The organism is Streptomyces sp. NPDC102441 (genome assembly GCF_044765585.1).
GTDB lineage: Bacteria > Actinomycetota > Actinomycetes > Streptomycetales > Streptomycetaceae > Streptomyces.
Map to the genome: position 1 here is coordinate 441622 of NZ_JBIWKH010000005.1, position 55470 is coordinate 497091.

The 55470-nt window shown below is 71.2% G+C and carries 52 protein-coding genes and 3 pseudogenes (2 of these 55 cut by a window edge); 25 read left to right on the forward strand and 30 right to left on the reverse strand.

Annotation, left to right across the window (positions count from 1 at the left end):
• On the forward strand, positions 1-941 hold the 3' portion of the coding sequence (locus ACIREO_RS13485) for an MFS transporter (RefSeq protein WP_404108436.1). The gene continues 292 nt to the left of window position 1, outside the view; only the last 941 of its 1233 coding nucleotides appear in the window; its start codon lies beyond the left edge, outside the window; the stop codon is at positions 939-941.
• Positions 942-959: 18 nt separating this feature from the next.
• On the opposite strand, the gene ACIREO_RS13490 is transcribed toward ACIREO_RS13485, so the two are convergent.
• Positions 960-2216 carry an FAD-dependent monooxygenase gene (locus ACIREO_RS13490; RefSeq protein ID WP_404108439.1) on the reverse strand — a complete coding sequence of 419 codons (1257 nt, stop codon included), beginning with the start codon at positions 2214-2216 and terminating at the stop codon, positions 960-962.
• A 73-nt stretch (positions 2217-2289) separates the two neighbouring features.
• Between ACIREO_RS13490 and ACIREO_RS13495 the strand changes: the two genes are divergently transcribed.
• Positions 2290-2850, forward strand: coding sequence for a TetR/AcrR family transcriptional regulator C-terminal domain-containing protein (locus ACIREO_RS13495; protein ID WP_404108747.1), 561 nt, complete (start codon positions 2290-2292; stop codon positions 2848-2850).
• A gap of 27 nt (positions 2851-2877) precedes the next feature.
• Here ACIREO_RS13495 and ACIREO_RS13500 read toward each other — a convergent pair whose 3' ends face one another.
• From ACIREO_RS13500 to ACIREO_RS13510, 3 genes are all read right to left on the reverse strand, one after another.
• Positions 2878-3483, reverse strand: coding sequence for a sugar O-acetyltransferase (locus ACIREO_RS13500; RefSeq protein ID WP_404108442.1), 606 nt, complete (start codon positions 3481-3483; stop codon positions 2878-2880).
• A gap of 240 nt (positions 3484-3723) precedes the next feature.
• Positions 3724-4254 carry a GNAT family N-acetyltransferase gene (locus ACIREO_RS13505; protein WP_404108445.1) on the reverse strand — a complete coding sequence of 177 codons (531 nt, stop codon included), beginning with the start codon at positions 4252-4254 and terminating at the stop codon, positions 3724-3726.
• A gap of 85 nt (positions 4255-4339) precedes the next feature.
• Positions 4340-5011: a TetR/AcrR family transcriptional regulator gene (locus ACIREO_RS13510; RefSeq protein WP_404108447.1), complete on the reverse strand. Its 672-nt coding sequence runs from the start codon at positions 5009-5011 to the stop codon at positions 4340-4342.
• Positions 5012-5097: 86 nt separating this feature from the next.
• Here ACIREO_RS13510 and ACIREO_RS13515 point away from each other — a divergent pair, with 86 nt between their 5' ends.
• Complete coding sequence (locus tag ACIREO_RS13515; protein WP_404108450.1) at positions 5098-6246, forward strand: FAD-dependent oxidoreductase; 1149 nt, start codon at positions 5098-5100, stop codon at positions 6244-6246.
• 336 nt (positions 6247-6582) lie between these two features.
• Positions 6583-6979 (forward strand): annotated as a pseudogene (locus ACIREO_RS13520) (MFS transporter); the annotation flags it as partial.
• Between the two features lie 62 nt (positions 6980-7041).
• Here the strand turns inward: ACIREO_RS13520 and ACIREO_RS13525 are convergent.
• The 4 genes from ACIREO_RS13525 to ACIREO_RS13540 form a co-directional block, all read right to left on the reverse strand.
• Positions 7042-7521 (reverse strand): NUDIX hydrolase, encoded by a 480-nt coding sequence (locus tag ACIREO_RS13525; protein WP_404108453.1) that lies wholly within the window; start codon positions 7519-7521, stop codon positions 7042-7044.
• 10 nt (positions 7522-7531) lie between these two features.
• Positions 7532-9154 carry an apolipoprotein N-acyltransferase gene (gene lnt, locus ACIREO_RS13530; RefSeq protein ID WP_404108456.1) on the reverse strand — a complete coding sequence of 541 codons (1623 nt, stop codon included), beginning with the start codon at positions 9152-9154 and terminating at the stop codon, positions 7532-7534.
• Between the two features lie 68 nt (positions 9155-9222).
• Positions 9223-9786: a hypothetical protein gene (locus ACIREO_RS13535; RefSeq protein WP_404108458.1), complete on the reverse strand. Its 564-nt coding sequence runs from the start codon at positions 9784-9786 to the stop codon at positions 9223-9225.
• A 70-nt stretch (positions 9787-9856) separates the two neighbouring features.
• Positions 9857-10648 (reverse strand): glutamate racemase, encoded by a 792-nt coding sequence (locus tag ACIREO_RS13540; RefSeq protein WP_404108460.1) that lies wholly within the window; start codon positions 10646-10648, stop codon positions 9857-9859.
• A gap of 58 nt (positions 10649-10706) precedes the next feature.
• Here ACIREO_RS13540 and ACIREO_RS13545 point away from each other — a divergent pair, with 58 nt between their 5' ends.
• Positions 10707-11888, forward strand: coding sequence for a glycosyltransferase (locus ACIREO_RS13545; protein ID WP_404108463.1), 1182 nt, complete (start codon positions 10707-10709; stop codon positions 11886-11888).
• Between the two features lie 27 nt (positions 11889-11915).
• Here ACIREO_RS13545 and ACIREO_RS13550 read toward each other — a convergent pair whose 3' ends face one another.
• The 4 genes from ACIREO_RS13550 to ACIREO_RS13565 all read right to left on the reverse strand — a co-directional run bounded on the left by ACIREO_RS13550 (position 11916) and on the right by ACIREO_RS13565 (position 17549).
• Positions 11916-13202 carry a TerD family protein gene (locus ACIREO_RS13550; protein ID WP_404108466.1) on the reverse strand — a complete coding sequence of 429 codons (1287 nt, stop codon included), beginning with the start codon at positions 13200-13202 and terminating at the stop codon, positions 11916-11918.
• A 156-nt stretch (positions 13203-13358) separates the two neighbouring features.
• Positions 13359-14687, reverse strand: a complete 1329-nt coding sequence (locus tag ACIREO_RS13555) for a GDSL-type esterase/lipase family protein (RefSeq protein ID WP_404108469.1) — start codon at positions 14685-14687, stop codon at positions 13359-13361.
• A 78-nt stretch (positions 14688-14765) separates the two neighbouring features.
• The gene (locus ACIREO_RS13560) at positions 14766-16223 is read right to left on the reverse strand and encodes an acyl-CoA synthetase (protein WP_404108471.1); all 1458 of its coding nucleotides are present in this window, start codon (positions 16221-16223) and stop codon (positions 14766-14768) included.
• 60 nt (positions 16224-16283) lie between these two features.
• Positions 16284-17549, reverse strand: coding sequence for an SLC13 family permease (locus tag ACIREO_RS13565; protein WP_404108474.1), 1266 nt, complete (start codon positions 17547-17549; stop codon positions 16284-16286).
• A gap of 197 nt (positions 17550-17746) precedes the next feature.
• Between ACIREO_RS13565 and ACIREO_RS13570 the strand changes: the two genes are divergently transcribed.
• The 5 genes from ACIREO_RS13570 to ACIREO_RS13590 all read left to right on the forward strand — a co-directional run bounded on the left by ACIREO_RS13570 (position 17747) and on the right by ACIREO_RS13590 (position 23462).
• Positions 17747-18469, forward strand: a complete 723-nt coding sequence (locus tag ACIREO_RS13570) for a FadR/GntR family transcriptional regulator (protein ID WP_404108476.1) — start codon at positions 17747-17749, stop codon at positions 18467-18469.
• 211 nt (positions 18470-18680) lie between these two features.
• Positions 18681-19199, forward strand: a complete 519-nt coding sequence (locus tag ACIREO_RS13575) for a DUF6643 family protein (protein ID WP_404108478.1) — start codon at positions 18681-18683, stop codon at positions 19197-19199.
• A gap of 45 nt (positions 19200-19244) precedes the next feature.
• Positions 19245-20069: an MOSC domain-containing protein gene (locus ACIREO_RS13580; RefSeq protein ID WP_404108481.1), complete on the forward strand. Its 825-nt coding sequence runs from the start codon at positions 19245-19247 to the stop codon at positions 20067-20069.
• Positions 20070-20203: 134 nt separating this feature from the next.
• A complete protein-coding gene (locus ACIREO_RS13585; RefSeq protein WP_404108485.1) occupies positions 20204-20821 on the forward strand; it encodes a hypothetical protein in 618 nt (205 codons plus the stop codon).
• A 208-nt stretch (positions 20822-21029) separates the two neighbouring features.
• The gene (locus tag ACIREO_RS13590; protein ID WP_404108488.1) at positions 21030-23462 is read left to right on the forward strand and encodes a right-handed parallel beta-helix repeat-containing protein; all 2433 of its coding nucleotides are present in this window, start codon (positions 21030-21032) and stop codon (positions 23460-23462) included.
• Here ACIREO_RS13590 and ACIREO_RS13595 read toward each other — a convergent pair.
• Positions 23432-25840 (reverse strand): hypothetical protein, encoded by a 2409-nt coding sequence (locus ACIREO_RS13595; protein WP_404108490.1) that lies wholly within the window; start codon positions 25838-25840, stop codon positions 23432-23434. The genes ACIREO_RS13590 and ACIREO_RS13595 overlap by 31 nt on opposite strands.
• Positions 25841-26085: 245 nt before the next feature.
• On the opposite strand from ACIREO_RS13595, the gene ACIREO_RS13600 reads away from it, so the two are divergent.
• A complete protein-coding gene (locus ACIREO_RS13600; RefSeq protein WP_404108493.1) occupies positions 26086-26913 on the forward strand; it encodes a DeoR/GlpR family DNA-binding transcription regulator in 828 nt (275 codons plus the stop codon).
• A gap of 69 nt (positions 26914-26982) precedes the next feature.
• Positions 26983-27417: an SRPBCC family protein gene (locus tag ACIREO_RS13605; protein ID WP_404108496.1), complete on the forward strand. Its 435-nt coding sequence runs from the start codon at positions 26983-26985 to the stop codon at positions 27415-27417.
• A gap of 30 nt (positions 27418-27447) precedes the next feature.
• Here ACIREO_RS13605 and ACIREO_RS13610 read toward each other — a convergent pair whose 3' ends face one another.
• Positions 27448-28581 (reverse strand): PLP-dependent cysteine synthase family protein, encoded by a 1134-nt coding sequence (locus tag ACIREO_RS13610; protein WP_404108499.1) that lies wholly within the window; start codon positions 28579-28581, stop codon positions 27448-27450.
• A 248-nt stretch (positions 28582-28829) separates the two neighbouring features.
• Between ACIREO_RS13610 and ACIREO_RS13615 the strand changes: the two genes are divergently transcribed.
• The gene (locus tag ACIREO_RS13615) at positions 28830-29192 is read left to right on the forward strand and encodes a hypothetical protein (RefSeq protein ID WP_404108502.1); all 363 of its coding nucleotides are present in this window, start codon (positions 28830-28832) and stop codon (positions 29190-29192) included.
• Between the two features lie 213 nt (positions 29193-29405).
• A complete protein-coding gene (locus ACIREO_RS13620; RefSeq protein ID WP_404108504.1) occupies positions 29406-29930 on the forward strand; it encodes an ATP-binding protein in 525 nt (174 codons plus the stop codon).
• Between the two features lie 107 nt (positions 29931-30037).
• Here the strand turns inward: ACIREO_RS13620 and ACIREO_RS13625 are convergent, their stop codons facing one another.
• Positions 30038-30322, reverse strand: coding sequence for an SHOCT domain-containing protein (locus tag ACIREO_RS13625; protein ID WP_404108507.1), 285 nt, complete (start codon positions 30320-30322; stop codon positions 30038-30040).
• 200 nt (positions 30323-30522) lie between these two features.
• On the opposite strand from ACIREO_RS13625, the gene ACIREO_RS13630 reads away from it, so the two are divergent.
• The 3 genes from ACIREO_RS13630 to ACIREO_RS13640 are packed head-to-tail and all read left to right on the forward strand — an operon-like array spanning position 30523 to position 32574.
• On the forward strand, positions 30523-31101 hold the full coding sequence (locus ACIREO_RS13630; protein WP_404108509.1) for a TetR/AcrR family transcriptional regulator: 579 nt from the start codon (positions 30523-30525) through the stop codon (positions 31099-31101).
• A gap of 10 nt (positions 31102-31111) precedes the next feature.
• The gene (locus ACIREO_RS13635; RefSeq protein WP_404108511.1) at positions 31112-31693 is read left to right on the forward strand and encodes a DUF4865 family protein; all 582 of its coding nucleotides are present in this window, start codon (positions 31112-31114) and stop codon (positions 31691-31693) included.
• Positions 31690-32574, forward strand: coding sequence for a phosphotriesterase (locus tag ACIREO_RS13640; protein ID WP_404108513.1), 885 nt, complete (start codon positions 31690-31692; stop codon positions 32572-32574). Before ACIREO_RS13635 ends, ACIREO_RS13640 begins: the two co-directional genes overlap by 4 nt.
• Before the next feature lie 259 nt (positions 32575-32833).
• On the opposite strand, the gene ACIREO_RS13645 is transcribed toward ACIREO_RS13640, so the two are convergent.
• A complete protein-coding gene (locus ACIREO_RS13645; protein ID WP_404108516.1) occupies positions 32834-34048 on the reverse strand; it encodes an ROK family protein in 1215 nt (404 codons plus the stop codon).
• 121 nt (positions 34049-34169) lie between these two features.
• Between ACIREO_RS13645 and ACIREO_RS13650 the strand changes: the two genes are divergently transcribed.
• Complete coding sequence (locus ACIREO_RS13650) at positions 34170-35402, forward strand: MFS transporter (protein ID WP_404108518.1); 1233 nt, start codon at positions 34170-34172, stop codon at positions 35400-35402.
• A 74-nt stretch (positions 35403-35476) separates the two neighbouring features.
• Positions 35477-36229: a maleylpyruvate isomerase family mycothiol-dependent enzyme gene (locus ACIREO_RS13655; RefSeq protein ID WP_404108520.1), complete on the forward strand. Its 753-nt coding sequence runs from the start codon at positions 35477-35479 to the stop codon at positions 36227-36229.
• Positions 36230-36297: 68 nt separating this feature from the next.
• On the opposite strand, the pseudogene ACIREO_RS13660 reads toward ACIREO_RS13655, so the two are convergent.
• The 4 genes and pseudogenes from ACIREO_RS13660 to ACIREO_RS13675 form a co-directional block, all read right to left on the reverse strand.
• Positions 36298-36684: pseudogene (locus ACIREO_RS13660) on the reverse strand (MarR family transcriptional regulator); the annotation flags it as partial.
• 124 nt (positions 36685-36808) lie between these two features.
• Positions 36809-37475: pseudogene (locus tag ACIREO_RS13665) on the reverse strand (response regulator).
• Positions 37472-38770, reverse strand: coding sequence for a sensor histidine kinase (locus ACIREO_RS13670; protein WP_404108523.1), 1299 nt, complete (start codon positions 38768-38770; stop codon positions 37472-37474). Before ACIREO_RS13670 ends, ACIREO_RS13665 begins: the two are co-directional and overlap by 4 nt.
• A gap of 241 nt (positions 38771-39011) precedes the next feature.
• Entirely contained in the window at positions 39012-40277 is a 1266-nt protein-coding gene (locus ACIREO_RS13675) for a geranylgeranyl reductase family protein (RefSeq protein WP_404108526.1), read from the reverse strand.
• 194 nt (positions 40278-40471) lie between these two features.
• Between ACIREO_RS13675 and ACIREO_RS13680 the strand changes: the two genes are divergently transcribed.
• Positions 40472-41836 carry a dipeptidase gene (locus tag ACIREO_RS13680; protein ID WP_404108529.1) on the forward strand — a complete coding sequence of 455 codons (1365 nt, stop codon included), beginning with the start codon at positions 40472-40474 and terminating at the stop codon, positions 41834-41836.
• A 92-nt stretch (positions 41837-41928) separates the two neighbouring features.
• On the forward strand, positions 41929-42609 hold the full coding sequence (locus ACIREO_RS13685; RefSeq protein WP_404108532.1) for an MBL fold metallo-hydrolase: 681 nt from the start codon (positions 41929-41931) through the stop codon (positions 42607-42609).
• Positions 42610-42626: 17 nt separating this feature from the next.
• Here the strand turns inward: ACIREO_RS13685 and ACIREO_RS13690 are convergent, their stop codons facing one another.
• Entirely contained in the window at positions 42627-43661 is a 1035-nt protein-coding gene (locus ACIREO_RS13690) for an NUDIX domain-containing protein (protein WP_404108535.1), read from the reverse strand.
• Positions 43662-43823: 162 nt separating this feature from the next.
• Between ACIREO_RS13690 and ACIREO_RS13695 the strand changes: the two genes are divergently transcribed.
• Complete coding sequence (locus tag ACIREO_RS13695; RefSeq protein WP_404108537.1) at positions 43824-44000, forward strand: hypothetical protein; 177 nt, start codon at positions 43824-43826, stop codon at positions 43998-44000.
• A gap of 17 nt (positions 44001-44017) precedes the next feature.
• Here the strand turns inward: ACIREO_RS13695 and ACIREO_RS13700 are convergent, their stop codons facing one another.
• A complete protein-coding gene (locus tag ACIREO_RS13700) occupies positions 44018-44992 on the reverse strand; it encodes an ROK family protein (RefSeq protein ID WP_404108540.1) in 975 nt (324 codons plus the stop codon).
• A 185-nt stretch (positions 44993-45177) separates the two neighbouring features.
• On the opposite strand from ACIREO_RS13700, the gene ACIREO_RS13705 reads away from it, so the two are divergent.
• Entirely contained in the window at positions 45178-46206 is a 1029-nt protein-coding gene (locus ACIREO_RS13705; protein ID WP_404108543.1) for a LacI family DNA-binding transcriptional regulator, read from the forward strand.
• Positions 46207-46249: 43 nt separating this feature from the next.
• Here the strand turns inward: ACIREO_RS13705 and ACIREO_RS13710 are convergent, their stop codons facing one another.
• The 5 genes from ACIREO_RS13710 to ACIREO_RS13730 form a co-directional block, all read right to left on the reverse strand.
• Complete coding sequence (locus ACIREO_RS13710; protein WP_404108545.1) at positions 46250-47548, reverse strand: DUF6986 family protein; 1299 nt, start codon at positions 47546-47548, stop codon at positions 46250-46252.
• A gap of 170 nt (positions 47549-47718) precedes the next feature.
• Positions 47719-48681, reverse strand: coding sequence for an electron transfer flavoprotein subunit alpha/FixB family protein (locus ACIREO_RS13715; RefSeq protein WP_404108548.1), 963 nt, complete (start codon positions 48679-48681; stop codon positions 47719-47721).
• 89 nt (positions 48682-48770) lie between these two features.
• Complete coding sequence (locus ACIREO_RS13720) at positions 48771-49556, reverse strand: electron transfer flavoprotein subunit beta/FixA family protein (protein WP_404108551.1); 786 nt, start codon at positions 49554-49556, stop codon at positions 48771-48773.
• 202 nt (positions 49557-49758) lie between these two features.
• Positions 49759-50265, reverse strand: coding sequence for a flavin reductase family protein (locus ACIREO_RS13725; protein ID WP_404108554.1), 507 nt, complete (start codon positions 50263-50265; stop codon positions 49759-49761).
• Positions 50266-50461: 196 nt separating this feature from the next.
• The gene (locus ACIREO_RS13730) at positions 50462-50788 is read right to left on the reverse strand and encodes a TlpA family protein disulfide reductase (RefSeq protein WP_404108557.1); all 327 of its coding nucleotides are present in this window, start codon (positions 50786-50788) and stop codon (positions 50462-50464) included.
• Positions 50789-51007: 219 nt separating this feature from the next.
• Between ACIREO_RS13730 and ACIREO_RS13735 the strand changes: the two genes are divergently transcribed.
• A complete protein-coding gene (locus tag ACIREO_RS13735; protein WP_404108560.1) occupies positions 51008-51730 on the forward strand; it encodes a lysophospholipid acyltransferase family protein in 723 nt (240 codons plus the stop codon).
• A gap of 125 nt (positions 51731-51855) precedes the next feature.
• On the opposite strand, the gene ACIREO_RS13740 is transcribed toward ACIREO_RS13735, so the two are convergent.
• From ACIREO_RS13740 to ACIREO_RS13750, 3 genes are read right to left on the reverse strand one after another with little or no spacing between them, the layout of a single operon-like run.
• Complete coding sequence (locus tag ACIREO_RS13740; protein ID WP_404108562.1) at positions 51856-52938, reverse strand: threonine aldolase family protein; 1083 nt, start codon at positions 52936-52938, stop codon at positions 51856-51858.
• Positions 52917-53681, reverse strand: a complete 765-nt coding sequence (locus ACIREO_RS13745; protein WP_404108564.1) for an SDR family NAD(P)-dependent oxidoreductase — start codon at positions 53679-53681, stop codon at positions 52917-52919. Before ACIREO_RS13745 ends, ACIREO_RS13740 begins: the two co-directional genes overlap by 22 nt.
• A 26-nt stretch (positions 53682-53707) precedes the next feature.
• Positions 53708-55105, reverse strand: coding sequence for a DUF6421 family protein (locus ACIREO_RS13750; protein ID WP_404108566.1), 1398 nt, complete (start codon positions 55103-55105; stop codon positions 53708-53710).
• A gap of 280 nt (positions 55106-55385) precedes the next feature.
• Here ACIREO_RS13750 and ACIREO_RS13755 point away from each other — a divergent pair, with 280 nt between their 5' ends.
• A protein-coding gene (locus ACIREO_RS13755; RefSeq protein WP_404108750.1) for a glycerophosphodiester phosphodiesterase crosses the window boundary here: on the forward strand, positions 55386-55470 show its 5' portion. It continues 566 nt past the right edge of the window; 85 of the gene's 651 nt are visible here — the first part of the coding sequence; its start codon is at positions 55386-55388; its stop codon lies off the right edge, out of view.

A 55470-nucleotide genomic window follows, 5' to 3' on the forward strand; every position in this document is an offset into this window, starting at 1 on the left:
TCGGCGCGCTCACCTTTCTTCAGCTCCTGCTGGTCTCGGTCGTCGTCTCGGCGGCCGACATCAGCTTCCGCGCCGCGTCCGGCGCGTATCTGAAGACGCTGCTGCCGGCCGAGGACCTGCTCGTCGCCAACGCCCGTTTCGAGTCCACGGCCTGGACGACCACGATCATCGGGCCGCCGCTGGGCGGCGCGGCGGTCGGGCTTCTCGGCCCGGTGGCCACGGTGGTGGCCGACGCGGTCAGCTATCTGCTCTCGGCCCTGGGCATCCGTGCGATGGGCGGGCAGGAGCCGCGGCCCGAGCACCGGGAGGCCTCGCGCATGCGGGCGGGGCACCTGCTCCACGGCTGGCGCCACATCCTCGCCGACGCGACGCTGCGTCCGCTGTTCTTCAACACCGCCCTGTTCAACGGCCTGGTGATGGCCACTCAGCCGCTGTTGGCCGTCCTCATGCTCGGTCGGCTCGGATTCACGCCGTGGCAGTACGGCCTCGCCTTCGCCGCGCCCTCGATCGGCGGGCTGCTCGGTTCGCGCCTGGCCCGGCCGCTCGTCACCCGGTTCGGGCAGCGCCAGGTCCTGGTCGTGTCCGGAACGCTGCGCGCGATCTGGCCCGTCGGCCTGGTCCTCCTGGGCCCGGGCACCGGCGGACTGGTGCTGGTGATGGGGGTCGAACTCGGGCTCATCTTCTGCTGCGGCGTCTTCAACCCCGTCCACGCCACCTTCCGTCTCGAGCGCACCGCGGCCGACCGGGCCGCCCGCACACTGTCCGCCTGGGCGGTGACGACCAAGCTCTCGACCGCGCTGCTGACGGCCGTCTGGGGTGTGCTGGGCGGCCTGCTCGGCCCTCGTACGGCCATCGGCCTGGCCGGTGTGCTCCTGCTGGCGACCCCGCTGCTGCTCCCCCGCCGCGCGGCGATGCCGCTCCCGGTCGCCGACAGCCGGTGACGGGCGCGCCAAGGGCGTCTACGGCTTTCCGGCGCCGAGTTCCGGGTATTCCGGGAGCTGCCAGGCTCCGCCCCGGTCCTCCTTCGAGTGCCGCGCGACGAGATCGGGGACGCGCAGGAAGCACGCCAGTGCCGTGACGGAGTGAAAGGCACTGATGGCGAGCGGGCTCATGGGCATGCCCAGTCGCAGGAGGTGCGGTTTCACCCCGGCCTGGATCTCGTCGACGAACGGCCGCAGGGTGGAGTCGTAGTTCGCCAGGGCCCTGGGCAGGTCATGGGCGTACCGGCTGATCTCACCGGCGAGGACGTATGCGCCGACCAGGCCGCCGGAGACTCCCATGCCGCTGTACGGGGAGGCACAGTGCGCCGCATCTCCTACCAGCACCACGCGCCCCTCGGACCAGGTGTCGGTGCGTACCTGCACGACCTCCTGGGAGTAGAAGCTCTCGGTGCTCTCCATGCCTTCGAGGAACCGGCCGGTCTGCCATCCCGCACCGCGGAACCTGTCGGCCCAGAACTGCTTCTGGCGTTCGATCGGTTCGCGGTGGACGGCGGAGGCTTCCTGTGACTGGTCCCGCAGTACGAAATAGACCTGCGTCTCGGCCGCATTGTGGCTCCTTCGCATGATCATCCGGCCGCCGGGGACGTTGTAGGTGTCCCGGATGTTCGTGTCCGACCCGATGCGGGGCACGAACCAGTACGCCATGTGGATTCCCACGTGCCGGTACGGGTCGGGAGAACCGGTCGGCAGGATGGCCCGGCGCATGCGCGACCCCTGCCCGTCCGCGCCGACCACCAGGTCGAACTCGCCGGAGGAGCCGTCGGAGAAGTGGGTGACCACCCGCTGCCCGTCCTGCTCGAAGCTCTCCACACTCACACCGAAGACGTGGTTCACGTCCTCCTTCACGGCGTCATGGAGGATGCGCACCAGATCTCCGCGCATGATCTCGTACTCCGATGTCAGGCTCTGCCGGCCCTGGCCTGAGGTGTTGGCCATGATCGTCGCCCTCGCCTTGCCCCGGGCGTCAACGAAGGCCACGCCCGCTTCGTCCACGAGCTCACTCCTGACGGTGTCGAGGAGCCCCATGCGCTCAACGGCTTCGATGCCCTGACCCCGGAGGTCGACCTGGGCGCCCGTGGCCCGCAGTGCCGGAAAGCGTTCGGCGACGGTCACCCTGTGACCGCCCCTGGAAAGCCAGTAGGCCAGGGCCTCTCCCGCGACCCCACCGCCGCAGATGAGGACCTTCAGGGCGTGAGTTCCCGTTTCTCGGGTCATGCCGACACCTCCGTCTATCACTGATAGGTACCAGGACAGCGTCACCTATCAGTGATAGATTGTCAAAGTGAAGATGAACCGTGGGATCGTCGTGGCCGAGGCACTCGACCTGCTCGACGAGGTCGGTCTGGACGCCGTCAGCACGAGGCAGCTGGCGAAGCGCCTGGGCGTCGAGCAGCCGTCGCTCTACTACCACTTCCGGAACAAGAAGGAGCTCCTCGGCGCCATGGCCGAGGCGGCCATGGCGCCCCACGCGACGGCTCCGCTGCCCGAGCCCGCCGACGACTGGCGGGACTGGTTCCTCGAGAACTCACGCAGCTTCCGGCGGACCCTGCTGCTGCGCCGCGACGGCGCACGACTCCATGCCGGCAGCAGTCCCGGCACGGCAGATCTCGGCCGGATCGGCCGCAAGATGGACTTCCTGCTCGCCTCCGGTCTGCCCGAGCGGGACGCCCAGATGGCGATGCTGGCTGCCGGCCGCTTCACGGTGGGCAGCGCCCTGGAGGAGCAGGCGGACGCAGGCCCGGTTGTCGGTGTGGACGACATGGCCGTCCCGCTGATCGATCACGAGTCGGCGTTCGAGTCGGGAATGGCCCTCTTCCTGGACGGCCTGGAACGCCGCGTCGAGAGCTGAGAGCCGTGCACCGGCGCTACCCGCCCGTCATCCTCGGCCGGCGGTGCGGGTGGTGAGGTCCTCGTCCGTGATGTCACGGACCACGCGGCAGGGTGTTCCGAGTGCGACGGTCATCGGGGGAATACTGCGGCTGACGACGCTGCCGGCGCCGATGACCGATCCGTGTCCGATACGGACACCGGGCAGGACCACCACGTTGCTGCCGATCCACACTCTGTCCTCGATGACGATCGGTTCGGAGAAGCGCCCGAAGTCGGCTCGGCGCGAGGGATGTACCGGGTGTCCCGTCGTGGTCAGCGTCACGCTGGGAGCGATCATGACGCCGTTGCCTATCCGGATGCCCACGTCGTCGACGAACGTCAGGTTCACGTTCCCGAAGAAGTCGTCGCCGATGTGGACGTTGCTGCCGAACGCCGCGTGGAACGGCGGTAGCAGCACTGTGCGTTCACCGACCGAGCCGAAGATCGCGAGAAGCAGCGACCAATGTCTCTCCTCCTCACGCGGAGGTGTGTGGTTGTACTCGAAGATCTGGTCCGTACGCCGCGGAGAGGCGAGAGGAGCCGCCTCCGACTCTGTGTAGACCAGCCCTTCGGCGATCCGGGCGAGCACTTCTTCATCGCGCGCATCCGTCACAGCGGAACGCTCCCTTCATCCGATCCTTCGGGGCAGGTCCGACGCCCTCCGGGCCGGCAGGGCACCGGAGCGGCCAACGGTGCACGGCGCGTGGACGAGTTACTGCCGCGAACTCATCAACCGGCCGGTTCCGGCTCGGCGGCCCGCTGAGCGTACTCGAGGGCCACGCCTTCGGCGATGAGCACGTGGTCCCAGCGCATCCGTTCCTGACGTCGCAGCGCGACCAGCACTTTCGAAGACCTACTGGTCGTCGAGGACCCGTTCCCACAGCAGCCCGTCCCGCCAGCTCCCGTCGAGAAAGATCGAGGAGTGCGCGACGCCGTACGGGCTGAACCCGTTGCGGCGCAGCACTCGCTGCGAGGGCAGATTCTCCAGATTGGTGGACGCCTCGGCGCGGTGCAGACCGAGTTCGTCCGTCATCACCCGGAGCACGAGCCCGACGGCGTGCCCCGCGTGCCCTTGGTTCTGGGCGACGCCGGTGATCCAGTATCCGACGGAGCCACGGCGCAGGTGCGGCTGCGGCAGGATGCCTCCGACGGTGACCTGCCCGATCACCTGGTCATCGGCGAGCACCACGCCCGGCCAGACCGTGCCGGCCCGGTATCCCGCCAGCAGGCCCTCGATCCGCTCCGCCTGGCCCTCCGGGGTGAGGAAGCCGGCCGGCTGGGCCGGTTCCCACGGCCGGAAAGCCTCGAAGTCCCGCACCCGATGCGCGGCGATCGGGGCGGCGTCGGCGGGATCGATCAGGCGGATGGTGGTGGTGCTGCGCATGGGCTGATCCTCGTCGCGGTACGCCGGATGAAACGGCCAGCCTATGTCGCCCGCCGCCGCGCCGTACGTCCGCTCCTCGGCAGACTCAGTGGGCGGCCACGATGCCCGTCAGGAAGAAGTCGACACCGGCGAGGAACTGCTCGCGGTCGTCGTGCTCGGGCAGTTGCGCCGCCACCCGGCGCACGAACGGAAACCTTTCGGGGTCGAGCCGCGCCCACTGTTCGGCGACTGTGCCGAGGAAGGCTGCCCGATCCGGCTCGTGCGCGTACAGCCGGCCATTAGCGGCGTTCTGTCCGGCGACGCCGAGGACATGGTTCACGAGCGCGGACGTGGCTTCGAAGAGCAGCCGTTCGGGAACTCCGAGCGCCTCCAGCTGGCTGCCGAATCCTTCGAAGATCTGCGGAATCGCCGCCAGCCACGGTGCGCGTGAGAGCTGGGCACCCACCCACGGGTGCGCGTCGATCGCGTCGAACACGCCCAGGGCGATGGTCCGGATCGCTTCCCGCGGTTCCGCGTCACCGGCCACGTCTGTCACGACACGGGCGATGACGTGGTCGGTGGCCGCCGCGAGGAGGTCGTCCTTGTTGGCGACGTGCCAGTAGATCGCCCCGCTCCCCGTGGACAGCCGCGCCGTGAGGGCACGAAAGGTCAGCGCCTTCTCGCCCCCCTCGTCAAGCATCTCGATCGCGGCCTCGACGATGCGCTCCTTGGACAGCGCGTCGGTGCGCCGGTTGGCCTGGTGCGGTCTGGTCGCCATGAGCACCAGTTTGACATGCCTGGAACGCTGTTCCAACCTAGAGCTGTGGAACAACGTTCCAGACATGCGTCCCGAAAGGAATCGCCATGACAACCTCCACGAACTCCGTCACGATCATCGGTGCGGGCCTCGGCGGCCTGACCCTCGCCCGCGTTCTCCACGTCCACGGCATCGCCGCGACGGTGTACGAGTCCGACCCCTCGGCAGCCGCCCGGACCCAGGGCGGCCAGCTGGACATCCACGAGGAGGACGGACAGCGGGCCCTCGCGGACGCCGGCCTCACCGACCAGTTCCTCGCGATCATCCACGAGGGCGCCGACGCGGCCCGTGTACTGGGCCAGGACGGCAGGCTGCTCCTCGGCGTCCCGGGCGACGACTCGATGGCACGCCCCGAAGTCCTGCGCGGCGATCTGCGCCAGATCCTGCTCGACTCCCTGCCCGAGGGCACGGTCCAGTGGGGCCGCAAGGTCTCGGGAGTCCGCTCTCTCGGTGGCGGCCGCCACGAAGTGACCTTCACCGACGGCACCACCGTCACCAGCAACCTGCTCGTCGGCGCCGACGGCGCCTGGTCCAAGGTCCGGCCGCTGCTCTCGGGCGCCGAGCCCGCCTATATCGGTACGACCTTCGTCGAGAGCTACCTCCACGACGTGGACCGGAGCCACGTCGCCACCTCCGCTGCCGTGGGCAAGGGCGCCATGTACGCCCTCGCCCCCGGAAAGGGCATCGTGGCCCACCGTGAGGCGGGGGACATCCTGCACACCTACGTCGAGCTGAACCGTTCCGCCGAGTGGATAGCCGAAACCGACTTCACCGACCCCGCCGCCGCGGCCACCCGGATCGCCGCCGAGTTCGAAGGCTGGGCCCCCGAGCTCACCGCCCTGATCACCGACGGCGAGACCGCTCCCGTCGCCCGCATGATCCACACCCTCCCCGAAGGACACTCCTGGGACCGCCTCCCCGGAGTGACACTCATCGGCGACGCCGCGCACCTCATGCCGCCCTCCGGCGACGGCGCCAACCTCGCCATGTACGACGGCGCCGAACTCGGCAAGGCCATCGCCGCCCGCCCCGAGGACACCGAAGCGGCCCTCACCGCCTACGAACAGGCCATGTTCCCGCGCAGCGCCCGCTTCTACGAGGACGCCCGCGAGATCATCGACATCTGCCTCGGCGACAACGCCCCCACCAGCTTCATCGACTTCTTCACCGGCGGCCCCGAAGGAGAGTCGGCGTAGCGCCGGTCCTGAGAGGGACGCACCCGCACCGAGGCCCACCTGCACACCTCCCCGTAGCGCCTGACCGCACACCGTTCACCCGAACTTGGTGTCCCGCCACATGCGCCCCTGACCTGCCCCTTCCTACGGTATGGCGACACGGGAACGTCTCCGCCAACCGTCCGGAAGTGGTACCCATGGCCGCACCGACAACCGCTCCCCCACCCCCGTCCAGCTTCCCCCGCATCGTGGCCGCGAGCCTCGCCGGGACCACGGTGGAGTGGTACGACTTCTTCGCCGCCCGCCCGATCGGGGCCCTGGTCTTCGGGCACTACGGCGACCGGCGCAGGGCCACCGCGCAGGCCGGTCCATCTGGGCGGCGCCGTCGGAGTGGGGCTGTGGATGTTCCCGTTCTTCGCGCTGATCTTCCACGGCGCCATGTACGCACCGCAGGCAGCCTTCTTCGCGGAGGTGTTCGCGACACGGATGCGCTACTCGGGCGCGTCGATCGGCGCCCAGTTCTCGTCGGTCGCCGCGGGCGCCCCCCGCCCCGCTCATCGCCACGGCGCTGCTCGCCGGCTTCGGCAGCTCGACGCCGATCTCGATGTACGTCATCGCTGCCGCGCTTCTCACCGTGCTGGCGATCGTCTGCGCGAAGGAGACCAGGAGCCAGGACCTCACGGACATCGAGGCGGAGCCCGGCCGGCAGCCCGCGGACACCGCGACACTGCCCGCCGACGCCCGTAGCGTCTGAACGCCTGCGGACCGATCGCCCCGCAGGGCCCGGCCCCGCCGTGTGCCGAGGAGCCGGGCCCGTCAGGCCTCGGGGGTGCGCTCGAACCAGGTGGGGCCGTCCGTGAGGGACTGCTTGATCCGGAACACCGAGAAATCGCTCAGCGGCGGAAGCGCGTCGACGTCGAACCACGCGACTTCCAGCGACTCGTCGTCGTTCACCCGCGCCTCACCGCCGGTGGCCCGGCAGCGGAAGGTGATGTCGAGATACTGGCAACGGTCGCCGTTGGCGTACTGCACCGGCTTCAGCGCCTGGGTGAGCACGACCCGCTCCGCGACGCAGCGCACCGCCGTCTCCTCGTACACCTCGCGCTCCGCTGTCGCCGCGGGCTCCTCGCCCGGCTCACCGATCCCGCCGATGACCGACCACTTGCCGGTGTCCGACCGCCGGCCGAGCAGCACCCTGCCCTGATCGTCGAAGACGATCGCGGTGACTCCCGGCAGCAGGAGCAGCTGGTGGCCGGCGGTGGCACGGATGTCGCGGATGAAGTCTGGGGTAGCCATACGACCGACCCTACGTGGCGGCGGGGACGTCCCCCCGACCGGCCGTCCGGTCCTTCCTCGCACGCACCGACCGGGCCGTCGCCCAGCCGAGACCTGCCAGGGCGAGCAGCGCCAGGATGCCCTCGGGCAGGGTTCCCAGCCGGGTGGCCGGCGTGAGCGAGGACCGCAGGGGCACCTCGTCGACCAGGGCGTCCGGGGTGAACATCTCCGTCTTCTCCACGATCGTGCCGTCCGGCCGGATCACCGCACTGACACCGCTGGTGACGGGCACGACGACGGACCGCCCGTGCTCGACCGCCCGCACCTGGCTCATCGCCAGCTGCTGGTAGGTCATCTCGCTGCGGCCGAAGGTCGCGTTGTTGCTCGGTACGGCGATCAGCTGTCCCCCGTCCTTGACGGTGTCGCGTACGGCGTCGTCGAACGCGGCCTCGTAACAGGTCACCAGCCCCACCTGCGTGCCGGCCAGGTCGAACACGCCGACCTTGCTGCCGGGGCCGAAGTCCCGCTGCACCCGGTCGACGTCCTTGCTGAAGACCCGTGCGACGGACCGCATCGGCATGTACTCGCCGAAAGGCTGGATGTGCCGCTTGTCGTAGGTGTCCACGGGTCCGCTCTTCGGATCCCACTCGATCAGGGTGTTGCGGAGCGGTCCTGTGTCGGGGGTGAGGACGGCGCCGATGACGGTGGGGGCGCCGATGGCCCGCACCGCCCGGTCGATCACGTCGCGGGCGTCGGCATTGCGGTACGGGTCGAGGTCGGAGGAGTTCTCCGGCCAGAGCACGAAGTCGGGCTGGGGCACCTTCCCGGCCTTCACGTCCCGGGCGAGCTGTTCCGTGCGCTCCGCGTGGTTGTCCAGGACGGCCCGGCGCTGGGAGTTGAAGTCGAGTCCCAGACGCGGCACGTTGCCCTGGATCGCCGCGACCGTGGCGGTGCCGTCCTCGGGCGAGTCGTCCACGAGCGGGAGCGCCGCCAGTGCCGCGACGACCGGGGCGGCCACGGTGACGGCCGCGACGACGACGGCGGAGCGGGGCACCGTGCCGGTGGTGCGGTAGCGGCGGACCTGCCGGACGGCCTCCAGGAGCCCGAAGCCGCACAGCACAACGGCGAACGTGAGCAGTGGGGTGCCGCCCAGTGCGGCGAGCGGCAGGAACACGCTGTCGGCCTGGCCGAAGGCGATCTTGCCCCAAGGGAAGCCGCCGAACGGGACGCGTGCCCGGAGCGCCTCGTCCAGGGTCCACACGCCGGCCGCCCAGACGGGCCAGTACGGAAGCCGGGAGACCGCGGCGATGCCGGCACAGCCGACGGCGATGAACAACGCCTCGGCGAGCGCGAGCGCGAGCCAGGGAACGGGGCCGACCTCCTCCCCGGTCCAGTGCAGCAGGGGCAGCATGAAGCCGAGACCCGCGAGGAGGCCTAGGCCCAGGGCGGCGCGCAGCCGCCGTGCGGTCAGAACCCATCCCAGCAGGGCGAAGCCGGGCAGCACGAGCCACCACAACGGCCGGGGCGGGAAGCTCGCGTAGAGCAGCGCACCGGACAGCACGGCGGCGGCCGGCCGGACGAGCCGCGGCCACAGCTTCCTGCTGCGGGGCACGGGGGCGGGCGGCGGTTCTGCGGTGGTGATGGTGGCGCTCACCTGCCGGAGTCTACGGTGGGCGGCTGTGAGGGCGGCAGCCGCTCCTGCCGTCCCGGGCCCGGCCGGGCTCAGCTCCCGGGGGTCTTCCCGGGGGCCGTGAGGTGCAGGCGCTCGCGGATGAAACGTACGGCGGCCTCCGCGTCGTCGACCGTGACGGTGAACGTCATGCCGTCCCCCAGCCGGAGCACCAGCGCCTCCCCTCGGCGCACGACCACGGCCGTGCCCTGCTCGGGGCGCCAGCGGTAGCCCCAGCCGCCCCACTGGCGCGGAGTGACCGTGGGAGCGAAGTCCGCGCCCACCACATGGGTGAGGAGGATCCGGCGCCTGGGCAGCCCGGCGTGGCCGCAGCGCACCTCGAGGGCGTCGCCGTCGACCTTCACGGCCACATGGACGAAAGCGAGGGTTCCGAAGAGGATCAGGAGCCCTGCGGCGACACAGCCGATGACGGACATGAGCAGCGGGGCGAACCCACCACCCCAGGCCGAGTCGACCGCTAGTTCGATCCCGAGCGCCAGGCATGCCGCTCCGACCGCCGCGAGCAGCCACTGGAAGCGATTGGTGGCCCGTCCCGTCCAGACCGTGCTCGCGGCCTGGCTCGAACCGTGCCACGTGTTACCGGGGTGGTCCGTCATGCCCAGCAGCGTACCCACGTTCCGCGCCGTACGGAGGGGGCGTGCGGCCACGGCGAGGCGCCGCGCGCGGTCAGACGGCGGGGGTGACGGCCTTGAGCAGCAGACCCTCGGCGTAGGCCAGAGCGGGTTCGGGCAGGTCGGCGGCGTGCCCGCCGAGGAGGACGGCGAGAGTGCCGACCGGTTCGGCCGACGGAGCGGGCGACGCCCCGACACGGCGCAGCGCCTGGGCCGCCACCGCGTCGGCGGAGCCGTGGAGCACGAGCGGCGGCCTGCCGGGCCGGGCGCTCTCGACCGCGGCGCGAATGCGTTCGGCCACCAGTTCGTAGTGGGTGCAGCCCAGGACGATGTCCGTCACCTCGGCCGGGGTGAGGGCGGCGGCAGCGGCCACCGCGCGGTCGATCCCCTCCTCGTCGGCGTGCTCCACCGCGTCGGCGAGACCCGGGCAGGGCACTTCGGTGACGTCGACGGAGCGTGCGAAGTCATTGATCAGCCCGCGCTGATAGGGGCTCCCGGTGGTCGCCGGCGTGGCCCAGATCGCGAAGGGACCTCCGCCCGCGGCGGCCGGCTTGATCGCGGGTACCGTGCCGACGACCGGCAGGCCTGGCTCCAGTTCCGCCCGCAGGGCGGGGAGGGCGTGGACGGAGGCGGTGTTGCACGCGACGATCAAGGCGTCCGGCCGGTGGGCCGCCGCCGCGCGTGCGACGCCGAGCGCACGCTGGGTCACATCCCCGGGCGTACGGGGCCCCCAGGGCATCGAACCGGGATCCGACGACAGCACCAGATCGGCGTCGGGCCGTAGCCGGCGTACCGCGGCTGCTGCCGCGAGCAGGCCGATTCCCGAGTCCATGAGTGCGATCTTCACCCGGTCACCATAGTCGACGACCCTTGCGGCACCGCCGGAGTGGGGCAGACTTCGACGGATGAGCGCCGTTGCCTGGATCGCCGTGGGTTCACTGATCGTATGGATGTGGCTGTTGCTGGGCCAGGGATTCTTCTGGCGGACCGACCAGCGGCTGCCCGTGCGCGAGGACCCGGTGCGCTGGCCCTCGGTGGCCGTGGTCGTGCCCGCGAGGGACGAGGCCGAGGTCCTTCCGGTGAGCCTGCCGTCGCTGCTGGCCCAGGACTACCCGGGTGACGCGGAGGTCTTCCTGGTCGACGACTGCAGCGGCGACGGCACGGGCGGGCTCGCCCGTGCGCTGTCCGAGCGGTACGGGGGGCTGCCGCTGACAGTGGTGGCGCCGGGTGAGCCGGAGCCGGGATGGACGGGCAAACTCTGGGCGCTGCGGCACGGGATGGCACTGGCCCGGCAGCGGAAACCCGAGTTCCTGCTCCTGACGGACGCCGACATCGCTCATGAGCCGGACAGCCTGCGGGAACTCGTCGCCGCCGCCGGAAGCGAGGGTGCGGGCGGGTTCGACCTCGTCTCGCAAATGGCCAGGCTGCGGGTGACGAGCACCTGGGAGCGGCTTGTCGTGCCGGCCTTCGTCTACTTCTTCGGCCAGCTCTACCCGTTCCGCCGGGTGAACGGGAGGGGGTCCCGGACCACCGCTGCGGCGGGCGGCTGCGTGCTGCTGCGAGCCGGAGCCGTCGAGCGGGCCCGGCTCCCGGAGTCCATCCGGTCGGCGGTGATCGACGACGTGTCGCTGGCGCGTGCGGTGCGGCGCGCCGGCGGCCGCGTCTGGCTGGGGCTCGCGGACCGGGTGGACAGCGTGCGGCCCTACCCACGGCTGGCGGATCTGTGGCGCATGGTCGCGCGGAGTGCGTACGCGCAGCTCCGGCACAGCCCGTGGCTGCTCGTCGGCACGGTTCTCGGACTCGTCCTGGTCTATGTCGCACCGCCCGTCACGCTGGGCGCGGGGTTGCTGACAGGTGACCCGGTGGCCGCCGTTGCGGGCGGGGCGGCGTGGGCGGTGATGGCGGGGACGTACATGCCCATGCTCGGGTACTACCGGCAGTCGCTGTGGCTGGCACCGCTGCTGCCCTTCACCGCCGTCCTCTACCTCCTGATGACGGTCGATTCCGCGGTGCAGCACTACCGGGGGCTCGGCGCGGCCTGGAAGGGGCGTACGTACGCCCGCCCCGAGGCCGCACCGGAACCCTGATCCGGCCGCGCCCGGGAGGCCGCTGGGTCACTTTCGCCCCGGGGTCCAGTCCATGCCCCACCCGTAGGCGGCGTCGATGGTCCGCTGGGGGCTCACCCCACGCTGGGGGACGAGATAGCGGGCCTCGCGCTGCACGGTGAGGTCTCCCCCGCTACTCGTGATCAGTGCGAGCGCGCACACGGTGGAAGGCACGGTGCATTCGTCGAGGGAGAAGTCGATCGCCGCACCGTTCTGCGGCTGAAGTGTGACCGTGGCATGCAGGTCGGCGAAACTCCGGGCGCCTTCGTAGATCGTGACGAAGATCAGCACACGGCGCAGCCGGTCCTTGTGGTCCAGATTGACCGTGAGGTTCTCGCCGGCCGAGACGGCGCCGGAACGGTCGTCCCCGTCGAGCTGGACATAGGGCGGCTGCCGGGTGGAACCGAAGGCGTTTCCCAGCGCCTGCACAACCCCTTTGCTGCCATCGGTGAGTTCGTAGAGCGCACAGAGATCGAGATCCAGGTCCGCGTGCATGGCGACGGCCCTGCCGAGCTTCGCGCCCCAGCCCTTGAACTGCTTGCGCACCTCCCAGTTGAGATTGACGCGCAGCGCTCCTGACGTGCCGCCCTGTTTCGACAGCGACACCGAAGGGGCTTCCTTGGTGAGCGTGACCTTGGTCAGCCGCACGGCCTGCACGACGGGTGGCGCGGGCGGAGGTGTGGGGGCGGTCCGAGGTGCTGCCGGGCGCACGGGCGGCTGGGGGGCCTTCTGCGGCTGGGGGGCCGGGGGCGCCTGCTGCGGCTCGTCGACGGAAATGCCGAAGTCCGTCGCGAGGCCGGCGAGCCCGGTGTCGTATCCCTGCCCCACAGCCCTGAACTTCCAGGTGCCCTGGCGCAGATAGAGCTCACCGAGGATGAACGCGGTCTCGACGGTCGCGTCCGTGCTCTCGAACCGCGCGATCTCGGAGCCGTCGGCCGGGTTCACGATCCGCACGTATAGACCGGTCACCCGTCCGAAGGTGCCGCCGTCGGCCGAGGCCGCCACGACGACACGGTCGATCACCGGCTCCATCCGTCCGAAGTCGACGGTGAGGCTGTCCGTGACGGCACCCCCGGCCGTCTGCTTGCCTTCGTGGCGCACCGCGCCGGATCCGTGCGCCGGCTGGTTGTAGAAGACGAAGTCCGCGTCGCTGCGCACTTTTCCCGACACGAGAAGGAGTGCCGAGGCATCCACGTCAGGTGTCCCGGGTGACGTACGCCAGCCCAGTTCGACCCGCACAGCCTGAGCCGGCACCGCGACATTGGTTCCCTTTTGCATGGTCATGCTCGCCCCCATCACGAGTCCGGCCGGCCGGAAAGTTTCCCGCCCAACCTAATCCCCGGTCCGCCGAGGAGCCCACAGTCTCGACGGCACGCCTGCCGGCGATGCACGGCAGGCCCCGTGAGCTCGGTCCGAGTTCACTCGTACGGGGGAACTCGCTTCCGGCCTTCGTCACCGGTCAGCGGAGGACGCGAGCATCGGCAGCGAGAGCGTGTCTGCCAGTGCCTGCTGGCCGGCGATGTTGGCGTGGACGCCGTCGCCGGTGTCGTAGGGCGGGTTGATGGCGTTCGGCTTCAACGGGTCCCTGAGAACCTGGTCGAAGCCCATGATGCCGTCACAGGTGCCACTGCAGTCGTTCCACTTCGAGACGAACGAGTTGACGGTGTGACGGACCCTGTTGTGCTCGTCGGTGTAGCCCGGGCGGGGGGTCACCGGAGTGACGTACACCTTGATGCCGGCCGCGTGCAGACGTCGGAAGGTGTCGCGGTAGCTCGCCAGCACCTGCTGGGCGTCGCATCCGGCGGGCAGGTCGTTGGTGCCGTAGTAGTAGAGAACTCCGGTGACTCCGTGCAGGGCCAGTACGTCTCTCTCCAGGCGCGCGCCCGCGTCCAGACCGCGCAGGGGCTCGGCGAGCTTCGGGCAGTCCGGGGCACTGGTGGTGCCGTTGACACCGGCATTCGCCACTGCCAGCCGGCGTGTGGGCGGCAGTTCCGTGGTGATCCGCCGTGCGAGGTCGTCGGTCCACCGGCGGTCGGCGCCGAGCTGAGTGCAGCCGGGGCCGCAGTCCGTGGATCCGACCCCGTCGACCACGGAGCTGCCGTAGGCGACGAGGCTGCCCCTCAGGCGCGGGTTGTGTACGTCCACGGCGGTGACCAGGTAGGTGGACTCGGTCGTCTCCGTGAAGGCGGCGGCACTCGTGTCTCCGGTGTGGTCCCCGGTGCCGGTCCCGGTCAGGTAGTTGGTGCGGAAGGCGGTCTGGTGCCGGCCCGGGACGACGGTGCCGGAGACGGACAGGGAGACCGCGACGTCCCCCTGGGCGCGGGTCGTCAGGGTGGTGGCGTCACTCCACAGCTCGCCGCCGGCCGGGATGACGGCCTCGTGCCGGCCGCCGAAGGTGACGGGCCGGGGGCGCCCTTGGGTGGCAGCGCTCTTGCCGTCCGTGAGTCCCACGGTGGCGGCGTCCACGGTGAGGGGGGACGTACCGAAGGTGTTCTGGATCCGGATGCGGAGCGCGTCACCCCCCTGGCTGAGGTGGCTGATCATGCGGACGGTCCGGTCACGCAAGGGAGTGGGAGCGAGGTCGTGCTGCGAGCCCGCCCAGGAGGTGAACCAGCCTCGCGCTCCGGCTTGTTGTCCGGTCGCGGTGTCACCCGCGGCGTTCGTCGCCGGGACCGAGAGGGCGACTGCTGCCACGGTCGACACGGCGGCCAAGGCGATCGGGATACGTCTGACCAGCGGAACCCGACGTCGGCGGACTCCGGCGAGGCGTGAATCGGTCAAGGACTTGCCTTTCCGTGAGGAGAAGGGAAGGAAGCTGTGCCGTGCCGCCCCGGCCCGGGGACGCCGCACCCTGCCGGATCACGGCTGAAGTGCCCGCTTCATGATCTTGCCGAGTTCGTTGCGGGGGAGCTCGGACAGGTAGCGCACGGTCCGGGGCCGCTTGTGCGGGGCGAGCTGCGAGGCAACATGATCGGCCAACTCCTCGATGGTCGGGGGGTTTCGTGCGTCCGACGGCACGATCCACGCCACGATCCGCTCACCGAGATCGGCATCCGGCTCGCCTGTCACAGCCGCGTCCCTCACACCGGGGCAATCCATGAGCGCGTTCTCGATCTCGCCCGCGCCGATCTTGTAGCCGCCGCTCTTGATGAGGTCGGTCGCCTTGCGGCCGACGATCCGGACGTAGCCGTCCGCATCCCGTACCGCCATGTCCCCGGTGCGGAACCAGCCGTCCTCGGTGAACGCCTCGGCAGTGGCCTCGGGCCTGTTGAGGTATTCCGTGAAGAGGTTCGGGCCGCGCACCTGGATCTCGCCCACGGCATCAGGACCGGCGCCGACCGGCGCTCCCTCCTCGTCGACGATCCGCAGTCCGACGCCGCGCAGGGGCACTCCGACGGTCCCGGCCCGAGACTGTCCGTCCGCGCGCACACTGGTGTTCATGAGGGTCTCCGTCATCCCGTACCGTTCGATGACGGTCCGGCCGGTCGCCGCCGCGATCCGCTCGTGGTCGCGCACCGGAAGCGCCGCGGATCCGGACACGAGCAGGCGCGCGCCGGACAGCGCCTCGGCGAGCGGGGTGTCACCTGGCCCGGCGGAGAGTGCCTCGGCGATGCGGTGGTACATGGTCGGAACCCCGAACAGCATGGTGGCCCCGGCACTCAGCTCCCTTGCCACCCCCTCGGTGCTGAACCGGCCCAGGTGACGCACCGATCCCCCGCGCCGCAGCGGCCCGAGGATGCCGAGGATCAGCCCGTGCACATGGAACAGCGGCAGCGCGTGCACCAGTACGTCGTCGGCGTCCCACCCCCAGGCGTCCCGGAGCGCGTCCAGTGTGCTGGTCAGGGCCCGTCGCGGCAGGACGGCGCCCTTGGGCGGGCCGGTGGTGCCGGAGGTGTAGACGATCAGCGCCGGGTGATCCGGGCCGGGCTCGGCGGGCAACGCGCCTGCCGGTCCCGCGGCTGTGTCGATGTCCGTACGGGGAAGTCCGTTCAGCGCGGAGGGGAGTTCGTCGCCCTCCGCGGCCAGGACGAGTGACGGCGCGCTGTCGGCGACGATGTGCGCCAGTTCCCGCCCGCCGATCCGTGGGTTGACCGGCACCGCGGGCACTCCGGCGAGGAGGGCCGCCACCACACCGACCGCGGTCTCGGGAGTCGGGGTCGCCCACACGGCGACTCGGCGAACCGTGCCCAGGGTCGCTGCCAGGGAGCCGGCCGCCGCCGCGAGTTCGGCGTACGAAAGGGATCGGTCCCCGAATTGCAGGGCGGGCCGCGAACTGTTCTCGGCCAGTGCGGGGAACAGTGCCGTGGGGGCATTCACGTGTCGTACTCCGATCGACGGTCCGGCAAAAGCCGGAAGCGGCATGGGATTTCCCTGCACTCATCCGAATCCCGGCACCACCAGAACGAGCCATGCCGCGGCGGGCACCACCGCGACGACGACTCCGCCGTACACCATCAGCTGCCTGAAAAAGCGTTCCCGGTCGACGTCCGGCGCCGCGGCGAGAACGAGTGCGCCGTTGGTCGAGAAGGGGCTGACGTCCACCACGGTCGCCGACACCGCCAGCGCCGCGATCATTCCGATCGCCCCGATCTCTCCTTGGGCGAGGAACGGCACGGCCAGCGGGATCAGCGCGCCCATGATGCCGACCGACGAGGCGAACGCCGAGACGATCGCGCCGATGTAGCACAGCAGCAGCGCCGCGAGCAGCGGCACACCGATGCCTCCGACTCCCTCCCCCGCCCATTTGATCGTGCCCATCTCCTCGAGCACGCCGACGTAGGTCAGTACGCCGCAGATGAGCAGCACGGTGGGCCAGGCGATCGCACCGACCGCTTTGCGGCTGGTGTCCGGCCACACGGCGCCGAGCAGCACGGCGAGCGTGATGGCGGTCAGGCCCGCGTCGAGATCGAAGACGAGTACGGCGACGACCAGGGCGAGGAGCGCGACAAGGGTGGCCGCGCGGGGCGCGTCGAGCCGGGCGCTCCCCTCCTCCGCACCAGGACCGGGCAGGTCTTCGTCGCTCTCCGCGGTGCGGTGGCGGGCCAGCTTCAGACCGCCGAACAGCACGAACACCACAGCGGCGATGAGCAGGTTGGCGACCAGCGAGGCGAGGAACAGCGCGATCTCGTTGCCCGGCAGGTTCTCGCGCTCCACGATGCCGTTCACGATCGAGCCGTAGATGCTGATCGGGGAGAAGCCGCCGCCCTGTGCTCCGTGGACCACCATCGCGCCCATCAGCAGCGGGCTGATGCCGTAACGGACGGCGAAGCTCAGAGCGATCGGTGCGACGATCGCCACCGCGGCCGGGCTGACCGCGCCGATCGCCGTCAGCGCCCCGGTGATCACGAACATCACCCAGGGGATCAGAGCGATGCGCCCGCCGACCAGGCGTATGGAGGCGTGGACCAGCCAGTCCGTGGTGCCGTTGGCCCGGGCGATCGCGAACAGGTAGGTGACGCCCACCAGGACGACGAAAAGGTCTCCGGGAAACCCGGCGAAGATGCCGTCCGCGTCCAGGCCGGCGGCCAGCTCACCCACCGCGAAGGCGGCGGCGAAGGCGAGCGCGCCCATGTTGATCGATCGGGTGGTGGCGATCGCGAAGACCGCCACCAGTACGAGGATTGAGATGAGTTCCGCGGACATGCGGGCTCCTGTCCTGGGCCGACCCCCGTTGGTCCGGTGGATGAGCCACTTCGCCGGTTGACGGCACTCAGAGTCGGGGGAGCCGTGACAGCCGTCAAGAGGGTGCGCCGGAATTGGTTCAGCCTCCGGACCACCGGGGCGCTGCTAGGCTGCCGTTGCCACGAGGGCGTGGGGGCCCTCCGGAACAGGGGCAGGGGATGTCGGACGCACTGCGGCCCATGGGGCGTACACGTCTGTACGAGCAGGTGCTCGACCGGCTGCGTTCCTTCGCGGCGGAGAGCGGTCTGGTGGCCGGCGACAGGCTTCCGCCGGAGCGTGACCTCGCTCAGCGACTGAGAGTCTCCCGGGCCTCGGTGAAGCAGGCCATCGTCGTCCTCGAAGTGCAGGGGCTCGTCGAGGTGCGGCACGGAGGCGGCACCTACCTCCTCGGGAACGGGCTGGACGCCGAACCTGTCGAGCGCCTCGTCGAACGCCGGCGCAGGCTGCCCGACGTGCTGGAGGCGCGCGAGGCGCTGGAGACGAAGCTCGCCGAACTCGCGGCGGAGCGGCGCACCGAGCAGGACGTGACCGCGCTGCGGGCATCGCTCGCCCACATGGCCGCGGAGATCGCGGAGGGTGGCCACGGCATCGAGGGCGACCGGCGCTTCCACGCCGCCGTGACGGCGGCCGCCCACAGCGCGTTGCTGGCCGACTTCATGCGGTCCATCGCCGGCCAGATCGCCGAGAGCCGGCATGAGTCCCTGCGCCAGCCCCGGCGTCCCGGCCGCTCCCTGACCCAGCACCAGGCGATCCTCGACGCGATCGAGGAACAGCGCGGCAAGGCCGCGGCCGCTGCGATGCGGCGCCATGTCCGTACCGTCGCGAAGGTGAGGCTCCTGGACTGGAATCCCGAACCGGACGCCACCGACGGGGCCCCCTGAACCACTGCTCTCGCTTCGTCCTGGTGAATGCCGCGCGGGTGTCGCCCTTTGCACCCTTGCGCCACTGCTCATCGGCCATGGAAAAGGCCCCCGCCGTTACCAGGAGCTTTAACAATGTTTTAGCAGGTCAGGCGGGCAGAACCAACGTAAAACGGATAACCACAGGATTGGGGCTCCCCAATCAGCACATCGTGGGCTTAACTTATGTGTCATGACCTCCCCCCGCTCCACCTACGGCAGCGGCTACTACGCCGCGCCGTCGTTCCCCGACACCCCGATCTACGACTCCCTCGTCGCCGAGCGGGGGACTCCTCAGATCGCGCCGATCCGGGTCCCCGCCGCCTACGACACCGGGAACAGCTACCTGCCGGCTCTGCCGTCGGCCCTGCCGGCGCTGCCCGCGGCCCCGTCGCAGCACACCGGGTCCTACGGCTATCCGCAGCAGGCGCCGCAGCCGCAGTACCAGAACGCCGGGATGCAGCAGGCGCCGATGATGCAGCCCGCACAGCTGCAGCACGCGCCGGCGCCGTACATCCCGCAGCAGCCGTCGGCGCCCCGCGGCCATCAGCAGCAGCAGGCGCCCCGCGGCTACCAGCAGCCGCAACAGCAGCAGCGGTCCGGCACGGGTTACGAGGCGATGCGTCCCGCGTCCCCCCGGCCCGTGCCCGCGCCCGCTCAGTCGCCGTACGAGGACCCCTACAACCGTCCGTACCAGGGCCGGGGTTACTGACGGGCGCCGCCTGCCGTTGTCAGTGACGGCTGGCAGGATGAGGGCATGCTTTCGCCTGTGCTCAGTACCCTGCGCATCCACCCGGTCAAATCACTGACAGCATGCGCGGCCGACGAGGCCGCCGTCGAGCCATGGGGACTCGAGGGCGACCGCCGCTGGATGCTGATCGACAGCGCGAGCAGAGTCGTCACCCAGCGTCAGCAGCCGCACATGGCACAGCTGTCCGCCGAGCTCCTGCCCGGTGGCGGGCTTGTCCTGTCGGCGCCCGGGAGCCCGTCCCTGACGGTGGAGGTACCCGATCCGGCCGGCACGGTGGTCGCGGAGCTCCACCGGAGCAAGGTCACGGTGGTGATGGCCGCAGACGCCGCCCACGCCTGGTTCAGCGCGCGCCTCGGTGCGGAGGTCCGGCTCGTCCATCTCGACGCGCCGTCGCACCGCAGGCCCGTCGATCCCAGGTTCGGGCGACCGGGCGAGACCGTGTCGTTCGCCGACACCTTCCCGCTGCTCCTCACGACGCGTGCCTCGCTGGACGCGCTCAACTCGCTGATCGCGCAGGGGGATCATCCGGACGAGGGGCCGCTGCCGATGAACCGGTTCCGGCCGAACGTGGTCGTGGACGGCACAGCGCCCTGGGCCGAGGACGGCTGGAAGCGGATCGCGATCGGGGAGGTCGCGTTCCGCGTCGTCAAGCCGTGCGGACGGTGTGTCATCGCGACCACCGACCAGCGGACGGCGGAGCGGGGGAAGGAGCCGTTGCGCACGCTCGCCCGGCACCGTCAGGACGGGAGGCACCTCGTCTTCGGCCGGCTCATGACCCCGGAGACCACCGGTGTGATCCGGGCGGGGGACACGGTGCGGGTCCTCGGCTGACCGCCCGGTCCTCGTCACGTCCTCGCAACGCCGGGGGAGGCGGAGGGCGTTGACGGCGTGAGGTTGCTCTCTCTTCGCCGTCGGAAGACGTAATCGCCGCCCTCCTGCGTTATCACGGACAGAGAAGGGGGTGCATGACTGTGCGAGCGGTTCTGGGAATCCGGCGGTGGCGACACAATCCTGTGTGCCGCGCCACCGACCGGCATGAGGCGTGGGTGGCACTGGCCGCGCTGCTGCTGATGCTGCTGGCGGCACCGGCCCTCGGCTGGAAGGCCGGCTCACTCACGGACGGCGCACTCCAGCGGACGGTCCGCGCCCAGCACGAGCAACGCCATCTCACCTCGGCCCTCGTGGTCCGCGCGGCACCGGGCGCCTCCCGCTTCGCCCAGGACCCCGAGGCGGTCGTCACCGAGGGCACCATGCGGACGTCGGTGGTGGCCGACTGGCTCGCCCCGGACGGTACGGCACGCACGGGTACCGTGTCGACGGGGTCCACCAAGACCGCTCCCGGCGCCCGGGTCCAGATCTGGACGGACGACCGGGGCCACCCCGCGATGCAGCCCATGGACACCTCCACGGCTCACACCCACGCGGTGCTCGCAGGCATCGGCGCGGCCCTGTTCGCGGGTGGTCTGACCGAAATCGCCCGCAGGCTCGTCGTATGGCGCATGATGCGACGGCGGTACGCCCGCCTCGACCGTGCCTGGGCCGAAGTCGGCCCCGACTGGGGCAGAACGGGTACGGGCAGCTGACCCCGAGAGGGCACCGGCCCCCCTCGTGAACGGCTGACCGGTGGCCTTCAGCAGCCGACCCGTCAACTCGCGCCCGTCACGCGCGCTACGGTGGACCGGCCCGCCCGACTCCTCGGCAGGCGGGCCGGTGTGCCGCCGGCGGACCGGCGGCACACGCGGACAGGCACGAGGCGGCGCACATGGCACGAGGTGGGGGCACAACAGCACCATGGCACAGGGCACGGTCCAGGTGACGCACACCGGCACATCGCGATGGCGGCGCCGTACGGGCGAATACGCATCCCTCACCGCCGCCCTGGAGGCCGCAGCGGACGGTGACGTCCTCACCGTCGCCCCCGGCACCTACCGGGAGAATCTCGTCGTCCACCGCGCGGTGACGCTGCGCGGCCCCGAGGGATCCGCCGGATCGGTGCGGATCGCGCCGGTCGACGGCGTCCCCCTGACCGTCCGGGCATCCGCCGTCGTCCAGGACCTCCATGTGGAGGGCCAGGACTCCGCAGCTCCCGCGCTGCTCGTCGAGGAGGGCGCTCCCGAGCTGTCGGATCTGCGCGTCGTGACCAGGTCGGCCGCCGGCATCGAGGTCCGCGGCTCGGCCAGGCCCACCGTGCGCCGCTGCACGGTCGACAACCCTGCGGGTGTCGGCATAGCCGTACTCGACGGCGCCGGAGGCGTGTTCGAGGAGTGCGAGATCGTCTCGGCGGGACAGTCCGGCGTCTCGGTGCGCGACGGCGCGCACCCGAGGCTCGAGCGCTGCCGCGTGCACCACTCGTCGGGCGCGGGGCTGAGCGTGACCGGGGAGGGCAGCTCCCTGGAGGCGGTGGGCTGCGAGGTGTACGAGATCAAGGGCACCGGGGTGCAGGTCACTTCCCGAGGCACCGCGCACCTCACGGACTGCACCGTGCACCGCACGTCGGCCGACGGGGTCACCCTGGACACCGACGCGGTCCTCACGCTCGCCGACTGCGACATCCACGACATCCCGGAGAACGCGGTCGACCTGCGCTCCCGTTCGGTGCTCACGCTGACCCGCTCCACGGTGCGCAGATTCGGCCGCAACGGCCTCTCGGTCTGGGATCCGGGCACCCGTGTCGACGCCAACCAGTGCGAGATCCACGACAGCACGGGTGACTACCCCGCGGTGTGGGTCAGCGACGGGGCCACGGTGATACTCGACTCGTGCCGCGTGCACGACGTGCCCGACGCCCTCTTCGTCCTCGACCGGGGCTCACGCGCGGACGTCGTGGACAGCGATCTGGCGCAGATCCGCAACACCGCGGTCTCGGTGAGCGACGGCGCCACCGCCCAGCTCGACGACTGCCGGATCCGCGAGGCGTCCACCGGAGCGTGGTTCCGTGACCACGGCAGCGGCGGCACACTGAACAACTGCACCATCGACGCGGTGCAGACCGGTGTCATCGTGACCAAGGGTGCCGACCCGACCATCGAGAGGTGCACGGTCACCTCGCCCGCGGAGGCAGGTTTCTACGTCTCCGCCGAGGGCCGGGGCACCTTCGACAGCTGCCGGGTCACCGGAAGCGACGGATACGGCTTCCATGTGATGGACGGCTGCCGTTCCACCCTGACCCGCTGCCGGACCGAGCGGTGCGCGCGCGGCGGCTACGAATTCCCCGAAGGCTCCGGCGGCGACGGGAACGCGAGCGGCCCGGTGGCCAAGGACTGCACCAGCGACGAGAGCGGCCTGCGCGGTTCCACTCCCCCGGCCCCCCCGGTCCTGACGGCGACGCAGAGCACGCCCGGGCTGCTCGGCGCGATGCCCGGGCAGCGGTCCGCCGAACCCGTCGCCGCCCCCTCGGTTCCCGCCGAGCCGGTGCGCGGCTCGGGCGCCGTGCTGGGCGAGCTCGACGCGCTGGTGGGCCTGGACAGCGTCAAGCGCGAGGTACGGGCGCTGACCGACATGATCGAGGTGGGCCGACGGCGCCGGCTGGCCGGTCTCAAGGCGGCGTCGGTGCGCAGGCACCTGGTCTTCACCGGCTCCCCCGGCACGGGCAAGACGACGGTGGCCCGGCTGTACGGGGAGATCCTGGCCTCGCTCGGCGTCCTGGAGCACGGCCATCTCGTGGAGGTGTCCCGCGTCGATCTGGTCGGCGAGCACATCGGTTCCACGGCCATCCGTACGCAGGAGGCGTTCGACCGGGCGCGCGGCGGGGTCCTGTTCGTCGACGAGGCGTACGCCCTCTCGCCCGTGGACTCGGGCCGCGACTTCGGCCGGGAGGCCATCGACACGCTCGTGAAGCTGATGGAGGACCACCGCGACGCCGTTGTGGTGATCGTGGCCGGGTACACGCACGAGATGGAGCGCTTCCTCACCGTGAACCCCGGTGTGGCGTCCCGTTTCTCACGGACCATCACCTTCAGCGACTACGAGCCCGAGGAGCTGCTGCGGATCGTCGGGCAGCAGACCGACGAGCACGAGTACAGCCTGGCGGAGGGGACGGGGGAAGCGCTGCTCAAGTACTTCACGGCGCTTCCCAAGGGCCCCGCCTTCGGTAACGGCCGGACGGCCCGTCAGACCTTCGAGTCGATGGTGGAGCGGCATGCGGGGCGGGTCGCCCAGCTCACCGAGCCGACCACGGAGGACCTGACCATGCTCTACCCGGACGACCTTCCGGCGCTGCCCTGAGCGGTGCTGTCCCGGTCCTCCGTACTCACGCCCGCCTGCTGGGGTACGACGGGTCCGAGCCGTTCCAGGAGCGCGGCACGCTCGACGGCGAAGACCGGGTCGGCCTGGTAGTCGGAGTGCCCCAGGATGGGTTCCGGCAGCGGGTGTTCGGCGGTGCGTCCGTAGACCAGCGGGTCCTTCAGCGGGCCCCGGTCCACCTCCTGTCCCTGTCCCTCGTCGATGCGGACCGGGCCGCCGATGGGGTCCGTCGCACGCCAGAGGTTGCGCCAGCAGTGGACGGACCGGTGCAGGCCTTCGAGGGGCTCCCGGCCGAAGTAGGCCGGGAACCAGCGCCCGTACAGCCGCTCGATCGGGGAGCCGTACGTGAGCAGCGCGACCCGGTGCCGGGCCGCATCGGGGAGCTGCCACACCGCTGCCGCCGCGAGCACGCTGCCCTGGGAGTGGCCGGAGATGACGAGTCTGCCGCGGGTGCGGGCCGTCCAGGCACACATCCGGGACGAGAGGTCCGGGACGGCCCGCTCGGCGTAGCAGGGCGGTGCGAACGGATGGGCGGCTCGCGGCCAGAACGTACCCACGTCCCAGAGGATGCCGATGGTGCGCCGGGCGGAGACGTCGCGGTAGGCGCGACGGCCCCAGGTGACGAGCAGTATCACGCCGAAACCGGTCATCCAGGAGCCGGTCGACTGCGCGGCCTCGGCAACCGATTCGACGAACGGGCCGGCACCGTCCGTCGCGAGGCCGGGCACCTCGCCGGTGAGCCAGGAACCGGCCACCGCTCCGGCGCCGAGCAGCAGTGTGGCGGCGGAGAGCAGTCCGAGGATGCCGGGGGCCGAGTCGGTGAGCGCGGCGGTGGCCCGGGTGCGTGCGATCCGCAGGGTGCGTCCGGGCTCGGGGCGCTTCTCCTCGTACTCCGCCTCGATGGCGGGGCCCAGCCGGCGGGCATGACGCACGGTCCGGACCACCAGCCAGATGACGGGCGGGAGCAGGAGCAGCAGCAGGACCGGGATGACGGAGGCCTGCCAGCTGAGGAGCACGGGCGGCCCCTCCACGGAGGCGCCCGCGCCCATACCGGGGGTTCCTCGGCCGTCGAGCCAGTCGGCCACACGCTGGGCGATCCCGCCGGTCATCACACCGCCGAGGGCGCAGGCCAGCATGGCCACCGCCGGGCCGCCGAGGCCGTGGAGGGTGGTGCGGGGCTCGGGGGCGCGGCGGTACAGGCTCAGGGCGGCCACGGCGAGCACGATGACGAGCAGACCCTGGCCGAGTGCGAGCGTGCGGAAGACGGCCTCTCCGGAGAGGGTGCCCGAGGACACCCAGCCGGGACGCGACCATGCGGCGTACACCATCGCGAGGAGCAGCAGGATGAGCGCGGCGCCGGGCAGGAAGGTGATGACGGCCCGGTCGAGCCGGTGGTCGAGGCGTCGCTCGCTGCGTCCCCGGTGGCAGACGACCGTGAGGACGACGAGTGCGCACAGGACGAGGACGGTCTCGAACAGGACGCCGGTCACCCCGGGCACGGGGCCCTCGGCTGCCCTGTCGTGGCGTGCCGCCGTGGAGCCGACCGTGGCCGCGACGGTGAGGAATCCGGCCGCGGTGTGCGCCGCGCGCAGCCGGGCCACCAGCCTGCGTCCGTACCAGAAGCCCGGCCTGCCGAGGGCCGGACGGATCGCGGGGGCGCCGGTCCGGGCGGGCACGTCCGTGTCCGGGTCCTGGTCCGTTTCCGTGCTGTCCGGTTCGTCGCAGGTCAGGGGGCGCTGTGACTCGTAGGCGCTCCAGGTCCGGTTGGACAGGTACCAGAGCAGCCCCACCAGGGCTGCGGGTACGACCGCGGCGACGGCGAGCCGGCGTCCTGGCTGGGCGAACCATCCGTCCTGCTGTGTGGAGAGGAAGCCGAGCCAGGAACGCTGCCCCGAGCATCCGGGCGTCCCGGCGCACTGCCAGGCCACCAGGTCCAGGGCGACCTCGCAGACCGCGGCGGTCAGCAGTACGGTCAGGCTGAGCGCGATGAGCCGCACCAGCAGTCCGTAGAGCCGGACCGTCCGGGTACGCCCCTGCGTGGACGGCCGCATCCAGTGGGCGAGGTTGACCACCATGAAGGGGAGCAGCAGCAGCCACAGGGCGCGGGAGCCGTTGCCCGAGGTGAGGTTGGACCAGCAGTAGGCCTCGGCGATGGGCCCGTCGCGGTGGCGCTCGGGGTGCTGTTCGGCTCCGACGTCCTCCGTACGCCGGTGGACAGCCGCCGTGGCGTCACCGGTGATCCTGGTGGTACGCGGGTCACCGAGCATCTCCTGCGGGGTGGTGCCGCCGACTCCGTGGACGAGCAGTTCCAGTGCGGCGCCGCTGCGTTGCGCGGCCTCGGCCTGGTGGGCAGGGGGCAATGTAGGTGACTCGCTCTCTGGTCCGTCCGGCGCGCGGCCGGTGGGGAGGGGCGGCTGGGGTCATTCGTCCGGACCGTGCCGGGCTGATGCGCAGTCACCACCATGGCCGACGGGAGACGCCCGCCGCACCCGCTCTCACCGAATCTCCCCAGTGGGAGAGCTCGTGGGTATGCGTGGGAGGATGAGGGAGTCCCGCAGGACCGCTGCCGGACCGTGCGGACAGAGCGAAGGACCGGGGCCCGGCGTTGAGCGAGAATCAGAACCTGCTCGCGGAGCAGCGGCGTGCGCTCATTCTCGACGATGTGCGCAAGCGCGGCGGGGTCAGGGTCAACGAGCTGACCCGCAAGCTGAGCGTCTCCGACATGACCATCCGCCGGGATCTGGACGCGCTGGCACGCCAGGGTGTCATCGAGAAGGTCCACGGCGGAGCCGTCCCGGTGGCCGAGGCGAGCACGCACGAGCCCGGTTTCGAGGCCAAGTCGACGCTGGAGCTCAGCGCCAAGGAGGACATCGCGCGTACGGCGGCCGGGATGGCGTTGCCGGGCAGCGCGATCGCGCTCTCCGGAGGCACGACCACGTTCGCGCTGGCGCGGCATCTCCTGGAGGTGCCTGGGCTGACCGTGGTGACGAATTCGGTGCGGGTCGCCGACGTGTTCCACGGCGCGCAGCGGCCGGCCACGGCGGGCGGCGCGCGGGCCGGTGCGGCCACGGTGGTCCTGACCGGCGGGGTCCGTACGCCTTCGGACTCGCTCGTCGGACCGGTCGCGGACCGTGCGATCGGCTCGCTCCACTTCGACGTCCTGTTTCTCGGCGTGCACGGGATCTCGGTGGAGGCCGGTCTTTCCACGCCGAATCTCGCCGAGGCCGAGACGAACCGCCGCTTCGTGCAGGCGGCCAGGCGTGTCGTCGTGGTCGCCGACCACACCAAGTGGGGCACGGTGGGCCTGAGTTCGTTCGCCGCGCTGGACGAGGTCGACGCCTTCGTCACGGACGCGGGTCTGCCTGACGCGGCCAGGCAGGAGATCGAGGAGCACCTGCCGGGCCTCGTGGTGGCGGGCGGGCCTTCGGCCTAGCCCGCCCCGGGTGGCGCCCAAGCCCTCCGCTCCGGGGCTCCCGGGCGACGGACGTCCTAGGATCGTGCTGTGGCCGTATTCCGCATAGAGCGCTTCACTCCCCTCCCCGCCGCCGAGGCGTGGCGCAGGGTGACCGACTGGGAGCGGCACGGCGGAACCGTTCCCTTCACCTCGGTCACCGTGCCGACGGGTCTGCCCACCCACGCGGGTACGGTCTTCGTGGCCCGTACGGGCGTGGGGCCGCTGGGCTTCGACGATCCGATGGAAGTGGTGCGGTGGACCCCGCCCGCCGCCGGCCGGGCGGGAGTGTGCCTGCTGGAGAAGCGGGGTGCCGTGGTGCGCGGCCGTGCGTCGATCGACGTCTGCCCGACCGGTTCGGGCTCGCATGTGATCTGGGTCGAGGAGCTGCGCGTGAGGCTGCTGCCCCGTTGGGCCGATCCGCTGCTGGCGACCGCCGGGCGGCGGGTCTTCACCCGCGAGCTCGGGGTCCTGCTGGAGGACTGAACCTCTTGTGGGGCGCGCCTCCCGTCCGGCTCAGGCGGGCCAGGTGCCGGTGGCCAGGAAGTGGTCGATCGTCTCCGTGTACGGCCGGATGTCCAGGCCCTGCCCGCTCAGCCAGTCGTCCGAGTAGTACTTGTCGAGATAGCGGTCGCCCGGGTCGCAGAACAGCGTGACGACGCTTCCGGTGCTCCCCCTCTCCACCATCTCGGCCACCAGCTTGAAGGCGCTCCACAACCCGGTTCCGGTCGAGCCGCCCGCCTTGCGGCCGATGGCACGCTCCAGTACCCGGACCGCCGCGACACTGGCCGCGTCGGGCACCTTCATCATGCGGTCGATGGCCCCGGGCACGAAGCTCGGCTCCATCCGGGGTCTGCCGATGCCTTCGATGCGTGAGCCGCAGTCGCTGGTCGCCAGCTGGTCGTGCCGGGTCCATCCGTCGAAGAAGCAGGAGTTCTCCGGGTCGGGCACACAGATCCGTGTGTCGTGCTGCATGTAGCGGACGTAGCGCCCGATGGTCGCGGAGGTTCCGCCGGTGCCGGCGGTGGCGACGATCCAGGCGGGTTCGGGATACCGCTCCAGCCTCAGCTGCTGGTAGATGGACTCGGCGATGTTGTTGTTGCCGCGCCAGTCGGTCGCGCGTTCGGCATAGGTGAACTGGTCCATGTAGTGACCGCCCGTCTCGGCCGCGAGGGCCGCCGACTCCTCGTAGAGGCGGCGGGCGTCGTCGACGAAATGGCACTGCCCGCCGTGGAATTCGATCAGGCGGGCCTTCTCCGGGCTGGTGGTCCGGGGCATCACCGCGACGAACGGCACACCGATCAGCTTCGCGAAGTACGCCTCCGAGACCGCGGTCGAGCCGCTGGAGGCCTCGATGACCGGTTTGCCGCGCCGGATCCAGCCGTTGCAGAGACCGTAGAGGAAGAGCGACCGGGCCAGCCGGTGCTTGAGGCTGCCCGTGGGGTGCGTCGACTCGTCCTTGAGGTAGAGGTCGATGCCCCAGTGCTCCGGCAGCGGGAAGCGCAGGAGATGGGTGTCCGCCGAACGGTTGGCGTCCGCCTGGACCTTGCGTACCGCTTCCTTGAGCCAGGCCCGGTAGTCCAAATCACTCCGGTCGACGTCGACGGTGTCCATGACGCCACCGCCAGGTGTGTGCTCACTGGTGTCCATCAGCGGTCTCCTTCGGGTGCCGGCGGTTCTCCTGGGACCCACGATATTCCCCCCACCTGCGCAAACGTTTACTTTGACGACCCATAGGCCTCCCTTGGCCCAGGGGCCCCGCCGCCACGCCCGGGGCGCCTGCCCGGTCCGGGCCACGGCCCGAAATCGATCGCCATATCGACCGTTATGAGGCCTGGCGTACGGGCCCTGTCGGCGGGCAGACTTGCAGAAGCCTGTACAAGGGGGGCGAAGTCGCCATGGCCGAGACAGAGTTCAGCGCTGCGGATCTGGGCGCACGGAAGTTCCACGCGGTGGAGTTCAGGGCGAGCGACGTCCGGATCCGCCGGTGGGCGCGGTCGCTGACCAGGGCGGGCCAAGTGATCGTCGAGGATGGCCGGATCGTGCTGCTGACGAGCAACGGGCGGGAGATCGCCGGCGCCCCGCTGACCGCGGTGAGCGCCGGGAAGCCGTGGTTCCACGCCGCCGACTCGGCGATCGCCCGTATCGACGGGGTCCGGTACCGGCTGACCATGGGCCAGCGCAACCGCAGGCCCGGCGGGGCCGCGCCGGTCCGCAGATTCCTGGAGGCGCTGCGGGGTACCGCCGGACATCGGACCTGACGCTACGGTCCGGTACGGACACCGCGAGTTGCGGAGCCCAACCCCCTGAGTCACGCTGGTCACACGTCACTGATGGTGCACCGGCGGTGACAGCGCAAGCCGCCTCCGTCGGGAGCCACGCAGGGCGGACCACGCATGACCAGAAACAGCAGTCAGCCATCTGCTGGATCCGTTCCTTCGTCTTCTTCCGGACCTATTCGGGGAGTCGCAGCCGTGATCAGCGAGCCAAGCAGGCACTGCGCGGTGGAGCTCCAAGCCCTGCCGTCGCGGATCGGTCAGGTCCGCAGAATCATTTCGGCGCAACTGCGCTACTGGCATCTCGATCCTCTGATCGACCAGGCAGCGCTCGGTGTCACCGAACTGCTGACCAACGTCCACCGGCATGCACAGCCGGACAAATCATGCACCGTCGAGATCGAGCTGCTGCTCGACCGGCTGACGGTCTCCGTCCACGACCACGACCCCCGGCTGCCGACCGTGTGCGATGCCGATTCGTCCGCCACCTCCGGGCGCGGACTGGCAATGATCGCCGCGGTCAGCGAGAGCTGGGGCGTACGACCGAGCGACGACACGGGGAAGGTCATCTGGTTCACCCTGCCCGCACCGTCGTTCACCACCGCTCTGCCTCCTCTCCCGGTGTACGGGTCGACGACCGACGGGCCGTTCGGCTCGGACGTCACGGGGCTCATGGAGCGGACGGCGGCACGGACGCGGGACCGGTCGGCCGTCGTCGGCTGACCGGAACGCGGCCGGGCCCCGTACACAGCACGAGGGAGCGCGTCGATCCACTCGCGATCGACGCGCTCCGTTCCTTTTCGAGCCCGGATCTCACCTGCCTTCGGCGGTCACGCCGGGCCGTCCTTGTCGTAGCGGCCGTAGGGCTCGTCGAGGACGGAGAGCCTCCGCCAGTACTCGTCCTCGTCGATCTCCCCCGCAGCGAACCGCCGCCCCAGGAGACCGATCGGAGACCGGTCGCCCGCGGGGCCGCCCTGCGGCTGCCACGGTCCCCGGCTGCCGCGCCGGACGGTGCGGCGCAGCAGCGTGATGACGCCGACGGCGACGACCGCCCAGATGATCGGGAAGAAGAGGATCCAGGGCCCGGGTCCCCCGGAGTTCGCCAGGGTGTTCATCTCGGTCAGCTCCTCGGTCAGGTGTTCATCCTTGCGTTCCTGTCACCTACGAGCCTGGCTCCGGGAGAGCGCCGGAGCGTCGTACGGGTGGCGGCAGTTCCCGTACGGCGGTGGGAGTACGCCGGGGCCGGGAACCTGCTTCGGGGTCCGGGCTTCCTGGCGCCGTGGATTCTGTACCTACTGGTATGTACAGTGGAGCCATGAGCACTCCGGACCGGTTGATCGGGGCCACCCAGGAGCTCCTGTGGGAGCGCGGCTACGTGGGCACCAGCCCCAAGGCGATCCAGCAGCGGGCGGGGGCGGGCCAGGGCAGCATGTACCACCACTTCGCGGGCAAGCCCGATCTGGCCCTCGCCGCCGTGCTCCGCACAGCCGCGGAGATGCGGGAGACGGCCGGGCGCCTGCTGGACGGCCACGGTTCCGCGTACGAGCGGATCTCGGCCTATCTGCTGCGTGAGCGCGAGGTGCTGCGGGGCTGCCCGGTGGGGCGGCTCACGATGGACCCCGACGTGGTGGCCAGCGACACGCTGCGTGCCCCGGTCGACGAGACGCTCGGCTGGCTGCGCGGCCGGCTCACCGAGATCCTCCAGGAGGGCCTGGACGCGGGCGAGTTCTCCCCCGGTCTCGCACCCCGGGAGGTCGCGGCGGCTGTCGTGGCCACGGTCCAGGGCGGTTACGTCCTGGCCCGCGCGTCCGGATCCCCGGCCGCGTTCGACTCGGCCGTGCAGGGGCTGCTCTCCCTGCTCTCCCCGCACGTCACACCGAACCGTCCGGCCTGAGGAGCACGCGATGCACGCCATGCAGTACGAGATCACCCTCCCCGCCGACTACGACATGGGGATCATCCGCGAGCGCGTGGCGACCAGGGGGCATCTTCTCGACGGCTTCCCCGGCCTCGGCCTCAAGGCGTACCTGATCCGCGAACGTGGTGGCACCTCACCGGTCAACCAGTACGCCCCGCTCTATCTGTGGTCCACCCCCGAAGGCATGAACAGCTTCCTCTGGGGCCCCGGTTTCCAGGGCATCGTCGACGACTTCGGCCGCCCCCGGGTGCAGCACTGGACCGGACTTCTCCACCAGGAAGGACCGGCCTCGCAGGCGCTCCCCCGCACCGCCGTCCGCCGACGCGAGCGAATCGCGGACAGCGTCCGGCCGGCTGTCGCGGTGGAGGCGGCGCTGGCGGAGAGCCGCAGGCTCGCCGGCACCCCCGGGGCCGTCGCCACCGCGCTTGCCGTCGACCCGCGCCACTGGGAGCTGCTCCACTTCACCCTCTGGGAGCACGAACCGTCCGGGGCGCCGGGCGACCGCTACGAGGTCCTGCACCTGTCGTCGCCGGAGCGTGACCGGCTGGGGCAGGGAAAGCAGTGGTGAACCAGGTCCGTACGGTCCTCGGGGACGTCCCCGCCGGGGAGCTCGGGGTCTGCGACGCGCATGACCATCTCTTCATCCGCACTCCGGCGCTGCCCGGGCAGGCGCTGGACGACCCGGAAGGGGCTCGTGAGCGGCTGCGGGGCTTCCATGAGCTGGGCGGGCGGACGGTCGTCCAGTGGACCCCGTACGGAATGGGCAGACGGCCCGGGGATCTGGCGGCTCTCTCGCGAGCCGGCGGGACACGGATCGTCGCGGCGACCGGGCTGCACCAAGCGGCCCATTACGCGCCGGAGTTGCTCGGCCGGATCATGCCGGGGCTGGAGGAACTGTTCGTCTCGGAGATCACGGAGGGGATCGGAGCCACAGGGATACCGGCGGGACTGATCAAGGTGGCCGGGGCGTTCCACGGCATCGACGCGCACGCCAGGCACACAATGACGGCGGCTGCCGGCGCCCATCGCCGTACGGGGGCTCCGATCGCCGTCCATCTGGAGCTGGGCACGGGCGCGCGGGACGTGCTGGACCTGCTGTGCGGGGAGCTGGGGGTGGAGCCGCGGCGGGTGGTACTCGGCCACCTGGGCCGGTTCCCGGACGGCGTCGCTCAGCTCGAAGCCGCTCGCGCGGGTGCGTTCCTGGCGTTCGACGGCCCCTCACGGGCGAACCATGCCACGGACTGGCGGCTGCCGGAGCAGCTCGCGGCGCTCGCGGAGGCAGGGTTCGGCGGTCAGTTGCTGCTGGGCGGCGACACCACGGTGCCCGAGACGCCTGGTATGCCGTATTTGCTGCGGCGGCTGCGCCCACGGCTTGTGCGGTCGCTCGGCGAGCAGTTGCTGGAAGCGGTGCTCGTGGCGAATCCGGCGCGGGCGTTCGCCCTGGCTTAGGGTCCTTCGTCTGGATCAGGCTGGATCAGGCTGGATCAGGGAGCGGGGTCTGGTGCGTGCAGCTGCAAGGCGGAGGAGGGAGTCAACGCGGAGCGATTGGGGCCTCCCCTGCTCGAGCGAAGCCGAGAGCTTGGGGAAGACCGACGACAACGCGGCAGATGTGCGTGCCAGGCCTCGCGAGCCCAGCATGATCCAAACGAGAGGCCCTAGGTGTGAGCGGGTCTCCGCCCTGACCTGCCGTGCCTTTCGGCGCGACCGGTCAGGCGAGTGCGGCGAGCGGGTCGTCGAGTACGGGCTGCCAGGCCAGTTCGGCGGCGCCCACCAGGCTGTTGTGGTCGAGCGTGCAGGACAGGATCGGCACGCTTCCGCTGCGGCCCCACAGGCTGCGGTCGGCGACCACGGCCCGCAGGCGTTCGGGATCGGCCTCCAGGAGGTCGCGGTGCAGGCCGCCCAGGATGATCCTGTCCGGGTTGAGGATGTTGACGAGCCCGGCGAGGCCGAGGCCGAGCCGGTCGATCAGCTCCTCGGCGGCCGCCCGCACATCGGCGTCGCCGTACTCCGTGCGCAGCAGGCCGCCGGACTGCTTGAGCAGCGACTCCTCGGGGCCGGGCTCCCGGCGGGCGGCGGTGAGGAAGGCGAGGGGGTCCGTCTCGACGTCGAGACAGCCGCGTCCACCGCAGTGGCAGGGGCGGCCCTCAGGGTTCACCGTGAGGTGCCCCACTTCCAGGGCGAGTCCCGAACTCCCGCTGTGCAGACGGCCGTCCAGGACGAGAGCACCACCCACCCCCCGGTGGCCGGTGGCGACACAGAGCAGGTGCTGGGCGCCACGCCCGGCGCCGTGGCGGTGCTCGGCGAGGGCGGCGAGGTTGACGTCGTTGGCGGTGAAGGCGGGACCCGCGATGCCCGCGGCCCGTACGCAGCTGGAGAAGATCTCCCGGACCGGCGCTCCGGCCGGCCAGGCGATGTGCAGCGGATTGAGTGCCGTTCCCTCGGGTTCGGCCACGGCGGAGGGCACGGCGAGCCCCGCGCCGACACAGCGCAGCCCGCTCTGGCGCAGGAGCCGGGCCCCGGCCTCCACGACCTCACCGAGGACCTGGGCCGGGTCGGCCATGACGGCGACGCACCCCGGCGCGGTGGCGACGATCCTGCCGCCGAGTCCCACGAGCGCGGCGCGGAAGCCGTCGGAGTGCACCTGGGCGGCGAGAGCCACGGGCCCGCTGTCACGGATGGACAGCCGGTGCGAGGGGCGGCCCTGCGAACCGGCGGCGGAGCCGGGGCTGGAGTCGACCCTGATGAGTCCCAGCGCCTCGAGTTCCGCGGCCACCGCGCCGGCGGTGGCACGGGTGACGCCGAGCTCGGAGGTGAGCACGGCCCGGGTGGGAGCACGCCCGGTGTGCACGAGCTCCAGGGCGGGCCCGAGCGCGCTGCGGCCCCTCTCCAACTTCGTCCGCGTGGTGGTCGACTTGCCGTTCATGGGGGCGAGTCTCCCATGGTCCCGAGCCGTTGCCGACGCTCCGGTGTCCCGCGCCGTTCACCGGCCGGTCACCGGTGCAGCGACCTTGCGTCCGCCGTCGGGACAACCCTATGCTCATTTTGTGCCGCAAGTAAACAAACTGCGGACGGCCCTGTCGGGGGAACGTGGCGGAGACACCGCTCCAGCCTCCTCTGCCCGCCTCCGTACCGCTCTGACCGTGTTCTTCGCTCTCGACGGGTTTCTCTTCGCCGGCTGGGTGGTCCGCATCCCGGCCATCAAGCACCAGACGGGGGCCAGCGCCTCCACCCTCGGACTCGCCCTGCTGGGTGTCTCCGCCGGTGCGGTGATCACCATGATGCTCACCGGCAGGCTGTGCCGGCGCTACGGAAGCCATGCGGTCACCGTGGTCTGCGGTGTACTCCTGTCGTTGAGCATCGCCCTTCCGGCGCAGATGGGCTCGGCCCTCGGCCTCGGTCTCGTACTCCTGCTCTTCGGCGCCGCCTACGGCGGGTTGAACGTGGCGATGAACAGCGCGGCCGTCGATCTGGTCTCCGCGCTGCGCCGCCCGGTGATGCCGAGCTTCCACGCCGCGTTCAGCTTCGGCGGCATGGCCGGTGCGGGGCTCGGCGGACTGGTCGCGGGCAGCCTCTCGCCCTCGGCCCATCTCTTCGCCCTGACGGGCACCGGACTTCTCGTCACCGCGGTGACCGGCCCGGTGCTCCTGCGCGGCCGGCCTGCCGCGCCCCCGGTGGAGCCGCGGGTGGCGGACGCCCCTGAGCTGCCGAAGGGTATGAGCGCCCACGCGCGCCGGGTCGTCATCCTGTTCGGTGTCATCGCCCTCTGTACGGCATACGGCGAAGGTGCGCTCGCCGAGTGGGGCGCGCTGCACCTCAGCCAGGATCTCGGGGCCGCTCCCGGTCTCGCCGCCGCCGGGTACTCGTTGTTCGCGCTGACGATGGCCATCGGCAGGCTCACCGGCACCGCTCTCCTCGAACGGTTCGGACAGACCCGCACACTGGTGACAGGCGGGGCCACGGCCGCGGCGGGGATGCTTCTCGGCGCCCTGGCCCCGACCGTCTGGCTCGTACTGCTCGGCTTCGCCGTGACCGGTCTGGGCCTGGCCAACATATTTCCCGTCGCGGTCGGCCGGGCGGGCGCGCTGGCCGGGCCGAGCGGGGTGGCCGCGGCGTCGACGCTCGGCTACGGCGGGATGCTCCTTGGGCCGCCTGTGATCGGCTTCCTCGCCGACTGGCTCTCCCTCCCGGTGGCCCTCACCACGGTCACGCTGCTCGCCGCCGCTGCGGCGGCCCTGGGCTACACGGCCCGCAACGTGGGGCAAAACGTGAGCAGTTGAGTTGCCGCACTCAGGCGCCGGCGGCCCCTCCGGCTCCGGACGACGCCTGGCGCGGCTCTGGCACAATCGCCCGCGTGGAAATCACCGGACATCTGGAAGCCCTGGTCGAAGAAAGCCACACACTCGCCCGGGCCGCCCGCGAGGCGGGGACGCACGCCCCGGTTCCGACCTGCCCGGGATGGCGGGTGCGCGATCTCCTCAGGCACACCTGCATGGTGCACCGCTGGGCGACCGCGTTCGTCGTCGAGGGCCGCCCGACGCACCACCCGGCGGCCGAGGAGCCCGGCCTCGACGGCGACGCGTTGCTCGACCGGTTCACGGAGGGCCACCGTCTGCTGGCCGACGCACTCCGGGCCGCACCGGCCGGCCTGGAATGCTGGACGGTCTTCCCCTCGCCTTCCCCGCGCATCTTCTGGGCGCGCCGGCAGGCACACGAGACCAGGATCCACCGGGTGGACGCGGAGTCGGCGCGGGGCGGCCCGTGGACACCGGTGGCACCGCCGCACGCGGTGGACGGCATCGATGAGCTGCTGGCCGGCTTCCACGCCCGCCCCAAGAGCCGGGTGCGTACGGATTCGCCGCGCACACTCCGGGTGCGGGCCGTGGACACGGACACGGTGTGGACCGTACGCATGTCGGCCGGCCCGCCGCTCACCGTGCGCGGGGCCGAGGGCCTGGACACTCCTGCCGACTGCACGCTGAGTGGTACCGCCGAGGAGCTCTACCTGGGGCTGTGGAATCGCCGGCCGCTCTCGTCCGTCGGCCTGTCGGGAGACCCTGAGGTCGCCAGGCTGTGGGAGGAGAACTCCGCGGTCGTCTGGTCGTGAGCGCGCCGGGTCCTTTCAGACCCCCGCGAGGTTCGCTTCGCAGCCCGCCCCGGCCCGGCATCGGGGCGGTCCAGCATCCGGGCAAGCACCTCCCGCCGAAGGGGCCTGGCCTCCGCGTGGCGGGCCCGGCCGGCGTCCGTCAGCTCGACGCGCACACCACGGCGGTCCTCGCTGCACATCGCGCGGCGCACGAGGCCGTCCCTCTCCAGCCGCGCCACGAGCCGCGACAGCGCGCTCTGGCTGAGATGGAGGACCCGCGAGGCGATCTCCTGTACGCGAAGGCACGCGTCGCCGTCCTCCGCGGCTGCCGCGAGGACGTCCAGGACCTCGAAGTCGCTGGCGCACAGACCGTGCCGGTCCAGCGCCCGGTCCAGCTCGCCCAGGGTCCTGGCGTGCAGTGCGAGCATCTCGCGCCACTCGCCGACGAGTGCCTGCTCGGACTTCGTCGCTGCCATGACCGCACGCTAGCAGAGGCGCGGACCATTCATGCGTGCACAGTAAATGCAGACGCATCCACATGGCCCGTCGGCGGCGGGAAGTCGCACTCGCCGTTGCCGCAACCCCGTGCCTGCCGCCCGTTCAGCCGAGCCAGCCGGGCCTGACGAGACCCGACTCGTAGGCGCGGACGACCAGTTGAGCCCTGTCCCGAGCGCCCAGCTTGACCATGGCGCGACTGACGTGGGTCTTGGCGGTGAGGGGGCTGACGACGAGTCTGCGGGCGATCTCCTCGTTGGACAGACCGATACCGACCAGCGCCATGACCTCCCGCTCGCGTTCGGTCAGTTCGTCCAGGACGGTCGCCGCAGCGGGCTCCTTGGAACGGGCCGCGAACTCGGCGATCAGCCTCCGTGTCACACCCGGCGACAGCAGGGCGTTCCCCGCCCACCACGGCACGCACCGCACGCAGCAGCTCGTCCGGTTCGGTGTCCTTGACCAGGAATCCGGAGGCTCCCGAGCGGATCGCCTCGAAGACGTACTCGTCGAGTTCGAAGGTGGTGAGCATGACCACCTTCACCTCGTGGAGGGCCGGGTCGTCGGTGATCGCCCGGGTCGCGGCGAGACCGTCCAGCTTCGGCATCCGGATGTCCATGAGCACGGTGTCGGGGCGCAGTTCGCGCACCAGGCGTACGGCCTCCGCCCCGTCGGCGGCCTCGCCGGCCACCTCGATGTCCGGCTGGGCGTCCAGAAGCGCCCGGAACCCGGCCCTGACCAGCAACTGGTCATCGGCGAGCAGTACGCGGATCACGACGTCTCCTCCGTTTCCGCCTCGTCCGGTGTGGTTGGTCCGTCCCGGCCGGGACGCAGCGGGAGTTCCGCCGTGACGCGGAACCCCCCGTCGGGCCGGGGGCCCGCGTCGATCGTGCCACCCAGCGCCGCGGCCCGCTCCCGCATCCCGATGAGCCCGTTGCCGCTGCCTCCGGCCTCGTCGCCCGTGGCCGGCCCCTCGTCGTCGACCAGGATCCTGAGGTGCTCGCTCCCGTACACGATGCGCACGCGTGCCGTCCGCGATCCGGAGTGCCGCACCACGTTCGTCAGCGCCTCCTGCACGATGCGGAAAGCCGCGAGGTCGGTGCCCGGCGGGACCGGCCCCCTCGCGCCGTCCGTCCCTACGGTCACGGTGAGCCCCGCCCCGGCCGCCTGGTCGACCAGCTCGGGCAGCCGGTCGAGGCCGGGGGCCGGGGCGCGGGGGGCGTCGCCCGGGGTCCGGAGGTTCTCCAGCACCTGGCGGACCTCGCCGAGCGCCTCCTTGCTGGCGGACTTGATCGTGGTGAGCGCCGTACGGGCCTGTTCGGGATCGGAGTCGAGCAGGGCCAGCCCGACCCCGGCCTGGACGTTGATGACGGAGATGCTGTGGGCCAGGACGTCGTGGAGTTCACGTGCCATGCGCAGCCGCTCCTCGTCGGCACGCCGCTTCTCGGCGGCCTCTCTCTCCGCCCGGGCCGCCGCCCGCTGCTCGCGGCGTACCCGGAGGAGCTCGGCCGCGGCGACGATCGCCGCCACCCATGCGGTGACGAACGCCTCCTGCGCCCAGGGGGCCGGGCCGTCGCCGTCCGGGGGCAGCCATCGGTACAGCCAGTGCGCGGCCAGCAGATGCCCCGCCCACAGGGTGCCCAGCGACCACCACGCGGCCTTGCGGTGCCCCGACACGATGGCGCTGAAGCAGCCGACGGCGACGGCGAGGAAGACCGGGCCGTACGGATACCCCAGGCCGAGATAGACGAGTGTCGCGGCGGACGTACCGGCCACCGCGACCACGGGGTGACGGTGCCGCACGAGCAGTACGGCGACCGCGGCGAACAGCAGCAGCCGGGCGACGATGCCGAGGGGTTCGCGGTCCTGGCCGTGCGCGGCGACGGTGGTACCCACCATCACGATCACACCGACCACGACGGTCGACGGCCATGGCGGCCGGTCGCCGCGCCTCCCCCCGAACCTCTCCGCGCGGTCGCGCCTTCGGGGCCACGGTGGTCCGTGGCCGGCCCGCCGGCCTCCTGGCCCCGGGCGGGGGGTCGCGCCCGCGTGCGCTCGCTGATCCTGCATACCGGCCACGCTAGACGCGCGGGCCCCCGGCGCACGTCAGCCGGGCGTGGTGATCCCACGTACTCCCTGCGGAGTACCCGTCCGGCCGGGGAAGCCACCCCGCCTGGCCCGCAGACCTCCTGAGCACCGGGGCCGGGGCCGGGGCCGGGAGGTCAACCGGCACTTCCGGGGCATCACGGTGAGGTCCACGGACGCCGCGCTCCTGGCTGCCTGGCCAGGCCGCCCGTCCTCCGGGTCATGGTCAGGAGCCGGCCCCGCCCGTGTCCGCACCCCGGCGGTCCATCACATGCAGCGCCCGCTGCGCCAGCGGATGCGTGCGGACCAGCTCGGCCAGTGACGTCGTCCCCCGGGTGATTCCCGCGAACGCGTTCCAGGCGGGGCGGAAGCCCGTCAGCACCGCGTGCAGGATCCCGGGGCGCCGCTCGAACAGCCTGAGCATGCGGCGTCCGACGCTCATCTCCACACCCAGCCCCGCCTTGATCGCGAACGCGTAGTTGAGCGCCTGACGCCTGGCGTCGACCGCGTCGTGCGACTCCGCGATCCGCACCGCCCATTCGCCCGCGAGCCGGCCGGACCGCAGAGCGAAGGAGATGCCCTCCCTGGTCCAGGGTTCCAGCAGTCCGGCCGCGTCGCCGCAGACCACCACCCGACCGCGGGAGAGCGGCGAGTCGTCGCTGCGGCAGCGGGTCAGATGGCCCGAGGACACCGTCGGCTCGAATCCGGCGAGACCCAGCCGTCCGACGAAGTCCTCCAGATACCGCTTGGTCCCCGCGCCGTCACCACGCGCCGAGATGACGCCGACGGTCAGCGTGTCGCCCTTGGGGAAGACCCAGCCGTAACTCCCCGGCATCGGCCCCCAGTCGATGAGCACCCGGCCCGCCCAGTCCTCGGCGACCGTCTCCGGGACGGGGATCTCCACCTCGAGCCCGAGGTCCACCTGGTCGAGTTTCACGCCGACATGAGCCCCTATGCGGCCGGCGCTGCCGTCCGCGCCGACGACGGCACGGGCGAGCACCGTCTCACCGCCGGCCAGCACCACGGCGACCGTGCGCCGGTCGGGCACCGCGGTGCCGTGCTGCTCCACCCGCGTCACCGCGGCACCCGTGCGCAGCTCGGCGCCCGCCTTCTGGGCCTCTTCCACCAGACCCGCGTCGAACTCCGGCCGGTTGATCAGCCCGAAGAGCATGCGCTTCGACCTGCGTGTGCGCGACAGCTTCCCGTTGAGCGAGAAGGTGACCGCGTGGATCCGGTCCTTCAGCGGGAGTTCGAATCCGGGGGGCAGGGAATCCCGCGAGTACCCGATGATCCCACCACCGCACGTCTTGTAGCGGGGGATCTCCGCCTTCTCCAGCAACAGCACCCGCCTGCCTGCGACGGCCGCCACATACGCCGCGGAAGCTCCTGCCGGGCCCGCACCGACCACGACGACGTCCCATACCGAGGACTCCGGCGGTACCGACGACGACTCATCCGGCTCACGTCCGGCGTCTGCGTTCTCGCTGCTCACGATGTGCTTCTGCTCCCGATCCGACCAGTGGCCCCAGCTGCTCACGGCATCCTACGGCGCGTCGCGGCCGAACTCCGCTGTGGGAGGATCAGCCATGAATTCGTTGTACACGCGACGCCGCGTCCACGGCGTCGCCCCCGGCCGCGAACACACCGCGCCATAGTCCTAACGTCGCACCCACGAGGAGCGTGCCCATGACCGCCCGTCCGATTTCAGCGACCGTTGCCTCGCTGATGCCCCGCGCGAAGGCGGAGCTCGCCGAGCTGGTGGCCTTCCGGTCGGTGGCGGACCCCGAGCAGTTCCCCAGGAGCGAGTGCGAGGCGGCGGCCGACTGGGTCGCCGACGCGCTGCGCACCGAGGGCTTCCAGGACGTCGCGCTGCTCGACACCCCCGACGGAAGCCGGTCGGTGTACGGATATCTGCCCGGCCCGGCCGGCTCGCCCACGGTGCTCCTCTACGCGCACTACGACGTGCAGCCGCCGCTGGACGAGCCCGCCTGGCTCTCCCCGCCGTTCGAACTGACCGAGCGCGACGGCCGCTGGTTCGGCCGGGGTGCCGCGGACTGCAAGGGGGGATTCGTCATGCACCTCCTCGCCGTGCGCGCGCTCAAGGCGAACGGCGGCGTGCCGGTCTCCGTCAAGGTGATCGTGGAGGGCTCGGAGGAGCAGGGCACGGGCGGCCTCGAACGGTACGCCGAGGCGCACCCCGAGCTGCTGGACGCCGACTCGATCGTCATCGGTGACGCCGGCAACTTCCGCGTCGGACTGCCCACCGTCACGGCCACGCTGCGCGGTATGACCATGCTGCGTGTGCGACTGGACACTCTCCAAGGCAACCTGCACTCCGGGCAGTTCGGCGGCGCGGCACCGGACGCGCTGGCCGCGATGATCCAGCTGCTGGCATCCCTGCGGGCCGAGGACGGCACGACGACGGTCGACGGGCTCACGGCCGATGCGGAGTGGGACGGCCTGCAGTACCCGGAGGGCGAGTTCCGCGACGACGCCAAGGTGCTCGACGGCGTCGGGCTCATCGGCACGGGCACGGTCGCCGACCGTATCTGGGCGCGTCCCGCGGTAACCGTCATCGGCATCGACTGCCCGCCGGTGGTCGGAGCCACTCCGTCGGTCCAGGCGAGCGCCCGGGCGCAGATCAGTCTGCGGGTGCCGCCCGGCCAGGACGCCTCCGAGGCGACGAAGCTGCTGACCGCCCACCTCGAGTCGCACGCCCCCTGGGGAGCACGGGTCTCCGTCGAACAGGTCGGCCAGGGGCAGCCGTTCCGTGCCGACGTCACCAGCCCCGCCTACACCTCGATGGCCGACGCCATGCGGCTCGCCTACCCGGGTGAGGAGATGCAGACCTCCGGCATGGGGGGCTCCATCCCGCTCTGCAACACCTTGGCCGCGCTGTACCCGCAGGCGGAGATCCTGCTCATCGGGCTCAGCGAGCCCGAGGCCCAGATCCACGCGGTGAACGAGAGCGTGTCACCCGAGGAGCTGGAGCGGCTCTCGGTCGCCGAGGCGCTGTTCCTGCGGAACTACGCGGAGTCCAGGAACGGCTGAGGGTACGCGCAGCCTCTCGGGTACGCCCTGAGCGAAGTCGCCCGGAGCAGAATTCCGGGCGACGGGCGGCCCGCGCTCCGTACGTTCACCGTATGGACTGTGTCGAGGTGCTCCCCCAGCTGCACATGTTCCGCTTCCGGATCGGCCAGGCCTACCTCTGGCGTGACGGCGCGGACCTGCCCCTGGTCGACGCGGGCGACCGTCACGCGGCGGCCGCCATCGAGGACGGTGTACGCGGGCTCGGGCTGGACCCGGCGGGGATCCGGCGGATCGTGCTCACCCACGGCCACCGCGACCACTACGGCGCCGCACAGGAACTCGCGGACGCGTACGGCGCCGAGATCCTGGCGCACCGGCTGGACGCACCGGCCGTCCGAGGCGAGCAGCCCGTGCCCGAACCTGTCCTGTTCGACTGGGAACGGCCCCTGTACGCCGACGGGCTGACGCTCCCGGAGGCGCCGCCCACCAGGGTCGACCGCGAACTGACGGACGGCGAGGAGCTCCCCTTCGGGGGCGGCGCCCGCGTCGTGCACACCCCCGGGCACACCCCCGGCTCCATCGGCATCCACCTGCCCCGCCACAGGGTTCTCTTCACCGGGGACGCCGTGGCCAGGGTGGACCGGGTGATCCTGGGGGTGTTCAACACCGACCACGCGCAGGCACAGGCGTCCTTCCGCCGGCTCGCCGCGCTCGACCACGAGGTCGCCTGCTTCGGCCACGGGGACCCCCTCACCGTCGACGCGGCGGCCGCGCTGCGGGCCGCAGCGGGGTGAACGGGGCCCGCAGGGCGCTATCGGCCGCCCACGGGCACTCCCGCCTCCAGATTGAGCACGATGGACCGCTCGCGGGCGCGCAGTGCCCAGCGGAGCCGTTCGAAGCGGGTCGGCGGGAGCATGCCGGCCGCCTCGTCCTCGGTGACGAACCGCCAGCCGCGCAGTTCCGAACCCGGCAGCAGCAGCCGCGCGGCATCCTCGCCCCGGAGCCGGCCGCCGTCGAACAGGAAGCGCAGTCCCCCGTACGCGGGCGGCTTCGGCGCCTCCCAGTCGACCACCAGCAGCCCCGGCACCGTGTCCAGGCAGAGCCCGAGCTCCTCGGCGACCTCCCGTATCCCGGCCTGGGCGGGGGCCTCCCCGGGCTCCACCACGCCGCCGGGGAACTCCCAGCCGGGCTTGTAGGTGGGGTCGACGAGCAGCACCCGGTCCTGCTCGTCGAAGAGCAGCACCCCGGACGCGACGGTCTCCGCCCGCGGTTCGGGGGTCTGGACTATCCCGCACTCCCTGGCCTCGCCGGTGCGCAGCGCTTCGGCTATCCGCTCGGCCGTCTCGTACGGAGTGAGCGCGCTGGTGTCGATCGTGTGGGCGTCCGCGCTGATCCACGCGAGGGCCTCGCGGTAGGGCCCTATGTGCTCGTGCGCCCAGCCGCCTGCGGGCTCAGGGTCGGCGGCACACTCCGCGCGCCCCGCGATGCGTTGGCGCAGTATCGTTTCCTCCGGTGCGAGCAGCACATGGCGCACCGGAATGCGGCGGGACGCGAGCCCACCGAACATCTCGTCGCGGTGCTCCTGGCGCAGCAGCGTCATGGGCACCACGAGGACCCCGGGTGTCTCGGCGAGCACGGCAGCGGCCGTGTCCACCACCAGACGCCGCCAGATCGGCAGGTCCTGGAAGTCGGCCACCTCGGCCAGCTTCTTCGGTGGCAGCAGGTGGTGCAGCTGCGCGCCGGTCACCTCAGGGTCGTAGAAGGTGCAGTTCGGGATCAGGTCGATCAGTTCGTACGCGGCGCTGGTCTTGCCCGCACCGAACGCACCGTTGATCCAGACGATCACGGGTCCCCCTCTTCCGTAGCCCCCTGTGGCTTGCCCGCAACACCCCGCTCCGGAAACCCCGCAGGGGTGATCCGGTTGCAGGGGCGCGGCACCCGAGCCGTAACGAGCGGCGGCCGGACGTCGTTGGAGCGGACAGTCACTGGAACGTCGAGGGGATGCGCGGTGCGACGCACGGTACTTGAGCAGTTTCCCGCAGGAGGACCACGGGGCAGCCGGCCGGCGGAGGAGTTCGCCGCCGCCCGCCGCGGCGAGGGCATGGCCGCGGAGGTCGTGATGGACCTGGAGCGTGACGCCTTCCTGGTGGTGGTACCCCCGCAGCCGACGGACCGGGCCCGCTGAACCGGAGGATCGGATTCCTACGGGGTGGCCACGGCACGTACGCCGTTCGACGCGCCAGGACGGCCCGTCGAGGCCGCGGCCGCGGCCGCCGCGCCGACCAGGCCCGCGTCGGTGCCCATCACCGCGGAGGTCACGGTGAGGTCCTGGACGAAGGAGAGCGTGGCGTACTCCCGCAGGGACCTGCGCAGCGGTGCGAAGAGCACTTCCCCCGCTCCGGCGACTCCCCCTCCGATCACGGCGATGTCGATGTCGGCCAGGGTGGCGGTGGCGGCGATCCCGGCGGCGAGTGCCTGGGCGGCCCGCTCGAAGGAGGCCACCGCGATCCGGTCCCCCGCCCGCGCGGCGGCGGCCACCGCGGCGGCCGTCGCATCGCCGTCCGGGCCCGGGCGCCAGCCGTTCTCCAGGGCTCGCCGGGCGATGTTCGGTCCGCTGGCGATGCGTTCCACGCAACCGCGCGCACCGCACGGGCAGGCGTCTCCGTCCAGGTCGACGCTGATGTGGCCGATGTGACCGGCGTTACCCGAGGGGCCCGGGTACAGCTTTCCACCGAGTACGAGACCGCCGCCGACGCCGGTGGATACGACGAGGCACAACGCGTTGTCATAGCCCCGGGCCGCACCCAGCCAGTGCTCGGCCGCCGTCATGGCGACCCCGTCGCCGACGAGCGTGACAGGCAGCCCACCGGCTGCTGCGGCCACCCTGTCCACCAGCGGAAAGCCGCGCCAGCCGGGGACGTTGACCGGGCTGACCGTGCCGGCCGAGGCGTCCACCGGCCCCGCGCTGCCGATGCCGACCGCGCCCGCACGGTGCCACAGCGGAGAGGCGGCCAGCTCCGCCAGGACGTCACTCACCGCGCCCATCACGGCCTCGGCGCCATCGCGGGCGGGCGTGGGGCGCTGCGCCCGCACGAGAAGGGATCCGTCGCCGTCCACCAACGCCCCGGCGATCTTGGTACCGCCGATGTCGAGCGCGGTGACGAGGTCGGTATGCATCGGTGTGGGCTCTCCGGAGGGGGTGAGGCGCAGGACCTGCGACTTCAGTCAGATGGTCCACCTAGTCTCCATTCTCTTGACAACGTTGTCCAGGGCCTATGCTCGACGCCACAGCTTCCAGCGCCTTCCCGGCACCGCCGAGGGAGGCCGGAAATCACCCGTTCCCGACGACAGGACAGCGCACCGTGGCCGAGACCACCCGCCATTCCGAGTCCCGCTACGGCAACAGGCCGACCATGAAGGACGTGGCAGCCCGTGCCGGAGTGGGGCTCAAGACGGTCTCACGCGTGGTGAACAGCGAGCCCGGGGTCACCCCCGACACCGAACGCCGCGTCCAGGAGGCCATCGAGGCGCTCGGCTTCCGCCGCAACGACAGTGCGCGCGTCCTGCGCAAGGGCCGTACGGCGTCGATCGGCCTCGTGCTGGAGGACCTCGCGGACCCCTTCTACGGCCCGCTGAGCCGCGCCGTGGAGGAAGTGGCCCGCGCCCATGGCGCACTGCTGATCAACGGCTCCAGCGCCGAGGACCCGGAGCGCGAGCAGGAACTCGTCCTCGCGCTCTGCGCCCGCCGGGTGGACGGCCTCATCGTGATCCCGGCGGGCGACGACCACCGCTATCTGGAGCCGGAGATGAAGGCGGGCATCGCCACCGTGTTCGTCGACCGTCCGGCGGGCCGGGTCGACGCGGACATGGTCCTGTCGGACAGCTTCGGCGGGGCACGCGCGGGCGTCGCCCACCTGGTGGCGCACGGCCACCGCAGGATCGGCTTCATCGGCGACCAGCCGCGCATCCACACCGCGACGGAACGACTGCGCGGCTACCACGCGGCCCTGGCCGACGCCGGGATCCAGGTCGAGGACGCCTGGGTGTCGCTCGGCCCGACCGGCCCGGACCGGGTCAGGTCCGCCGCCCAGGCCATGCTGGCGGGACCCGAGCCGGTGACCGCGCTCTTCGCGGGCAACAACCGTGTGACGGTCACCGCCGTCCGCGTCCTCGCCGAGTGCGACCGCCGGATCGCCCTGGTCGGCTTCGACGACATCGAGCTGGCCGACCTGCTCGGCATCACGGTGATCTCGCAGGACGCCGCCGCTGTCGGCCGTACGGCTGCGGAACATCTGTTCCGCCGCCTCGACGGCGCCGCTCACGCCCCTGCCAGGGTGGAGCTCCCGACCCGGCTCATCCCGCGCGGCTCGGGGGAGCTCCCGCCGGCGTGAACGCCCAGGGCGCGTGAGCCCTGGGCCTTCCGGAGGAGAGGCCTTACGGAGCGGTCACGGTCAGCCCGCCGCGGCGGGGCGAGGCGAAGCCGTCGAGGTCCTCGCGGGTCAGCCCGGTGAGGCCCGTGACCTCGGCGGTGTCCAGGGCCCCGCAGTCGATGCCACGGAGCAGATAGCCGCTCAGCGCCTTCGCGGTGGCCGGCTCGTCCATGACGTCGCCGCCGGCCTTGGCCACGTAGGCGGCGAGCCGGGACGCCGCCTGACCGAGGCCCTCGCGGTAGAAGGTGTACACGGCGGCGTAGCGGGTGGGGAGATGGCCCGGGTGCATGTCCCAGCCCTGGTAGTAGGCGCGGGCCAGAGCACGCCGGGTGAGACCGTGGTGCAGGCGCCAGGCGTCGTGGACCTGCTGGGTGGGGCCGACCGGGAGCACGTTCGTGGAGCCGTCGCAGACCCGCACACCGGTACCCGCGGCGGCGACCTGCATGACGGCCTTGGCGTGGTCGGCGGCGGGATGGTCACTGGCCTGGTAGGCGGGGCTCACGCCGACGCAGGCGCTGTAGTCGAAGGTCCCGTAGTGCAGACCGGTCGCCCGGCCCCGGGAGGCGTCGATCATGCGGGCCACCGCGGCGGTGCCGTCCGCCGCCAGGATGGACTGGCTGGTCTCGATCTGGATCTCGAACCCGAGGCGGCCGGAGGGCAGACCGTGGGTCTCCTCGAAGGCCTCCAGCAGCCGCACGAAGGCGGTGACCTGTTCGGGGTACGTCACCTTGGGCAGCGTCAGGACGAGCCCCTCGGGGAGGCCTCCGGCCTCCGTCAGCCCGGTGAGGAAGACGTCCGTGGTGCGGATGGACCGGTCGCGTACGGCGGCTTCCATGCACTTCATCCGGATGCCCATGTACGGAGCCGCGGTCCCGTCGGCGTACGCCTCGGCGACCAGACGCGCCGCGCGGGCGGCGGCCTCGTCCTCCTCGGCGTCGGGGCGCGGCCCGTAACCGTCCTCGAAGTCGATGCGCAGGTCCTCGACCGGCTCGCGCTCCAGCTTGGCGCGTACACGGTCGTACACGGGCTCCGCGAGCTCCTGCGGGATGCCGAGGACCGAGGCGAGCGCGGCGGCGTCGGGGGCGTGTTCGTCCAGCGCGGCCAGCGCCTGGTCGCCCCAGGTGCGCAGGGTCGTCGAGGTGAAGTCGTCGGCGGGCACGTAGACGGTGTGGACGGGCTGGCGCGTGCCGGGGTCTCCTGGGTAGCGGCGGGCGAGTTCGGCGTCCACCGGTGCGAGGGAGGCGCTGATCTCCTTGCCGACCGCGCCGGCGAGGCTCGTCGCCACCTTCTCCTGCTGACCCATGACCGTACCCTCCACGTTTTCGAAGTTTCCGCTTCCCGGAATGTTTCATCCGCATAGTGAAGTTATAAGTCCCCGCCGCCTGCGTCAATGGTGATCGGAAACAGCCCGGGGCCGCGCGGTGAGAACACCACGCGGCCCCAGGCCTTCGTACGGGGAGAGCTCCTGCCGGATCAGCCCTTGCGGGTCTTGACCTCGTCGGTGAGCTGCGGGACGACGTTGAACAGGTCGCCGACGACGCCGTAGTCGACGAGGTCGAAGATCGGGGCCTCGGCGTCCTTGTTGACCGCGACGATGGTCTTCGAGGTCTGCATGCCGGCCCGGTGCTGGATCGCGCCCGAGATGCCGGAGGCGATGTACAGCTGCGGGGAGACCGACTTGCCGGTCTGGCCGACCTGGTTGGTGTGCGGGTACCAGCCGGCGTCCACCGCGGCACGCGAGGCGCCGACGGCCGCGCCGAGGGAGTCGGCGAGCGCCTCGATGACCGCGAAGTTCTCCGCACCGTTGACACCACGGCCACCGGAGACGACGATCGCGGCCTCCGTCAGCTCCGGACGGCCGGTCGACTCACGCGGGGTGCGGGAGAGGACCTTGGTGCCGGTGGCCGTCGCCGAGAAGGAGACCGTGAGGGCCTCAACGGCGCCCGCGGCCGGGGCGGCCTCGACGGCGACCGAGTTCGGCTTGACCGTGATGACCGGAGTGCCCTTGGAGACACGGGACTTGGTGCTGTACGAGGCGGCGAACGCGGACTGCGTGGCGACCGGGCCCTCGTCACCGGCCTCCAGGTCGACGGCGTCCGTGATGATGCCGGAACCGATACGGAGCGCGAGGCGGGCCGCGATCTCCTTGGCCTCGGCCGAGGAGGGCAGCAGCACGGCCGCCGGCGACACCGCGTCGTACGCGGCCTGCAGGGCGTCCACCTTCGGTACGACGAGGTAGTCGGCGAACTCCGGCGCGTCGGCGGTGAGCACCTTGACCGCGCCGTGCTCGGCGAGCGCGGCGGCGGTGTCGGCGGCGCCGTTGCCGAGGGCGACGGCGACCGGCTCGCCGATGCGGCGGGCGAGCGTCAGCAGCTCCAGGGTGGGCTTGCGGACGGCACCGTCCACGTGGTCGACATAGACGAGAACTTCAGCCATGGGACTTCAATCTCCTGCGTGCGAAAGAGGGCGGGGCGGCGATGGGGACGGGCGGGGCTCAGATGAACTCCTGGCCCGCGAGCCTGTAGCTAAATAAACTTCTGCTCCGCAAGGAAGGCGGCCAGCTGCTTGCCGCCCTCGCCCTCGTCCTTGACGATCGTGCCCGCCGTACGGGCGGGACGCTCGGCCGCGGAGTCCACCGCGGTCCAGGAGCCGCCCAGGCCGACCTCGTCCGCCTCGATCTCCAGGTCCTCGAGGTCCAGGGATTCCACCGGCTTCTTCTTCGCCGCCATGATGCCCTTGAACGACGGGTAGCGGGCCTCGCCCGACTGGTCGGTCACGGAGACCACGGCCGGCAGGGACGCCTCGAGCTGCTCGCTCGCGGAGTCGCCGTCGCGGCGGCCCTTGACCGTGCCGCCGTCGACCGAGACCTCGGAGAGCAGCGTGACCTGCGGGACGCCGAGGCGCTCCGCGAGCAGCGCCGGGAGCACACCCATGGTGCCGTCCGTCGACGCCATGCCGCAGATGACCAGGTCGTAACCGGTCTTCTCCACGGCCTTGGCCAGGACCAGGGAGGTGCCGATGACGTCGGTACCGTGCAGGTCGTCGTCCTCGACGTGGACGGCCTTGTCGGCACCCATCGAGAGCGCCTTGCGCAGCGCGTCCTTGGCGTCCTCGGGGCCCACCGTGAGTACGGTGATCTCCGCGTCGTCCGCCTCGTCGGCGATCTGCAGCGCCTGCTCGACCGCGTACTCGTCGAGCTCCGACAGCAGACCGTCGACGTCGTCACGGTCCAGGGTCAGGTCATCGGCGAAGTGCCGGTCGCCGGTGGCGTCGGGCACGTACTTCACACAGACAACGATCCTCAAGCTCACGCCGGCTCTCCTACTGCATCGTCATTTCTGGGCTGCCTTGTTGCACGCAGCATAGGCGCCTCATGGGGCGGTTTCCGGTCGGGACGGCCCGGGCTCCGGGTCGAATATTACTCGCCAGTACACCCATTACGTTACCCATAAGCAAGCGCTTGGAACTGTGACGTAGCCAACGGAGTCCGCTCAGCCACCGCCCCGCTCGCCCTCAGTCTCGCAGAGCCGTGAAACGCCCTTGGTGGTAGACCAGCGGCCGGCCGCTCCGCGAGGGATCCCCGGCCGTGACCTCGGCGATCACGATGCGGTGGTCCCCCGCCGGAATCCGGGCTACCACCCGGCAGACCAGCCAGGCCACCACGCCCCCGAGCAGCGGCACCCCCTCGGGCCCCCTGTGCCAGTCGGTGGACGGGCCGAACCGGTCGGCGCCGCTGCGGGCGAACGTCGCGGCCAGCTCCTGCTGGTCCTCGCCGAGTATGTGCACGCCGACGTGTTCGGCCTCCGCGAGAACAGGCCAGCTGGAGGACGAGGTCCCCACCCCGAAGGAGATGAGCGGCGGCTCGGCGGCGACGGAGTTGAGCGAGGTGGCGGTGAAGCCGACCGGGCCCGCACCCGCGGCGGTGATCACGGCGACTCCGGCGGCATGCTGCCGGAAGACGGAGCGGAGGAGTTCGGGGGAAGCCGTCCGGGAGGTGCCGAGATCGGGCGAGGCCGTCATGGGGACATCCTTCTGCGAGGGGGCGTACGGGGCCGTGGGTTCGTCAGGCACCCGGACAGCGCGCGCTCGCGTGGCGCACGAGGTCGACATGGACCCGGCCGAAGAGAAGGAGTTCTGGCGGCATAACGTCAGAGTGACGATGCGTGGAGTACACAGTCAAGTGCGTCCCGTCATGTGGGAGATGCGTCACGGTCCGTCACATCGCCTCCCCCAGCGCGGCGACGACATCCGCCGTACGCGGCAGGCCCGCCGCCCGGCGCACGATGCGGCCCGCAGCGTCGAGCACCAGGACCGTGGGGGTCCGGCTGATGCCGAGACCGCGTACGAGCGTGAGATGCGCCTCGGCGTCGATCTCGACATGGGCGACGCCCTCGACCATCCCCGCCACCGCCGCGAGAACGCGCCTGGTGGCGCGGCACGGCTGGCAGAACGCGGTCGAGAACTGCACCAGAGTGGCGCGATCCCCCAGTTCCACGCCGAGTTGAGCCGCGTCCAGCGTGTCCACGGCCGTCCACCCGTCCATCCCGGCCTCCCTCTCAGAGCTCTACGCAAAGGGTCAGCACCCTGCGACCGCGTTACATTCCCGGATGATTCACGTGACGAGAATCTCTCGCGCCAGGCCCTTTGGGGCTGGCCACGGCGTCGTGCATGGGGCACGATCGCCCCAATGCCGAAAACCTACGGCTGCGTAACTTCCGCCGGGAGAACCCTCCCCAGGCATTGAAGAAGGGTCTTCATCCAGATGGCAGAACTCGTCTATCGACCGGTCATCGGCGCCGCTCGCACACTGTTCAAGGCGCTCGACCTGAAGATCGACACGCAGGGTTCGGAGCACATTCCGAAGACCGGTGGCGCGGTTCTGGTCAGCAACCACATCAGCTATCTGGACTTCATCTTCACCGGACTCGGCGCCCTGCCCCAGAAGCGGCTCGTCCGCTTCATGGCGAAGGAGTCGGTGTTCCGCCACAAGGTGTCCGGACCGCTGATGCGGGGCATGAAGCACATCCCTGTCGACCGCAACCAGGGCGAGGACGCCTACGCGCACGCGCTCGCGTCGCTGCGCGCGGGCGAGATCGTCGGCGTGTTCCCCGAGGCGACCATCTCGCAGTCCTTCACCCTGAAGAGCTTCAAGTCGGGCGCCGCGCGACTGGCCCAGGAGGCCGGAGTACCTCTGATCCCGATGGCGCTGTGGGGTACCCAGCGACTGTGGACCAAGGGGCACCCGCGCAACTTCCGGCGCAGCCACACCCCGATCACGATGCGTGTGGGCGAGGCCCTGGACGCCCCCACCGATCAGTACGCGGGAGCGATCACCCGTCGGCTGCGTGAGCGCGTCCAGGAGCTCCTCGAGGCGGCGCAGCGCGCCTACCCGGTGCGTCCCAAGGACGCGGCCGACACCTGGTGGGTGCCGGCGCACCTCGGCGGTACGGCTCCGACGCCCGCGGAGGCACGCGAACTCGGCTGACCCGTCGCGCACCGGAGGAAACGTCACGCCGGGTCGTGGAGAGTGATCCGTACGCCAGGACTGGTCTTCTCGAGCGACCCGGCGAGTTCGGTGGCCGCGGCCCCGAGTCCCGCCCCGGGGGGCCGCTACTGCCTGGCCATTTCCTCCTTGAGCGCCAGCACGAAGGCGTCGACGTCGTCCTCGCGGGTGTCGAAGGCACACATCCAGCGGACGTCTCCGGCCTTCTCGTCCCAGAAGTAGAACCGGAACCGCTTCTGCAGCCGTTCGCTCACCTCGTGCGGCAGCCGGGCGAAGACGGCGTTGGCCTGGACGGGATAAAGGATCTCCACGCCGTCCACCGTCCTGACCCCGTCGGCGAGCCGCTGGGCCATGGCATTGGCGTGGCGTGCGTTGCGCAGCCAGAGATCCCGCGCGAGCAGCGCCTCGAGCTGGACCGAGACGAAGCGCATCTTGGAGGCCAGCTGCATCGACAGCTTGCGCAGATGCTTCATGGCCCGGACGGAGTCCGGGTTCAGGACGACGACGGCCTCACCGAAGAGCGCGCCGTTCTTGGTGCCGCCGAACGACAGGATGTCGACGCCGACCGTGTTGGTGAACGTACGCATCGGCACGTCGAGCGACGCGGCGGCGTTGGCTATCCGGGCGCCGTCGAGATGCACCTTCATACCCCGCTCATGGGCGTGCTCGCAGACGGCGCGGATCTCACCGGGCGTGTAAACGGTGCCCAGCTCGGTGTTCTGGGTGATCGAGACGGCCTGCGGCATCGCCCGGTGCTCGTCGTCCCAGCCGTACGCCTCGCGGTCGATGAGCTCCGGCGTGAGCTTGCCGTCCGGAGTCGGGACGGTGAGCAGCTTCAGCCCGCCCATCCGCTCCGGCGCCCCGCCCTCGTCCACGTTGATGTGGGCGGACTCGGCGCAGATCACCGCGCCCCAGCGGTCGGTCAGCGCCTGGAGGGCGACGACGTTGGCCCCCGTGCCGTTGAAGACCGGGAAGGCCTCGGCGGTGGGGCCGAAGTGGCTGTGCATGATCCGCTGCAGGTGTCCGGTGTAGTCGTCCTCGCCGTAGGCGACCTGATGGCCACCGTTGGCGAGGGCGAGGGCCGCGAGGACCTCCGGGTGCGCACCCGCGTAGTTGTCACTGGCGAAACCGCGTATCTGCGGATCGTGATGACGTCGCGCATCGGTCCTTACGGTTGCGGGGTCAGCCACAGACGCTTTCCGTTCACTTCTCCGGCGGGCCGGTCCCAGACCCCGGCGATGGCCTCGGCCAGCTCCGTGACGTCCGTGAAGCCCGCGAACTTCGCATTCGGGCGCTCGGCGCGCATCGCGTCGTGCACCAGTGCCTTGACGACCAGGATCGCAGCAGCCGACGTCGGTCCCGCTTCGCCCCCCGCCTTGCGGAAGGCGTCGGCCAGGGCGAGCGTCCATGCCTCGGCCGCCGCCTTGGACGCGGCGTAGGCCGCGTTGCCGGCGGTGGGGCTGCCGGCTCCGGCCGCGCTGATCAGCACGTACCGGCCTCGGTCGCTTCGCTGGAGGACCTCGTGGAAGGCGAGCGAGGTGGACTGGACCGTACGGATCAGCAGCTTCTCCAGGTAGTCCCAGTCGGCCAGGCTGCTGTCCTCGAACCCGGCGCCGCCGCGCCAGCCGCCGACGAGGTGGACCAGACCGTCGACGCGGCCGAACTCCTTCTCCGTCTTGAGAGCCCATTCCCGCGCCGCTCCCGGATCCAGAAGGTCGACCGTGTCACCGGTGACGGTCGCACCGCCGTGTGCGTAACGCGCCGCGTCGACCGCTTCCACGAGCCGCTCGGGGTTGGCGTCGGAGGCGACCACGGTCGCTCCCGCCTCCGCGAGCCTGAGCAGGGTGGCGCGGCCCGCCGGCCCCGCCGCTCCGGCCACCGCGATCACCGCGCCCTCGAGCACACCGCTGTCGGCCCTGCCTGTTCCGTTCATCGCCACCGCCTCCTCAGAACCCGCGCTCACGCAGCTGCCCGCCCGGCGTCCGCCGCGGTGATCCCCTTGGTGGAGGCGATCACATGCTTCAGCTTCTTCGAGAGCGCCTCATAGAACATGCTCAGGGGAAACTCGTCCGGAAGCACGTCGTCGACGAGTTTCCGAGGAGGCTGATCGAGGTCCAGGGCGTCGGGTCCCTTGGCCCAGCGGGATCCCGGGTGAGGTGCGAGATAGCTCGCGACCAGGTCGTACGCCGCGAACCAGTGCACAAGCTTGGGGCGGTCGATGCCGTCGCGGTAGAGCTTCTCGATCTCACCGCAGAGCTGGTTGGTGACCTCGGGGGCGCGGGCCCAGTCGATCTTGAGTGTGTTGTCCGTCCAGCGGACCACGTCGTGCTTGTGGAGGTAGGCGAAGAGCAGCTGACCGCCCAGGCCGTCGTAGTTGCGCACGCGCTCGCCGGTGACGGGGAAGCGGAACATCCGGTCGAAGAGCACGGCGAACTGGACGTCACGGCCCTGGCCGAAGCCGTCGGCCTCCAGCTTCACGGCCTCCCTGAAGGCCGTGAGGTCGCAGCGCAGCTCCTCCAGCCCGTACATCCAGAACGGCTGGCGCTGCTTGATCATGAAGGGGTCGAACGGAAGGTCGCCATGGCTGTGGGTGCGGTCGTGGACCATGTCCCAGAGCACGAAGGCCTGCTCGCAGCGCTTCTGGTCGCCGATCATCTCGCGGATGTCGTCGGGCAGCTCGACGCTCAGCAGATCGACGGACGCCTCGGTCACGCGGCGGAAGCGGGCCGCCTCCCGGTCGCAGAAGATGCCGCCCCAGCTGAAGCGCTCCGGTGCCTCGCGTACGGCGATGGTCTCCGGGAAGAGCACGGCGGAGTTGGTGTCGTAGCCCGAGGTGAAGTCCTCGAAGGTGATCCCGCAGAACATCGGGTTGTCGTAACGCGTGGCCTCGAGGTCGGCGAGCCACTCGGGCCAGACCATCCGCAGCACGACGGCTTCCAGATTGCGGTCCGGGTTGCCGTTCTGCGTGTACATCGCGAACACGACCAGGTGCTGGAGGCCGTCCGCACGGCCCTTGGCCGGCTGGAAGGCGAGCAGGGAGTCGAGGAAGTCCGGGACGCCGAAGCCGTCCGTGACCCAGCGGCGCAGGTCGGTGACGAGGGCGCGGTGATAAGCGTCGTCGTGCGGGAGCAGCGGGGAGAGCTGCTCGACCGCGGTGACGACGCGTTCCACGACGGCTCCGGCCGTTCCGGCTGTCGGGGCACCGTCGGCCGCGAAGTCGATGGAGCCGTCCTTGGATTGCCAGGGCCGGAGCTCCTCCACGGCACTCTTGAGCGTCGGCCAGGCCGGGTGCTCCACGACCCGTCGGGCAGAAGCTATCGCGCCGGGAGTGGCGGCGTGCTCAAGAATTTCCGTCATGACACTTCCTTCACGGGAGGATCTCGCGTCAAGTAACCGTATCCATGTGCGGTTCCTTCGGACAAGTGGAGAGCAGAAAATTATCCTGCCGTGTCACATGTTCACCGTTATTTTTCCTGTCACACCTCCAAGCGACAACTTCTTCCGCCGGACTGGCAGGCCAGTGACCGCCCTGCAGGCGAGAACTGGTTCCCTGGGGGTAGGAGCCGCACGCGGGGTGAACACGACGGACGGAAGCGGGAGTGCCTTGACTTTTCTCACCATCGGTCATCGCGGGGTCATGGGTGTCGAGCCGGAGAACACGCTGCGCTCGTTCGCGCACGCGGAGCAGGCCGGCATGGACGCCGTCGAACTGGATCTCCACC

Coding starts and splice junctions, on each gene's coding strand:
- ACIREO_RS13730 (WP_404108557.1), bottom strand. CDS start 50,788: ATGGACGGGTGGACGGCCGTGGACACGCTGGACGCGGCTCAACTCGGC.
- ACIREO_RS13510 (WP_404108447.1), bottom strand. CDS start 5,011: ATGGCGACCAGACCGCACCAGGCCAACCGGCGCACCGACGCGCTGTCC.
- ACIREO_RS13625 (WP_404108507.1), bottom strand. CDS start 30,322: ATGAACACCCTGGCGAACTCCGGGGGACCCGGGCCCTGGATCCTCTTC.
- ACIREO_RS13725 (WP_404108554.1), bottom strand. CDS start 50,265: ATGACGGCCTCGCCCGATCTCGGCACCTCCCGGACGGCTTCCCCCGAA.
- ACIREO_RS13590 (WP_404108488.1), top strand. CDS start 21,030: ATGGCACAGGGCACGGTCCAGGTGACGCACACCGGCACATCGCGATGG.
- ACIREO_RS13550 (WP_404108466.1), bottom strand. CDS start 13,202: ATGGGGGCGAGCATGACCATGCAAAAGGGAACCAATGTCGCGGTGCCG.
- ACIREO_RS13545 (WP_404108463.1), top strand. CDS start 10,707: ATGAGCGCCGTTGCCTGGATCGCCGTGGGTTCACTGATCGTATGGATG.
- ACIREO_RS13490 (WP_404108439.1), bottom strand. CDS start 2,216: ATGACCCGAGAAACGGGAACTCACGCCCTGAAGGTCCTCATCTGCGGC.
- ACIREO_RS13715 (WP_404108548.1), bottom strand. CDS start 48,681: ATGGCTGAAGTTCTCGTCTATGTCGACCACGTGGACGGTGCCGTCCGC.
- ACIREO_RS13525 (WP_404108453.1), bottom strand. CDS start 7,521: ATGGCTACCCCAGACTTCATCCGCGACATCCGTGCCACCGCCGGCCAC.
- ACIREO_RS13515 (WP_404108450.1), top strand. CDS start 5,098: ATGACAACCTCCACGAACTCCGTCACGATCATCGGTGCGGGCCTCGGC.
- ACIREO_RS13745 (WP_404108564.1), bottom strand. CDS start 53,681: ATGAACGGAACAGGCAGGGCCGACAGCGGTGTGCTCGAGGGCGCGGTG.
- ACIREO_RS13585 (WP_404108485.1), top strand. CDS start 20,204: ATGACTGTGCGAGCGGTTCTGGGAATCCGGCGGTGGCGACACAATCCT.
- ACIREO_RS13535 (WP_404108458.1), bottom strand. CDS start 9,786: ATGACGGACCACCCCGGTAACACGTGGCACGGTTCGAGCCAGGCCGCG.
- ACIREO_RS13645 (WP_404108516.1), bottom strand. CDS start 34,048: ATGAACGGCAAGTCGACCACCACGCGGACGAAGTTGGAGAGGGGCCGC.
- ACIREO_RS13580 (WP_404108481.1), top strand. CDS start 19,245: ATGCTTTCGCCTGTGCTCAGTACCCTGCGCATCCACCCGGTCAAATCA.
- ACIREO_RS13635 (WP_404108511.1), top strand. CDS start 31,112: ATGCACGCCATGCAGTACGAGATCACCCTCCCCGCCGACTACGACATG.
- ACIREO_RS13630 (WP_404108509.1), top strand. CDS start 30,523: ATGAGCACTCCGGACCGGTTGATCGGGGCCACCCAGGAGCTCCTGTGG.
- ACIREO_RS13680 (WP_404108529.1), top strand. CDS start 40,472: ATGACCGCCCGTCCGATTTCAGCGACCGTTGCCTCGCTGATGCCCCGC.
- ACIREO_RS13615 (WP_404108502.1), top strand. CDS start 28,830: ATGGCCGAGACAGAGTTCAGCGCTGCGGATCTGGGCGCACGGAAGTTC.
- ACIREO_RS13670 (WP_404108523.1), bottom strand. CDS start 38,770: ATGCAGGATCAGCGAGCGCACGCGGGCGCGACCCCCCGCCCGGGGCCA.
- ACIREO_RS13570 (WP_404108476.1), top strand. CDS start 17,747: ATGTCGGACGCACTGCGGCCCATGGGGCGTACACGTCTGTACGAGCAG.
- ACIREO_RS13565 (WP_404108474.1), bottom strand. CDS start 17,549: ATGTCCGCGGAACTCATCTCAATCCTCGTACTGGTGGCGGTCTTCGCG.
- ACIREO_RS13750 (WP_404108566.1), bottom strand. CDS start 55,105: ATGACGGAAATTCTTGAGCACGCCGCCACTCCCGGCGCGATAGCTTCT.
- ACIREO_RS13575 (WP_404108478.1), top strand. CDS start 18,681: ATGACCTCCCCCCGCTCCACCTACGGCAGCGGCTACTACGCCGCGCCG.
- ACIREO_RS13700 (WP_404108540.1), bottom strand. CDS start 44,992: ATGCATACCGACCTCGTCACCGCGCTCGACATCGGCGGTACCAAGATC.
- ACIREO_RS13610 (WP_404108499.1), bottom strand. CDS start 28,581: ATGGACACCAGTGAGCACACACCTGGCGGTGGCGTCATGGACACCGTC.
- ACIREO_RS13685 (WP_404108532.1), top strand. CDS start 41,929: ATGGACTGTGTCGAGGTGCTCCCCCAGCTGCACATGTTCCGCTTCCGG.
- ACIREO_RS13710 (WP_404108545.1), bottom strand. CDS start 47,548: ATGGGTCAGCAGGAGAAGGTGGCGACGAGCCTCGCCGGCGCGGTCGGC.
- ACIREO_RS13735 (WP_404108560.1), top strand. CDS start 51,008: ATGGCAGAACTCGTCTATCGACCGGTCATCGGCGCCGCTCGCACACTG.
- ACIREO_RS13495 (WP_404108747.1), top strand. CDS start 2,290: ATGAACCGTGGGATCGTCGTGGCCGAGGCACTCGACCTGCTCGACGAG.
- ACIREO_RS13505 (WP_404108445.1), bottom strand. CDS start 4,254: ATGCGCAGCACCACCACCATCCGCCTGATCGATCCCGCCGACGCCGCC.